This window comes from Variovorax paradoxus (genome assembly GCF_000834655.1).
Classification (GTDB): domain Bacteria; phylum Pseudomonadota; class Gammaproteobacteria; order Burkholderiales; family Burkholderiaceae_C; genus Variovorax; species Variovorax paradoxus_F.
Genome location: NZ_JXQQ01000119.1, coordinates 1 through 55449, shown reverse-complemented (window position 1 = coordinate 55449; position 55449 = coordinate 1). Strand labels below are relative to the sequence as shown.

Genomic DNA, 55449 nt, shown 5'->3' with positions numbered 1-55449 from the left:
GGCCCGAGCGGTGCGGAGGACCTGATCCAGGGCACCGACTTCGCGCAGCTCGATGCAGGAAAGCTGCGGTCGGTGACCGGCTTCCTCGACAAGGTGCCGGTCGGCGCCTGAACGAAAGCTGAACGGCGCGCGTTCAGTCCGGCGTGCCGGCAGGCCGGCCGCGCCAGAGCTTGCGATACACCGTCGCGCGGCTGATGCCCAGCGCGCGCGCCGCCTCCGCCACGTTGCCGCGCGCATCGGCCACGGCCTTGCGGATCAGCGCGGTTTCCACGTCGCGCAGGCGCGGACGCGCATCGGGCACCGCCCCGGCCGCGCTGCTGCCGCCGCGCTGGGGGCGCACCTGCACCCGCAGCCCCGACCAGAGGGGCACCTCGAGCGCCGCGTCGCCGCGCCGGGCGGCATCGAACATCATGTGCAGCGGGAGTGCGAAGAGGTCGTTGAAATGCAGGGCGTGCTGGCCATGCGACAGCGGCTGGTGCAGCATCTGCCGCGCGGTGGCGTTGGCGCCGGTGACGTTGCCGCTGGCGTCGATGCAGACCAAGCCTTCGGTGGCCTCGTTGGCCGGGTGGCCGGGCCAGGCCAGGTGCAGCCGCAGTTCGCAGGGCTCCTGCATGACCAGCATGTTCTCGATGCTGCGTGCCGACAGGGCGGCCAGGTGGCGCAGCTCGGGGCGCTCCACCGCCTGCACGCCGCTCAGGTCGAGCATGCCGATGCAGTCGCCACGGGGACCGAAGAGCGGTGCGCCGGCGCAGCTGTAGACGCTGGTGTCGTCGAAGAAGTGCTCGCCGCGGTGCAGCCACACCGATTCCTGTTCGGCCAGCGCGGTGCTGATGGCGGAGGTGCCGATCGCGCGCTCCGAAAGATCGACCCCGACCCGGCCGATGTCCCGCGCATAGCGGCAGGCGGTGTCGGTACCGTCGGGCAGCGCGCCCACGTCGATCACGATGCCGGCGGCGTCCGTCAGGACCGCGAAATAGCGTGTGTCGGCAATGGCGCGGGACAGCCGGGCGATCACCGGCCGGGCCGCCGCGACCAGCGCCCGGTTGCGCTCGGCCAGCTCGCGCACGGCCGACGGGCTCACCGGATCGAAGGCCACCCGCTGCTGCGGGCGGTGGCCGGCCTCGATGCAGCGCTGCCATGAACGGGTGATCCAGGGGTCGATGCGCACGCCGCTGCGGGCGCCCGGCCCATCGCCGTGGAGCAGTTCGCGCCGGGCTTGGGCAATGGCCAGGGAACGCTCGGGCGGGGGCGAAACGAGAGAGGCGTTCATCGTGTGGGTTCGCGCGGGTGGGGCGGCTTTTCCGGCTTACCGGGGGGCAAGCTGTTTCATTTTGAGAATTTCGCGGGCACTGCGCAAGTGTCAAGGGTTTTGCCTAGGATAGTGCGAAAGGTGGGCATCCAAGATGCCTTTTGCACCACCAGCCATCACCTTTCACGGAGACAGCCACATGCAGGTAGCTTTCAAGGTCAACGGCCGCCCGGTCACTGTCGACGCACCGCCAAATACCTTTCTCGTGCACGCGATCCGCGAGCACCTCCACCTCACCGGAACCCACGTCGGCTGCGACACCGCCCAGTGCGGCGCCTGCACCGTTCACGTGAACGGCCGGGCCGTCAAGTCGTGCAACGTGCTGGTCGCCCAGGCGGCCGGGGCCGACATCACCACCATCGAGGGCATCGCCGAAGCCGACGGCACCATGCACCCGATGCAGGCGGCCTTCAAGGAGTGCCACGGCCTGCAGTGCGGTTTCTGCACCCCCGGCATGGTCATGAGCGCCATCGACCTGTGCACCCACCACCCCAAGTCGAGCGAATCGGAAATCCGCGAGCTGCTCGACGGCAACCTGTGCCGCTGCACCGGCTACCAGAACATCGTGAAGGCCGTGAAGATGGGCGGCGAGGCCATGGCCTCCGGCACCCCGGTCAAAGCAACCGTCACGGCGTGAGGGGAACCACATCATGGGTGCTTCCGACTTCTCGAACCTGCCCCATATCGGTGAAGCCCTGCGGCGCAAGGAAGACTACCGCTTCCTGACCGGCGCCGGCAACTACACCGACGACATCACGCTGGCCAACCAGAGCCATGCGGTCTTCGTGCGCTCGCCGCACGCTCATGCCGCGATCAAGTCGATCGACATCGCGGAGGCGCTCAAGATGCCCGGCGTGGTCGGCATCTTCAGCGGCAAGGACATCGAGGGAAAGATGGGCGGCCTGCCCTGCGGCTGGCTCATCAACAACCCCGACGGCACCCCGATGAAGGAGCCGATGCACCCGATCCTTGCGATCAAGAAGGTGCGCTACGTGGGCGACCACGTGGCCATGGTGGTGGCCGAGACGGTCGAGCAGGCCAAGAACGCGGCCGAAGCCGTGGTGGTCGACTACGACGTGCTGCCCGCCCTGGTGAGCGTGGCCGACGCCGCGAAGAAGACCGGCAGCACCACGCTGCACGACGAGGCGCCCGACAACCAGTGCTACAAGTGGGTGCTCGGCGACAAGGCGGCGGTCGACAACGTGTTCACCACGGCCGCGCACATCACCAGGCTCGATCTGGTCAACAACCGGCTGATTCCCAACCCGATCGAGCCGCGCGTGGCCATCGGCAGCTACAGCCGCGGCACCGACGACTACACGCTGTACGTATCGAACCAGAATCCGCACGTCGAGCGCCTGCTGATGACGGCCTTCGTGCTGGGCCTGCCCGAGCACAAGGTGCGCGTGATCGCGCCCGACGTGGGCGGCGGCTTCGGCTCCAAGATCTTCCTGTACGCCGAGGACGTGTGCCTCACCTGGGCCGCCAAGCAGCTCAACCGCAACATCAAATGGACGGCGGAGCGCTCGGAGTGCTTCCTGTCCGATGCGCACGGCCGTGACCATGTGAGCCACGCCGAGATGGCGATGGACAAGGACGGCAAGTTCCTCGCGATGCGCGTGCACACCGACGCCAACCTCGGTGCATACCTCTCGACCTTCTCGACCGCGGTACCCACCATCCTCTACGCCACGCTGCTCGCGGGCCAGTACACGACGCCGCAGATCTACGTGGAGGTCGATGCCTGGTTCACCAACACCGCGCCGGTCGATGCCTACCGCGGCGCGGGGCGGCCCGAGGCCACCTACCTGCTGGAGCGCCTTGTGTCTCGCTGCGCCTGGGAAATGAATCTGGGCCAGGACGAGATCCGCAAGCGCAACTTCATCACCACCTTTCCCTACCAGACGCCCGTGGCGCTGCAGTACGACACCGGCGACTTCCATGCATGCATGGACAAGGCCCGCGTGCTCGCAGACGTCGAAGGCTATGCCCAGCGCAAGTCGGCCACCGAGGCCAAGGGCAAGCTGCGCGGCATCGGCTACTCCAGCTACATCGAGGCCTGCGGCATCGCGCCGTCGAACATCGCGGGCGCACTCGGCGCGCGGGCGGGCTTGTTCGAGTGCGGCGAGATCCGCGTGCACCCGACCGGCAGCGTGACGGTGTTCACCGGCTCGCACAGCCACGGACAGGGCCACGAAACCACCTTTGCGCAGGTCGTTGCGGCGCGCCTGGGCATTCCGGTGGACAACGTCGACGTGGTGCACGGCGACACCGGCCGCGTGCCCTTCGGCATGGGTACCTACGGTTCGCGCTCCATCTCGGTGGGCGGCGCCGCCATCATGAAGGCGCTCGACAAGATCGAGACCAAGGCCAAGAAGATCGCCGCGCACCTGATGGAGGCGAGCGATGCCGACATAGAGTTCGCCAACGGCGAATTCACGGTCAAGGGCACCGACAAGAAGATCCCGTTCGGCCAGGTGGCACTCACGGCCTACGTGCCGCACAACTACCCGCTCGACAAGCTCGAGCCCGGCCTGAACGAAACCGCCTTCTACGACCCGACCAACTTCACCTTCCCGGGCGGCACCTACATCTGCGAAGTCGAGATCGACAAGCAGACCGGCGAAGTGAGGGTCGACCGCTTCACCGCGGTGGACGACTTCGGCACCATCATCAACCCGATGATCGTCGAGGGCCAGGTGCACGGCGGGCTGGTGCAGGGCATCGGCCAGGCGCTCCTGGAGAACTGCGTCTACGACAACGAGACGGGCCAGCTGCTCACCGGCAGCTTCATGGACTACGCCATGCCAAGAGCGGGCGACTTTCCCCAGTTCAAGCTCGACACCGTGTGCACCCCGTGCACGCACAACCCCCTGGGCACCAAGGGCTGCGGCGAGGCGGGGGCCATCGGCTCGCCGCCGGCCGTGATCAACGCGGTGCTCGACGCACTGGCGCCGTTGGGCGTCAAGGATTTCGACATGCCCGCTTCGCCCAGCCGCGTCTGGGAAGCCATGCAGAAGGGCGGCACGCCAGAGGACGTGCAGGCGCCCTCGCTCGCCGCCAGCACCCAAGGCCGTCCCGCTCCATAACAACTCAGAAGGACCCACACACCATGTACGCCTTCACACTCGAACGGCCAGCCACCGTGGCCGATGCGGCCAAACTCATTGCCGCGGGCGCCAAGCCGCTCGCCGGCGGCCAGACCCTCCTTGCCTCCATGAAGCTGCGGCTCTCCGCGCCCGAGCAGCTGGTGGACCTGGGGGGCATCAAGGAACTTTCCGGCATCAAGAAGGATGGCGGCACGCTCACCATCGGCGCGATGTCGCGACACCTGGACGTGGCGAACAACGCCGACGTGAAAGCCGCTTTCCCCGCGCTGGCCGACCTGGCCTCGCGCATCGGCGACCGGCAGGTGCGCGCGATGGGCACCATCGGCGGCTCGGTGGCCAACAACGATCCGGCCGCCTGCTATCCGAGCGCGGTGCTGGGTTCCGGGGCCACCGTCGTCACCTCCAAGCGCGAGATCGCGGCCGACGATTTCTTCCAGGGCCTGTTCACCACGGCGCTGGAAGAAGACGAGCTGATCACCGCGATCCGCTTTCCCATTCCCCAGCGCGCCGTTTACGAGAAGCTGCGCCAGAAAGCCTCGCACTTTCCGCTCGTGGGCATCTTCGTCGCGCAGTACGACAGCGGCGTGCGCGTGGCCGTCACCGGCGCGGGCAACGGCGTGTTTCGTCATGCGGGGCTCGAGGACGCGCTCAACAAGAGCTTCACCGCGGCAGCCGCCGCGGCCGTGAAGATCGATGCAAGCGAACTAAACAGCGACCTGCACGCATCGGCCGCCTATCGCGCCAACCTCATCAGCGTGCTCACGCAACGTGCCGTGACCAAGGCGCTGGGCTGAAGCCGCAAGCCGCCTCACGGAAGGTGCAGGAAGGCGCGACCCGTCGCGTCTTCCGCTACCCTTTGCCATGATCTTCCCGACCATCGACTCCCTCTCCGAAGGCTTGATGCAGGCCGGCTATTTCGCCGACCGCCGGCTGGCGACCGCCGTGTTCCTCGCGCTCAAGCTGCAGCGGCCGCTGCTGCTCGAAGGCGAGCCGGGCGTCGGCAAGACCGAGCTGGCCAAGGCGCTGTCGAAGGCATTGAGCCGCGAGCTGCTGCGCCTGCAGTGCTACGACGGCCTGGAGCAGCGCGAAGCGCTCTACGAATGGAACTACGCCGCGCAACTGCTGCACATGCGCGCGGCCGAGGCCACGGGCGCCGCGCGCGACGTGGAAGCCGAGGTCTACCAGCCGCACTACCTGATCCGCCGCCCGCTGCTGCAGGCGCTGCAGACGCCCGCGCCTGGCGCGGTGCTGCTGATCGACGAAGTGGATCGCGCCGACGAGCCCTTCGAGGCCTTCCTGCTCGAATACCTGGGCGAGTACCAGGTGAGCATTCCCGAACTCGGCACGGTGCGCGCGGTCGTGCCGCCGGTCACCATCCTTACGAGCAACCGCACGCGCGAGCTCAACGATGCGGTCAAGCGCCGCTGCCTCTATCACTGGCTCGACTACCCCGAGCGCGAACGCGAACTGGCGATCGTGAGGGCCCAGGTGCCGGAGGCGGGCGAAAAACTCTCTGCGCAGGTGGCCGCCTTCGTGGCCCGGCTGCGCGATGCGCCCTTCGTCAACGCCTTCCAGCGCGCGCCCGGCATCGCCGAGAGCGTCGAATGGGCGAGGGCGCTCATCGCACTCGACACCGTGGAGCTCGACCCCGAAGTGGTGGTCGACACCGCCGGCATCCTGTTCAAGCAGCGCGACGACGTGGCGGCGCTCACGCGCGAACTCGCGTCGGACCTGCTCAAGCCCGAGGAGCCGGTCGCGCCCTGAGCGCGGCCGAAGTTCGAGGCGGCTCCGCATGGCCGGCATCCAGCAACTGGGCGACGTCCGCAGCGGCAAGCTCGCCGGCAACATCACGGCCTTCGGTCGCGCGCTGCGCCGGGCCGGCGTACGCACCGATGCGATGCGCATCGCGCTGGCCGCCGAAGCGGTCACGCTTGTGGGCGTGGAAGACAAGCTGGACCTGAGCGCCGCGATGGAAGCGGTGATGGTCAGCCGCGAGCAAGACCGCATGGTGTTCCGCGAACTCTTCGATGCATGGTTCCGCGACCCTGAGCTCGCCAACAAGCTGCTCGCGCAGATGCTGCCGAGCGCCGAAGGCAAGGCCGAGCCCTCCAAGCGACGGCCGCGCGTGCGCGAGGCGCTGACGGCGCCGCGCGATCCGGCCAAGCCGGCGGTGGCCGCCAAGCCCGACAAGGAAATCGAGTTCGATGCCGCCATGACGTCGAGCGACCGGCAGCGCCTGCAGCACGCCGACTTCAATGCGCTCGGCGCCTCCGAATACCGGTTGGTCGAGCGGCTCGCGCGCGATGTGACGCTGCCGATTCCCTCGTTGCCATCGCGCCGTTTGCGCGTGGCGGGCGACGCGGGCCGGCAGCATGCGCGCATGCACTGGCCCGGCGTGCTGCAAGAGGCGGCGCGCACGGGCGGCGAGATCCTGCGGCTGCCGCGCCTCGCACGGCGGGAGCAACCCTTGCCGCTCCTGGTGCTGGTGGACGTGTCGGGCTCGATGGAGCGCTATGCGCGCCTCCTGCTTGCGTTTCTTCATGCGTCCACCCGCCGGGCCGGGCGCCGTGACGTGTTCGCCTTCGGCACCCGCCTGACCGACCTCACGCCGGCCTTCCGCTTGGCAGACACCGACGCGATGCTTGGCGCTGCAAGCATGGCCATCGACGATTTCGCGGGCGGCACGCGGCTGGGCAGTTCGCTGGCCGAACTGCGGCATGCGCATGCGCGGCGCCTCACCGGCCGCCGCACGCTGGTGCTGGTCATCAGCGACGGCCTGGACACCGGCGAGCCCGCGGTGCTGGAGAAAGAACTGCTCTGGCTCAAGCGCCACTCCCGCCGGCTGCTGTGGCTCAACCCGCTGCTGCGCTTCGAGGGCTACGCCCCTCTGGCGCGTGGGGCCACCGTGCTGCACCGCCATGCGGACGCGATGCTCGCGGTCCACAATCTCAGTGCCCTCGAACAACTTGCCACGAGCCTCGCCGCCCTCATGCGGTCCGGCCGCTAGGGCCCACGGACGACAACAAGGAAGACCCACCATGGAAATGCTCGGAAACCGCCGCCTCGGCGTCACGCAACAACAGGCCTGGGAAGCGCTCAACGACCCCGAGACGCTCAAGAAGTGCATTCCCGGCTGCGACAAGTTCGAGCTCACCGGCGACAACCAGTACAGCGTGGCGCTCGCGCTGAAGATCGGCCCGGTGTCGGCCAAGTTCAGCGGCAAGGTGGTGCTGTCGGACATCGTGGCGCCCGACGGCTACAAGCTCACCTTCGAGGGGCAGGGCGGCGTGGCGGGGTTCGCCAAGGGCTCGTCGAGCGTGACGCTGCGGCCGTTGGCGGCCGCCGCGCCGGCGGTTGCGGAGGCCCCGGCCGAGGTCGCACCAGCGGCAACGCCTGAAGCCGTGCCCGCCGAAGCCGCGCCTGCGACGGCCGGCTGCGAACTCGACTACACCGTGCAGGCGCAGGTCGGCGGCAAGATCGCCCAACTGGGCCAGCGCCTGATCGACGGCGCGGCCAAGTCCACGGCCGACGACTTCTTCAAGCGCTTCGACGCCGAGATGCAGAGCCGCTACGGCCCGCCGCCCGCCGCCGCTGCAGAAACGGCCGAGGCACCTGCCGAAAAGGCCGGCGTCATGTCCGGCCTCATGAAGAAGATGGGCCTGGGCAAGAAGGACGAAAAAGACGCGTCCGCCGCTCCGGGCGGCGAGACGAACTGAAGACGGCAACGCCATGGAAAACCTCGACGTCATGGTGCTGCGCACGCTGCGCGACTGGCGGCAGGCCGGCAAGCGCGCGCTGCTGACCACGGTGGTGCGCACCTGGGGCTCGTCGCCGCGGCCGGTCGGATCGATCATGGCGCTGGCGAACGACGGTGCGGTGGTCGGTTCGGTCTCGGGCGGCTGCATCGAGGACGACCTGATCGCGCGCTACAGCCACGCGCATGGCAACGGCGAAGACGTGCCCCCGGGCACGCCGCCCGCGCTCGTGAAGTACGGCATCACGGCCGACGAGGCGCACCGCTTCGGCCTGCCCTGCGGCGGCACGCTCGAACTGCTGCTCGAATACGACCCCGATGCCGCGTCGCTCGACACGCTCGTGGCCGAACTCGAAAAAGGCCGGCTCATGCAGCGCACGGTGACGCTCGCCACCGGCGCGGTGAAGCTCGCCGAAGCGACCGCACCCGACGAGCTCAAGGTGGACGACGCCGAGCTCACCAACACCTTCGGCCCCGAGTACCGCATGCTCTTGATCGGTGCCGGCCAGCTGGCCGAGTACCTCGCCACCATGGCCAAGTTCAGCGGCTTCGCGGTCACGCTGTGCGATCCGCGCGCCGAGTACCGCACCGCATGGTCGCTGCCGGGCGTCCACATCACCACCGAGATGCCCGACGACGCGGTGCTGGCCTTCAGGCCCGACCGCCGCAGTTGCGTGGTCGCGCTCACGCACGATCCCAAGCTGGACGACCTCGCGTTGCTCGAAGCGCTGCAGACCGAGGCTTTCTACGTGGGCGCCATCGGCTCGCGGCGCAATGCCGAGGCGCGGCGCGACCGCATGATCGAGCACTTCGACCAGACGACCGAATCGCTCGCGCGGCTGCGCGGGCCGATCGGCATCTACATCGGCAGCAAGACGCCGCCCGAGATCGCGGTGAGCGTGATGGCGGAAATTCTTGCGGTAAAGAACGCAGTCACATTGCCGCGCGAAGTGGAAGTGGCGCGCGCCAAGGGCATGCAGCAGCTCGCGATGAGCTGAGGGCCGGCGGCACGCTGGCTTTTCAGCCCGACTTTGCCTGCGGCGGCACGTTGCCGCCCTTTTGCCGCTCGCGAAAAAGCGCCGCGCGCATCAGGAAGATGGTGGTGATCGGCGCGGTGAGTGCGATGAACAGCACGATCAGCACGGCGTGCAGGAACAGGCTGTAACCCTGCACCGAGAAGTAGACGATGGTGGCGATCGTCATGCACCACACGCCCACCGTCGCGCCCAGCGTGGGCGCGTGGATGCGTCGGAAGAAGGTGGGCAGCCGCACGAGGCCGAAGGAGCCGATCGCCGCGAAGGCTGCGCCCAGCACTGCAAATACGGCAGTCACGATCTCGGCCCACAGCGGCAAGGGCCCGACGATGAAATCCGTCATTCGATCACCTCCCCGCGCAGCAGGAACTTGGCCATCGCCGTCGAGCCCACGAAGCCGAAGATCGCCACCAGCAACGCGGCCTCGAAGTACACGTTGCTCGCGTAGTTGATGCCCAGCACCAGCATCATCAGCATGCCGTTGACGTAGAGGCAGTCGAGCGCCATCACGCGGTCTTGCGCGGAGGGGCCGACGAGCAGCCGCGAGACCGCGCAGAGCATGGCCACTGCGAGCAGGAAGAGCGCGAACTTGAGGGCCCAGAAAAGGATCGGCGTCATGATTCGAAGATCTCCATCAGCGGGCGCTCGTAGCGCGACTTGATCATCGCGACGAAGGCGGCCTCGTCGTCCAGGTCGAACACGTGGATCAGCAGCGTGCTGCGGTCGAACGCCACTTCGCCCCAGGCGGTGCCGGGCGTGAGGCACATCACCATCGCGAGCACCGCCAGGCCGTTGGGGTCGCGCATGTCGAGCGGGATCTGCACGAAGCTCGAGGCGATGCGCGAGCTGCGGCGGGTGAGCAGCAGCCGGGCGACGTCCCACGCGGACTTGAGCATGTCGAAGGTGACGACGAACGACAGCCGCAGCGCGACGCCGGGCTTGCGCATGCGCACGGTGGCGGGGCGCAGGCCCTTGGTGAGCAGCGGCACCGCAATGGCGAGCACCAGCGCCGCCAGGAGTGTGGGCGCGTCCAGCGACTGGTTGAGCAACAGCCAGACGATGAAGAGCGCGAACGACAGCGGCGGCGAGGGAATCCAGCGTTTCATGGCGCGGCTCCCTTCACCGGCACCTTGGCCGGCGCGACCACCGGGTTGGGCACCTGCGTGGCGCCCATCACGGCGTTGCGGTAGGTCTCGGGGTTCTTCAGGCCGTTGGCGGTGGCCTTGGCATGCTGCATCACCGGCTCGGCCCACACCGTGAGCGCGACGCAGGCCGCGAGCAAGGCGGCCACCGGCAGCACTTCGAGCGCGGGCAGCGAAGGCATCGTGGGGTGTGGCTGGGTCCAGAAATGGCGGATGCCGGTGCGGCTCAAGGCGATCAGCGAGAGAAAGCCCGAGACGACGAGGAGCGCCAGGAAGATCCACCCGGCCATCGCCACGCCTTTCGCGCCGAGCAGGCCGGAGAGCATCGCGAACTTGCCGACGAAGCCCGAGAGCGGCGGCAGCCCTGCCAGGAGCAGCGTGCATCCCATGAAGCTCAGGCCCAGGAACGCGACGCCGGCGGGAATCGCGCGGCCGTAGAGCGCCTGCGCTTCGTCGTCCAGGTTCACGTCGGACATGGCGCTCAGGTCTTCGGCGAGAAACGGCGCGTTGCCCGCCGCCTCGTGCGGCGCGACGCTCATGCCGGCGTTGCGCCAGCGCTCGATCATGTCGATCAAAAGGAAGAAGGCGCTCACGGCCAGCGTCGAACTCAGGAGGTAGTAGAGCGCGCCCGCCCACACATCGGGTTGTCCGAGGCCGACCGCCGCGAGCAAGGTGCCGGCAGACACGAGCACGCTGAAGCCCGCGAGGTTCGACAGCCGCTGCGTGCCGACGATGCCGATGGCGCCGACGAACAGCGTCGCCAGGCCGATGCCCACCAGCGCGGCCTGCCCGAAGGCGGCCGAGTCGCCGGTGTCGGGCGCGAAGAGCACGGTCCAGAGCCTGAGCACCGTGTACACGCCCAGCTTGGTGAGCAATGCGAACACCGCACCCACGGGCGACACCGCCGCGCTGTAAGCCGGCACCAGCCAGAAGTTGAGCGGCCACGCGCCCGCCTTGGCGAAGAACGCGGTCGCCAGGATGGCTGCCGCCGCATGCACCAGCCCGCGGTCGCCCGGCGCGAGCTCGGCGATGCGCACGCCCAGGTCCGCCATGTTGAGCGTGCCGGTCACGCCGTAGAGGATGGCCGCGCCGATCAGGAACAGCGACGAGGCCGCGAGGTTGATGGCGATGTAGTGCAGCCCCGCCTGTACCCGAAGGCGCCCCGAGCCGTGCAGCAGCAGGCCGTAGGACGCCGCGAGCATCACCTCGAAGAACACGAACAGGTTGAACAGGTCGCCCGTGAGAAACGCGCCGTTCAGGCCCATGAGCTGCAGTTGCAGCAGCGGATGGAAATGCACGCCCGCGCGGTCCCAGCGCGAGGTGGAGTAGATCGAGGCGGCGAAGGCGATCACGCCGGTGAGCGCGACCATCATCGTGGAGAGCCGGTCGGCCACCAGCACGATGCCGAAGGGCGCGCGCCAGTTCCCGGGCAGGTACACGCCGATGGAGCCGGGGCCGCCGCCGGTGTCGGGCGCGTTCACCCAGCGCAGCAGCGCGAGCGCGGCCAGGAGGCCGACCAGGCCCGAGACCACGCTCAGCGCGGACTTGGCGCGCCGGCGGTTCTCGCCCAGCAGCAGCATGAGTGCCGCGGTGAGCATCGGCACGAGGATCGGCACCGCCACGAGGTGCGGCATGCTGAACTCGAGGAAGCGGTCGAGCAGGTGGAAGACTTCTGTCATCGGTCCACCCCCAGGCTTGCCACTGCGTGTGCTGCGCCCAACCCCTCACGGGAGCCTGCGCCTTCGGGCGGCCGTGCGGCGCTCATTCCGCTTCCTTTCGCTCTTCACCGTCCACATGGTCGGTGCCCGTCAGGCCGCGCGAGGCGAGCATGACGACGAGGAACAGCGCCGTCATCGCGAAGCCGATCACGATGGCGGTAAGCACCAGCGCCTGCGGCATTGGGTCGGCCGTGTTGGCGAGCGTCGACTCGATGCCCTTGATGAGCACCGGCTCGCTGTCGACCTTGAGCCGGCCCATGCTGAAGATGAAGAGATTGACCGCGTACGAGATGAGCGTGAGGCCCATGATCACCTGGAAGGTGCGCGGGCGCAGCAGCAGGTAGACACCCGAGCCGGTGAGCACGCCGATGGCCAGGGCGAGCACGATTTCCATCAGTGCGCTCCTTCCACGGCTTCGGATTGGGCCTGTGCTTCTCTCTCGGCCTGCTCGTCGGCCCAGCGGTGGCTGCGGATGGACTGGTGGGCCAGCGCGGTGAGGATCAGCATGGTGGCGCCCAGCACCAGCGCGAAAACGCCGATGTCGAAGAAGAGGGCGCTGGGCACGTGGATCTCGCCAAGGAGCGGCAGGTGCAGGTGCGCGGTGTGCGTGGTTAGGAAGGGATAGCCGAAGAACACCGCGCCGCTGCCCGTGGCGAGCGCGAACAGCAGGCCGATGGCGATCCAGCGGCGCGGGTAGATGCGCAGGTGCTCCTCGACCCATTCGGTGCCCGAGACGATGAACTGCAGCACCAGCGCGACCGACATCACCAGCCCCGCGACGAAACCGCCGCCCGGCGCGTTGTGCCCGCGCATGAAGAAGTAGACCGACACCAGCACCGCGAGCGGCAACAACAGGCGCACCAGCACGGCCGGCACCATCAGGTAGCCGACGGCGCTGTCCTTGGCCAGGCGCGGGTTCAGGAGGTCGCTGCTGCCGTCGTCGACCTGCTGGCGCTGCTGGATCGGCAGCGCCATCGACTCGATGGCCGGGCGGAAGCGCCGCAGCAGCGCGTACACCGTGAGCGCCACCACGCCGAGCACGGTGATCTCGCCGAAGGTGTCGAAGCCGCGGAAATCGACCAGCATCACGTTGACCACGTTGGTGCCGCCGCCTTCGGTGAGCGCGTGTTCGAGGAAGAAAGGCGAGATGCTCTGCGGGAAGTTGCGCGTCATCAGGGCCCAGGCCAGCGCGGCCATGCCGCAACCCGCGATGGTGGCCACCAGCAGGTCGCGCCCGCGTCGGCCCCAGGGGCGAAGGCGTGCGCGGGCGGGCTGGATCACGTCCTTGCTGCGCATCGGCAGCCAGCGCAGGCCCAGGAGAATCAGCACGGTGGTCACGGCCTCGACCACCAGCTGCGTGAGGGCGAGGTCGGGCGCGGAGAACCAGATGTAGGTCACGCACGAGACGAGCCCGGCGGCGGAGGCCAGCATGAGCGCTGCGAGCCGGTGGAACTTGGCCTGCCAGGCGGCGGCCAGCGCGCAGGTGCCGCCGATGAGCCACATCATGGCGAACATCGGCGAGAAGGGCAGCAGCTCGCGCGTGCCGGGCGCGGCAGGCGAGGCCCAGAGCGAGGCCGCAGCGCCCGCGACGGCCACCGCCACGAGCAGCAGCAGTTGCGACTGCATGCGGCGCGTGCCGAACAGGCGCCGGCTGCGGCGGCCGGTTTCGCTCAGGAGCGCGAGCAGGTGCTCGAAGATGACCTGGCCGTCGAAGCGGTGCAGCAGCGGCGTGTGCGCGAGGCCACCCCCCGCGCGGCGGCGGCGTTGCAGCAGGTAGAGCGCCGCGCCGCCCGCGAGCGCGACGAAGCTCATCACGAGCGGCAGGTTGAAGCCGTGCCACACGGCCAGGCTGTATTCGGGCAGCGTGCCGCCGACCACCGGCGTGGCCGCGGCCGCCAGCAGCGGCCCGACGGACCAGGCCGGCACCACGCCCACCACGAGGCACACCAGCACCAGCAACTCGACGGGCACGCGCATCCAGTGCGGCGGCTCGTGCGGGTGCTTGGGCACCTCGTCGCCGCAGGGCGGGCCGAAGAACACGTCGAACACGAAGCGCGCGGAGTAGGCCACGCTGAAGATGCCCGCGATGGTGGCGATGACCGGCAGGCTGAAGTCGATCCAGGGCGTGGCCTGGATGAACACCGTCTCGGCAAAGAACATTTCCTTCGAGAGAAAGCCGTTGAGCAGCGGCACGCCGGCCATCGAGGCGCTGGCGATGATCGCCAGCGTGCCGGTGATGGGCATGAGCCGCATCAGGCCGCTCAGCTTGCGGATGTCGCGCGTGCCGGTCTCGTGGTCGATGATGCCGGCGGCCATGAAGAGCGAGGCCTTGAAGGTCGCGTGGTTCATGACGTGGAACACCGCCGCGACGGCCGCGAGCGGGCTGTTCAGGCCCAGCAGCAGCGTGATGAGCCCCAGGTGCGAGATGGTCGAGTAGGCCAGCAGCGCCTTCAGGTCGCGCTGGAACATCGCGATGAAGCCGCCCAGCAGCAGCGTGATCGCACCCGCGCCGCCCACCAGCCAGAACCACTGCTCGGTGCCCGAGAGCACGGGCCACAGGCGCGCCATGAGGAACACGCCCAGCTTCACCATCGTGGCCGAGTGCAGGTAGGCCGACACCGGCGTGGGCGCGGCCATGGCGCGCGGCAGCCAGAAGTGGAACGGGAACTGCGCGCTCTTGGTGAAGGCACCGAGCAGGATCAGCACCAGCGCCACCGGGTAGAGCGCATGGGCGCGGATCAGGTCGCCCGAGGCGAGCACCATGTCGAGCTCGTAGCTGCCGACGATGCGCCCCAGCACCAGCACGCCGGCCAGGAGGCACAGGCCCCCGGCCCCCGTGACTGTGAGCGCCATGCGCGCGCCGCGCCGCGCGTCGCGCCGGTGGTGCCAGTAGCCGATGAGCAGGAAGGAGAAGAGGCTGGTGAGCTCCCAGAACAGCACCATCTGGATGAGGTTGCCCGAAAGCACCACGCCCATCATCGCGCCCATGAACGCGAGGAAGAACGAGAAGAAGCGCGGCACCGGGTCGGACGCCGACATGTAGTAGCGCGCATAGAGCACCACCAGCGCGCCGATGCCCAGCACCAGCATGCAAAAGAGCCAGGCGAAGCCGTCCATGCGGAACACGAGGTTCAGGCCGAGCGCGGGGAGCCATTCGATCTCTTGCCGGAGCACGTTGCCGTGCGCGATCTGCGGAAAGAACCAGGCGGCCTGGATGGCGCAGCCCAATGCGACGAGGCCCGCGAGGGTCGACTCCCTGTTGCGCGCGTTGGACGGCATCAACGCGGCCAGCACGCTGGCGATGAAGGGGAGTGCGACGAGAAAGACCAGGGGCATTGTGGTCAATTCTATCGACCGACCCCCTGGCGGCCCTTATCTATAACCGCAGGACATAAGGCAGTTTTAGCGGGGCTTCAGCCCGAGAAGGCCTGCACGGTGCGAAGGCCCAGCCACGTCATGCAGAGCGAGCCGCCCAGGTGCAGCGCGATCGTGCCCAGCGCAAGGCCGAGCCGGCCGCCCACCAGCATGCCGACCACTTCGGCCGAGAAGCTGGAAAAGGTGGTGAGCGTGCCCAGGAAGCCGGTGATGACCATGAGCCGCCACGCGGGGTCTATGTCGGGCAAGCCGTTGAAGAAGCCGATGGCCACGCCGATGAGATACCCGCCGATCAGGTTGACCGCGAGGGTGCCCCAGGGGATGACGCTGCCGGGGTTGAGCCAGAGGGCGAAGCCCCAGCGCATGAGGGCGCCTATGCAGGCGGCGAGGCAGATGACGAAGGCGTTCAGCAGCATGGTGGCGGCGATTATCCGCAGGCCGCCTCGTTCTCTACTTCTCTTTGCCCATCACCACGTCCGGCAGGATCGTCACGATGCTCGGGAAGAGCGTGATCAGCACGATGCACAGCACCAGGCAGAAGAAGAACGGAATCGCCGCCTTGGCGATCACGTTGCTGTCTTTCCCGGTCATGTTCTGCAGCACGAAGAGGTTGAAGCCCACCGGCGGCGTGACCTCGGCGATCTCCACCAGCAGCACGATGAAGATGCCGAACCAGATGAGGTCGAAGCCCGCCTTCTGGATCATCGGCAGCACCACCGCGCTGGTGAGCACGATCATGGAGATGCCGTCCAGCGCCGTGCCCAGCACCAGGTACACCACCACCAGCGCACCGATCAGCGCATAGGGCGACAAGTGCATGCTGTCGACCCACTCCGCCAGTTCGCGCGGGATGCCGGTGAAGGCCATGGTCTTGGTGAGAAAGGCCGCGCCCGCCAGGATGAACATGATCATGCAGCTGGTGCGCGTGGCGCCCATGATGCCGTCCTTGAAGTTCTTCCAGGTGAGGCTGCGCCCATAGGCGGCGATCGCCAGCGAGCCCAGCACGCCGAAGGCCGCGCACTCGGTGGCCGTGGCCCAGCCCGCGACCAGCACCCACACGATGAAGACGATCAGCAGGGCGCACGGAATGAGGTTGCCCGAGAGCCTGATCTTCTGCATGAAGGTGGTCGGCGGATCGGCCGGCGGCACCTGGTCGGGGTTGCGCAGGCTCCACCAGCCGATGTAACCCGAGAAGAGCAGCATCAGCAGGAAGCCCGGCAGGAAGCCGGCCAGGAAGATGCGGATGATCGACGCGTCGGCGGCCACCGCATACACCACCATCGTGATCGAGGGCGGGATGAGGATGCCCAGCGTGCCCGCGGTGGCCAGCGAGCCGATGGCCAGCTTCTCGTTGTAGCCGCGGCGCTTGAGCTCGGGCAGCGCCACCTTCGCGATGGTCGCGCAGGTGGCGGCCGACGAACCCGAGACCGAGCCGAACACGCCGCATCCGAGGATGGTGGTGTGCATGAGGCGGCCGGGCACGCGGTTGAGCCAGGGGCGCAGGCCCTCGAACATCTCCTCGCTGAGCTTGGTTCTGAAGAGGATCTCGCCCATCCAGATAAAGAGCGGCAGCGCCGCGAGCTCCCAGCTCGCGTTGCTTTCCCAGAAGGCGGAGAACAGGTTCTTGCCCGGCAGGGTGTTGGTGAAGAAGGCCTGGCCGACCCAGCCGACGATGGCCAGGGTCATCGCGATCCAGACGCCGCCCGCCAGGAGCAGCAGCATGATCCCGAGCAGCAGGGCGCCCATCCAGAGGTTTTCGAACATCGGAGTGTCTTGGTGTTGTTGTGGTCGTCGTTCTGACGTTCAGACGTCCGAGGAGAAGTCGCCCGCGGCGTGGCGCTCTTCGATGGCGCGCTGGTAGCTCGGCTTCTCGCCGCGCACCACGCCCACCAGTTCGTCGACCATGGCGATCAAGAGGAGCCAGCAGCCGATCACGAAGGTCGACTGCGGAATCCAGATCGGAATGACCACGAGGCCGGTCGCCATCTCGGCGAATTCGTAGCTCTCGTAGGTGAAGCTGGTGGCCCAGTAGGTGAGGTAGGCCACCGACACGGCCGCGATCAGGAGGCACGTCACGTCGAGCGCGCGCCGCGCCTTGGGCGAGACGGCTTCGAGCAGCAGCGTCACGCGCACGAAGTCGCCGTGGCGAAAGGCGTGCGCCATCGCGAAGAACGCCGCGGCGGCGCAGAGCCACGAGACGATGTCGTTGAGCCCGCTCACGTGCCAGTTCATCTGCCGGCCCACACCGGCCAGGATCATCAGCACGAAGATGAGGAACACGCAGAACGCGCCGAGCGCGCCTGCACCGTCGTACAGGCGGTCGAGGAAGCGGCGCATGGCTCAGGCCTCCCGCCGGGCCGCCCCAAGGGAGGCCTGCGCCCCCTCGGGGGGCAGCGATACACGAAGTGATGAGCGTGGGGGCGTCATCATTTCTTCTTGTAGGCGTCGACGATGGCTGCGCCATCGGCACCGGCGGCTTTCAGCCAGTCGGCCTGCATGATGCCGCCGACCTGGCGCATGTCGGTGTCCAGCTTGGGCGAGGGCTTGTGCACCTTCATGCCGCGCTCGGCCAGGAGACGCTTGTATTCGTCGTTCTTTTCCTGCGCGATCTTCCAGCCGCGGGTTTCGGCATCGGCCGCGGCCTTGGTGACGGCGGCCTTGGTGGTGGCGTCGAGCGCGTCGAAGGCCTTGGCGTTCACCAGGATCGCGTTCTTCGGAATCCAGGCCTGCGTGTCGTAGAAGTTCTTGATGTGCTCGTAGGTCTTGGTGTCGTAGCCGGTCGAGCCCGAGCTCATGTAGCTCTCGATCACGCCGGTGGCCATGGCCGCGCTCAGCTCGGCCTGCTGGATCTGTACCGGCTGCGCGCCGATCAGTTCGGCGATCTTGGCGGTGGCCGGGCTGTAGGCGCGCCACTTGATGCCGCGCAGGTCGGCCACCGAGCTGATCTCCTTCTTGGAATAGATGCCCTGCGGCGCCCATGGCACCACGAACAGCACCTTGATGCCTTGCGCTGCGAGCAGCTTTTCCATGGCGGGCTTGGAGGCGTCGTAGAGCTTCCTGGCTTCGGGATAGGTGGTGGCCAGGAAGGGCACGCCGTCGAGCGCGTAGATCGGGTTCTCGTTCGCGAAGTTGGCCAGGAGGATCTCGCCGGCCTGCGCCTGGCCGCTCTGCACGGCGCGCTTGATTTCGGGCGCCTTGAAGAGCGACGCGTTGGCGTGCACCGTGATCTTCACCTTGCCGGCGGTGGCGGCGTCCACGTCTTTCGCAAACTGCGTGATGTTTTCGGTGTGGTAGTTGGTCGCGGGGTAGGCGGTGGGGAGGTCCCACTTGGTCTGCGCGAAGGCTGCGGCGCCCAGGGTGAGGCCCGCGAGGGCAATGCCGAACTTGTGATTCATGAACGCGCTCCGGAATGTAATGAAAGCTAAACGAAAGGAAGCATACGTGCAAATTTCGGGCCACTTCCTGAGGCATTTCCCTGCCATGTAGCGCGCATGCGGCGGACCGTGCGCGCATGAAAAAGCCGCCTCGAGGGCGGCTTTTGCTGTTGCTGCGAGCGCGGGGTCAGGGCTTGGCGGCCTTGGGTGCCTTGGCTTCCTTCGCCTCTTTGGATGAGGCTGGTGCTGCGCCGTCGAAAGCCTTGCCATTCACCGTGAGGCCTTCTGCCGAGAGCTTCTGGGCCTTCTTCTCCTTCACGCCCTTCACCCGTTGCATGAGATCGGGCCAGTCCTTGAACTCGCCTTGCTTGCGCGCTTCGAGGATTCGCTTGGACATCGCGGGCCCGACGCCGTTGAGGCCGTCGAGCTCGGCTTCGGTGCCCTTGTTGACATCGACCGCCGCGAACGAAGCAACTGCGAACAGCATGGCCGAGAGGGCCAGGATCTTCTTGAACATGATTGAAAAACTCCCTGATTTGTTGGTATGACTGTCAGCCGACAAGAGCGTCGGCCCGCGTTCAACGAGACCAGGGAAAAGGGCGTTGACGACGCAACCGCCCGGGTGACCATTGTTCTGAAATGTGGTCGAAAGCTTGTTCAGAGTTCTTCGACGCGGCGCGGCGGATAGCTGTCCCAGGCCTGGCAGCCGGGGCAGTGCCAGAAGTACTGGTGCGCCTCGAAACCGCAGGCCGCACAGCGGTAGCGCATGAGCGGGCGCGTGGCCTGGTCGAGCGCGCGCTGCACCTGTGGATGGAATTGCTCGTGCTCGAACTTTTCGCCCGCCAGCCAACGCGATGCCGCGACCAGCGAAGGTTGCTGCGCGAGGTGGGCGATGTAGCCGTCGCGCGGCGCGGGCTCGGGCGCGTCCACGGTGGCGCTGGGCGTGCCGCCGAGCCCGATCATGGCCTCGAGCACGTCGATCGACGGCGACTCCACGTAGCGCCGCTGCAGCAACGCGAGCGCATCGGCTTCGCGGTGCGCTGCCACGGCGGCCTGCTGCAGCGCTGCGGCGTAGAGCGGCAGCGCGAGGGGCGCGGTGTCGCTCAGTGCCACGAGCGTGTCGAAAGCTCCAGCGGCATCGCCGTTGCGCAGTTGCAGGTTGGCGGTGTCGATGGCGGGGCGCGGTGCTTGCGGGGCAAGCGCCACGGCCTGCGCGAGCAACCTGGCTGCAGCGGGCAACTCGCCGGCGGCCACGCGTTCGGTCGCCTGCTCGCAGAGGTGGTGCGCGCGGCGCGTGGCGTAGCTGGCCTGGTCGGACTCATCCAGCTTCTGTGCCACATCGGCGGCCTGGGCCCATTCGCGCGAGCGCTCGTAGATGGCGAGCAGCGAGAGGCGCGCTTCGTTCTCGTAGCGCGTGCCTTCGAGCTTCTGCAGCGCGGCTTCGGCGCGGTCGAGGAGGCCCGCGCGCAGGAAGTCTTGCGCCAGCGCATGCTGCGCGCGCTCCCGGTCGGTGCGACTCAGGTCGCCGCGGCCGAGCAGGTGCTCGTGCACGCGCACCGCGCGCTGGTATTCGCCGCGGCGGCGGAACAGGTTGCCGAGCGCGAAGTGCAGCTCCTGCGTGTCGGGGTCGTTCTGCACGGCCTCGATGAAGGCGTCGATGGCCTGGTCCTGCTGCTCGTTGAGCAGGAAGTTCAGGCCGCGGAAGTAGGCCTTGGGCGCCTGCCGGTTCTCGAGCTTGAGCTGGCGGATGTCGAAGCGCGATGCGAGCCACCCGAGCACGAAGGCGACGGGCAGGCCGATCAGCAGCCAGCTGGGATCAAAGTCCATGTTGACGTACGGCGGGAAGGTCGGTGGCGGAGATGGACGGCGCCGCTGCTTGGGCAGTCACGGCCGTCGGTGCGGTGGTTGTGGAGATGGCTTCGGTCGCCGAGGGGCCCTGGGCCGCTGCGGCGGCGCGGTGTTTCCACCAGCCCGGCAGCATGCCCAAGGCGCCCACCACGAGCCCGCCGGCGAACGCCGCGAGCACGACGAGCACCAGCGGTGCGCGCCAGTGGGTGCCGAAGAAGAAATAGACGGTCGCGTCGTGCTGGTTGTTCAGCGCGAAGGCGAAGAGCGTAAAAAAAATGGCTGCCTTGAGCAGCCACAGGAGGTATTTCATGCACGTTCCCGTTGGCGGGACGATTCTAAGGTTGCAGCCATCAGGCGCTCAGGCCTTGCGGACCTTGGCTTCCTTGGCGTCGAGCTCGGCCGTCTTTGCGTCGACGGCCTCGCGCAAGGCCTTGCCCGGCTTGAAATGCGGCACCCGCTTTTCGGGGATCTGCACGCTCTCGCCCGAACGCGGATTGCGCCCGATGCGCGGCGGACGCCGGTTGACCGAGAAGCTGCCGAACCCGCGGATCTCGATGCGGTGCCCGCGCACCAGCGCGTCGCTCATCGCGTCCAGGATGGTCTTGACGGCGTACTCGGCATCGCGGTGCGTGAGTTGCGCAAAGCGCGCTGCGAGTTCTTCGACGAGGTCAGAGCGGGTCATAAAGGCCAGTGCAGAAAACGTGGACGAAAAAAAAGACAGAGCGGCCCCAGGGCCTGCTCTGTCTTCTGGCTCAGCTTACTTGCTGTCGTTGTTGTCGAGCTTGGCGCGCAGCAGGGCGCCCAGGCTCGTCGTGCCCGCGTTTTCGCGTGCCGACTGCTGGCTCAGGTTGGCCATGGCGCCTTGTTCGTCGACCATGTCCTTCTGCTTGATGGACAGCTGGATGTTGCGGGTCTTGCGATCCACGTTCACGACGATGGCGGTGACTTCGTCGCCTTCCTTGAGCACGTTGCGGGCATCTTCGACGCGGTCGCGCGAGATTTCCGAAGCACGCAGGTAGCCGATGATGTCTTCGCCCAGGTCGATTTCAGCGCCGCGGGCGTCAACCGTCTTGACCTTGCCGGTCACGATCTGGCCCTTGTCGTTCACGGTGGTGAACGTGGTGAACGGGTCGCTGTCGAGCTGCTTGATGCCCAGCGAGATGCGCTCGCGGTCGACGTCGACTGCCAGCACGATCGCTTCGACTTCTTGGCCCTTCTTGTAGTTGCGAACGGCGGTTTCGCCGGCTTCGTTCCACGAGAGGTCCGAGAGGTGAACCAGGCCGTCGATGCCGGCAGCCAGGCCCACGAACACGCCGAAGTCGGTGATCGACTTGATCGGGCCCTTGACGCGGTCGCCGCGCTTGGTGTTCTGCGCGAACTCTTGCCACGGGTTGGCCTTGCACTGCTTCATGCCCAGGCTGATGCGGCGCTTGTCTTCGTCGATTTCCAGGACCATGACTTCGACTTCGTCGCCCAGCGAGACGATCTTGTTCGGAGCGATGTTCTTGTTGGTCCAGTCCATTTCGGAGACGTGCACCAGGCCTTCGATGCCAGGTTCGAGTTCGACGAACGCGCCGTAGTCGGCAATGTTCGTGACCTTGCCGAACAGGCGGGTCGATTGCGGGTAGCGGCGCGAAACGCCCATCCACGGGTCGTCGCCCATTTGCTTCAGACCCAGCGAGACACGGTTCTTTTCGGTGTCGAACTTGAGGATCTTGGCGGTGATTTCCTGGCCGGCCTGAACGACTTCGCTCGGGTGGCGGACACGGCGCCATGCCATGTCGGTGATGTGCAGCAGGCCGTCAATGCCGCCCAGGTCCACGAACGCACCGTATTCGGTGATGTTCTTGACCACGCCGCGGACAACAGCGCCTTCCTTCAGGGTTTCCATCAGCTTGGCGCGTTCTTCGCCCATGCTGGCTTCGACCACGGCACGGCGCGACAGCACGACGTTGTTGCGCTTGCGGTCGAGCTTGATGACCTTGAATTCGAGGGTCTTGTTTTCGTACGGGGTCAGGTCCTTGATCGGACGCGTGTCGATCAGCGAGCCGGGCAGGAATGCGCGGATGCCGTTGACCAGGACCGTGAGACCGCCCTTGACCTTGCCGCTGGTGGTGCCGGTGACGAAGTCGCCCGATTCCAGGGCCTTTTCGAGGGCGAGCCACGAAGCGAGGCGCTTGGCGGTGTCGCGCGAGAGGATGGTGTCGCCGTAGCCGTTTTCAACGCTGCCGATGGCAACGGAAACGAAATCGCCGGCCTGGACTTCGAGTTCGCCCTTGTCGTTCTTGAACTCCTCGATCGGCACATACGCTTCGGACTTCAGACCGGCGTTGACGACGACGTGGTTGTGTTCGACGCGCACGACTTCGGCCGTGATGACCTCGCCGGTGCGCATTTCGGAACGCTTCAGGGACTCTTCGAATAGGTCGGCAAAAGATTCAGACATTTATGGTTCCTTCCGTCAGGCAGGGTTGGCAGGCGCTCTTGCGAAATTGCGTGCGGCTGCTGTAGATCTGGAGACGGCGGTTTTGTGGGCTGGTGCCCGGGTTGGTTGAACAACCAGAAGGCCGGTGCGCTGTCGCGCGATAAGAGCCTGCTGGAGCGGTATGCGCCATCCGGACAACCCGGTTGGCGCGAGCCCTTCAAGCGGACTTGAAGAGCTGCACTTCAAACCGATCGAGCGAGCTTGAACGGTTGAATTTCCTGCCACCAGTCCAACACCGTATCGATCGATTGCTCAATGGACAGTTGGGAGTTGTCGAGATGGCGGGCGTCCTGCGCCGCCTTCAGAGGCGCGACGCTGCGGGAGGAGTCCCGGGCGTCGCGTGCTTCCAAGTCGGAGCGAAGACTGTCGAGTGTAGTCGAAATACCCTTTGAAATCAACTGCTTATGGCGCCGTTCCGCCCTCTGGGCGGCGCTGGCCGTGAGGAAGACCTTCAGGGCGGCATCCGGAAAGATCACCGTGCCCATGTCGCGGCCGTCGGCCACCAGGCCTGGGAGCTGGCGAAAGCGCTGCTGAAGCGCCAGGAGCGCCTCGCGAACCGCCGGCAGGGTGGAGACGCGGGAGGCGTCCATGCCGGCTGCTTCCGTGCGGATCTCGTCGCTCACGTCTTCGCCGTCGAGCATCACCTTGCCCTCGGTGAACTGCAGGGGCAGGGCGGACGCCAGGGCGGCGATCTGCGCCTCGTGCTGCGCATCTGCGCTGAGCCCGGCGCGGCGCATGGCCAGGCCGGTCACGCGGTAGAGCGAGCCCGAATCCAGGTAGTGGTAGCCCAGGAGGCGCGCCACTTCGGCCGCAAGCGTGCCCTTGCCCGAGGCGGTCGGGCCGTCGATGCAGATCACCGGCACCTCGGCGGCCTCGGCGACCGAGAACAGGGTTTCGAAGTAATCGGGGAAGGTCTTTGCAACGCAGTGCGGCTCGAGGATGCGCACCGGCACGCCGGCCGGGTTGAAGGCCGCGAGCGAGAAGCACATGGCGACCCGATGGTCGTCGTAGGTGCGGATGCTGGCTGGCAACCAGCCGCCCTGCGCGAGCGGATGCACGCGAATGAAGTCGGGCCCGGCCTCGACCTTGGCGCCGAGCTTCTTCAGCTCGTTGGCCATGGCGTCGATGCGGTCGGTTTCCTTGACGCGCCAGCTGGCGATGTTGCGCAGCGTGCTGGGACCATCGGCGTAGACCGCCATGACGGCGAGCGTCATCGCCGCGTCGGGGATGTGGTTCGCGTCCAGGTCGATGGCCTTGAGCGGCCAGGCGCCGCGGCGCACTTCGAGCCAGTTGGGGCCGCTGTCGACCTGTGCGCCCATTTGCCGCGCGGCGTCGATGAAGCGGATGTCGCCCTGGATCGAATAGGCGCCCACGCCCTCGATCCGGATGCCATGCTTTCCGGCCACGCCCGAGGCGATGGCACCCAGTGCGATGAAATAGCTGGCGGAGGAGGCGTCGGCCTCCACGTGGATGTCGCCCGGCGAGCGGTAGCTGCTGCCGGCGGGGATGGTGAAGCGCTCCCAGCCGTCGCGCCGCACCGTGATGCCGAAGCGCGCGAGCAGGTTGAGCGTGATCTCGATGTAGGGCTTGGAAATCAGCTCGCCGATCACCTCGATCACGATGTCGTTGCGTGCCGCAAGCGGCAGCGCCAGCAGCAGGGCCGTGAGGAACTGGCTCGAGACGTCGCCGCGCACGCGGATCGGTGCATGGAGTGCCAGGTCGTCGTGGTCGACCGGATGGATGCGCAGCGGCGGATAGCCCGGGTTGCCGAGATAGTCGATGTTGCAGCCGAGCTGGGTGAGCGCATCGACCAGGTCGCCGATCGGCCGTTCGTGCATGCGCGGCACGCCGCTCAGCTCGAACTCGCCGCCGAGCAGCGATAGCGCAGCCGTCAGCGGGCGCATGGCGGTGCCGGCATTGCCGAGGAAGAGGGGCAGCAGCGTTTCGCTGGGCGTCAATTGCCCGCCGAGGCCGGTGATCTGCAGCGTGTTCCCCGCGGGCTGGATGCCGCAGCCGAGTGCGCGCAGGGCGTCGAGCATCACGCGCGTGTCGTCCGAGTCGAGCAGGTCGTGGATCGTGGTGGTGCCGCTCGCGAGCGCGGCCAGCAGCAGCACGCGGTTGGAAATGCTCTTGGAGCCCGGCAGCCGGACTGTGCCGGCAGCGCCCACGAGGGGCGGGAGGTCGAGGAAGGCGGTCGAGAACATGTCAGCTGTCCTGCTGGGCCGAGGCGTCGGTGCTCGCGTTCGGCCTCCAGGCGGCGCGCGCCTTGCTTGCGGCGGCGATGGATTGCTCCAGCCCCTGCAGGTCGCCCGCGGTCATGAGCGCCTCGAGATCGTCCAGCGCCTTGCGGAAGGCCTGGGACTGCAGCAGCACCTGTTCACGGTTGGCGAGCAGCACGTCGCGCCACATGACAGGGTCGCTGGCGGCGATGCGCGAGAAGTCGCGAAAGCCCGGCCCAGCGAGGCTGAGGAAACGGTCGCCCTGCGGCTGCGCAGTGAGCGCGTTGGTGTACGCGAAGGCGAGCAAGTGGGGCAGGTGGCTCACGGCGGCAAAGGAGGCGTCGTGCTCCTCGTGCGTCATCGTGACCACGTTGGCGCCGATGCCGCTCCACACCTGCGAGGCGCGCTGCACGTTCGAGCGCAGCGTGGCCTTGACCGGCGTCAGAACGACCTGACGGCCGGTGAAGAGCGAGGCTTCGGCGTGCTCGATGCCAGAGACTTCCTTGCCGGCGATCGGATGGGCCGGCACGAAGTTCGCGAACTGCTTTTGCAGGCCGTTGCGTGCGGCCTCGATCACGTCGCCCTTGGTCGAGCCGACGTCCATCACCAGCGTGTCGCTCGAGATGCCGTGGCGGATCGCCTTGAACATGGCCTCCGAGGCGGCGACCGGCACGGCGAGCAGAACCAGGTCGGCGCCCGATACCGCCAGCAGCGCGGAAGGCGCCGCCACGTCGATTACGCCGAGCTGGCGCGCCCGCTCGGTGGTGGAGGGCGACTTGCTGTAGCCGACCACGCGTTTCACCAGCTTCGCGCGCTTGAGCGCGAGCGCAAAGGAGCCGCCCATGAGGCCGCAGCCGATCAATCCCAGTTGCTCGAACATCGTGCTTGTCCGGCTCAGGCTTTGACGGGGTAGGCGCCAAGCACCTTGTAGAACGCGCAGAGGCCGCGCAGTTCGGCTAGTGCCGCTGCCACGTTGGGCTGCGAGGGGTGGCCGTCCAGGTCGATGTAGAAGTAGTACTCCCACTGGCCGGTGCGCGCGGGGCGCGATTCGAAGCGCGTCATCGACACGTTGTTGGCCTTCAGCGGCACGAGCAGGTCGTGCACCGCGCCGGGGCGGTTCGGCACCGAGACGATCAGGCTCGTGCAGTCCTTGCCCGATGCCGGCGGCATGGCCAGCGTCTGCGGCAGGCAGATCACCGAGAAGCGGGTGCGGTTGTACGAATCGTCCTGGATGGCGTGCGCCACGATATGCAGCCCGAAACGCGTGGCGGCGCGCTCGCCGGCGAGCCCGGCCCAGGCCGGATTGGTGGCCGCGAGGCGCGCGCCTTCGGCGTTGCTCGAGACAGCGCGGCGCTCGGCATTGGGCAGATGCTTGGACAGCCAGGTCTGGCATTGCGCGAGCGCCTGCGGATGGGCAAGCACGGCCTCGATGCCCTCGAGGGAGTTTTCGCTGCGCAGCAGGTGGTGGCGCACCAGCAGGCTGACTTCGCCCACGACATGGGTGGGCGAATGCAGGAACAGGTCGAGCGAACGGGTGACCACGCCTTCGGTCGAGTTTTCGACACCGACCACGCCGTACTGGGCGCTGCCCGCGGCAGTGGCGTGGAAGACTTCGTCGAAGCTGGCGCAGTAGATCAGGTCGGCGGCGCCGCCGAAGTATTCGATGGCCGCCTGCTCGCAGAAGGTGCCTTCGGGACCGAGCACGGCCACGCGCTGCGGCGATTCGAGTGCGAGGCACGCCGACATGATTTCGCGCCAGATGGCCGCAATGTGGAGGTCCTTGAGCGGGCCGCCATTGCTCTTTTGCATCTTGTCGATGACGGCGGCAACGCGGTCGGGGCGAAAGAACGGCGTGCCTTCGCGCTTCTTGACCTCGCCGACCAGTTCGGCCACGTGAGCGCGCTCATTGAGCAGGCTCAGCAGGCGCTGGTCGAGCGAGTCGATCTGCACGCGCAGATCGGCAAGGCTTTCGGAGTTGTAGTTGGAGGAGGGCGGTGTGGGTGCGGAGGCGGTCATCGGTGCGAGCAACTAGGGCATGCGCCTAGGCATGCGATCGCTCGAATTCTCGCATGTAGCCCACGAGGGCCTGCACCCCTGCCAGCGGCATGGCGTTGTAGATGCTCGCGCGCATGCCGCCGACCGACTTGTGGCCCTTGAGTTGCAGCAGCCCGGCCTCGCGTGCGCCGGCCAGGAACGCTTCGTTGCAGCCTTCGTCGGCCAGGAAGAACGGCACGTTCATGCGTGAGCGGCAGCTCGGATCGATGCGGTTGGCGTAGAAGTCGGAGCCGTCGATGAAGTCGTACAGCAGCCGAGCCTTCTCGATGTTGCGCTGCTCCATCGCAGCCACGCCGGTGAGCGAGCCCTCGGTCTGCTCAAGCAGCCACTGGAACGTCAATCCCGCCATGTAGATGCCCCAGGTCGGCGGGGTGTTGTACATGGAATTGTTCTCGGCAACGATCTTGTAGTTGAAGGCGCTCGGGCAGATCTCCAACGCGTGGCCCAGGAGGTCGTCGCGTACGACGACGATCGTGAGGCCCGCCGGGCCCAGGTTCTTCTGGGCGCCGCCGAAAGCGAGGCCCACGCGGCTCCAGTCGACGCTGCGCGAAGCCACGTGCGACGAGAAATCGATGACCAGCGGCGCATCGCTGCCGAGCGCGGCGAGGTCGGGCAGCTGCTGGAACTCGATGCCGTTGATCGTCTCGTTGGTGCACAGGTGCACGTACGAGGCGTCCTTGGTGAGCTGCCAGGTCGCGGGATCGGGCAGCTTCGTGTGCTGGTCGTCGGCGTTGCTCGCGGCCACGCGAGCCGTGCAATAGCGCTGCGCTTCCTTGTGCGACTTGATGCTCCAGCTGCCGGTGATGACGAAGTCGGCGGTCTTTCCGCGCGACAGGTTCATCGGCACGATGGCGTTTTCGCCAAGGCCGCCGCCCTGCATGAACAGGACGTGGAAATGGGAGGGCACGGCCAGCAGCGTGCGTATGTCGGCTTCGGCCTGCGTGCAGATCGCGCCGAATTCCTTGCCGCGATGGCTCATCTCCATCACGCTCATGCCGCTGCCCTGCCAGTCGAGCATTTCGGCGGCGGCGCGTCGAAGCACCGCCTCCGGCATGGCAGCCGGACCGGCCGAGAAGTTGTAGGGGCGCTTGCCGGCCGGCGTCTGCTGCTGGGTCACGTTGCTTTACTTCTTGGCGGGTGCCTTGGCCGGCGCCTTGGCGGGAGCGGAACCTTGGCCGCCGTCGGTCGGAGCGCCGAGGGCCTTGGCCACGTTGGTGTCGAGTGCGCGCATCTTGGGCTCGATGGAACCGCGGGTCTCGGCGACCAGCTTTTCCGTCAACGCGGTCTGCATCTTCGGGTTCAGGTCTTGGTACTTCTTGCTGAGGGGGGAGTTGATCCAGGCGAGCAACTGCTTGAGTTCGTCTTCGCTGAAGTTCTGCTCGAGCAGCGGGGTCAGGGCGCCAGGCGCCAGTTGCACGGCCTTGTCGCGCACCAGGGGGTAGGCGTCGTCGAAGTACTTCTTGAGCTCGGCGTCGGCGGCCTTGGCAGCGGATTCGCGCTTGGCTTCAGGCACTTGCGTCTGCAGGTATTGCGAGCCGGCTTGCGCGATCGGGGCACTCGACTGCTCGACCAGGCCGCGCGCCAGCGATTCGATGCCGGGGCGCTGGATGTCGATGAACTGCTTGATCAGCGTGGCCTTGTCCTGGGCCATGGCGGCCATCGAGCTGCTGGCCAAAGCTACCGTCAGAAGTGCGAGTTTGATTTTTTTCACTGAGGATTCTCCGTTGAAGATGTGGAAGTATCGTCTGCGTCCGGCTCGGTCTCGCCGTTCGCGTCGTTTTCGACGATACGCTGTAGCCCGCTGAGTTTGGCGCCTTCGTCGAGCCCGATCAGCGTGACGCCTTGCGTCGCGCGACCTAGTTCACGAATTTCGGCAACCCGGGTGCGCACAAGCACGCCCTTGTCGGTGATGAGCATGATCTCATCGTCCGCATGCACGAGAGTGGCGGCAACGACCTTGCCGTTGCGCTCACTCTGTTGAATCGCGATCATGCCTTTGGTTCCGCGGCCATGACGCGTGTATTCCGTAATGCTTGTTCGCTTTCCGTAACCATTTTCAGTGGCGGTGAGCACGCTTTGCTGCTCGTCCTCGGCCACCAGCATGGCGATGACGCCCTGGCCCGGGTCGAGCGACATGCCGCGCACGCCGCGCGCATTGCGGCCCAGCGGCCGGACGTCGTCTTCGGCGAAGCGCACGGCCTTGCCGCCGTCGCTGAAGAGCATCACGTCATGCTTGCCGTCGGTGAGGGCGGCACCGATGAGGTAGTCGCCGTCGTCCAGGTTCACGGCAATGATGCCGCCCTTGCGCGGGTTGTTGAACTCGTCGAGCGCGGTCTTCTTGACGGTGCCCATCGAGGTCGCCATGAACACGTACTGGTCGGCCGGGAAGTTGCGCTTCTCGCCGGTGAGGGCGAGCGCCACGTTGATCTTCTCGCCTTCCTGCAGCGGGAACATGTTGACGATCGGCCGGCCGCGCGAGCCACGCGAACCCGCCGGCACTTCCCACACCTTGAGCCAGTAGAGCCGGCCGCGGTTGGAGAAGCACAGGATGTAGTCGTGCGTGTTGGCGATGAAGAGCTGGTCGATCCAGTCGTCTTCCTTGGTGGCAGTGGCCTGCTTGCCGCGGCCGCCGCGCTTCTGCGCGCGGTACTCGCCCAGCGGCTGGCTCTTGATGTAGCCGCTGTGCGAGAGCGTGACCACCATGTCGGTCGGCGTGATCAGGTCTTCGGTCGAGAGGTCGAACGCGCTGTGCTCGACCAGGCTGCGGCGTGCGCCGAGCTTGCTCTGGCCGAACTCCTGCTTGATGGTGCCCAGTTCGTCGCCGATGATGACCGATACGCGCTCGGGCTTGGCCAGGATGTCGAGCAGGTCGTCGATTTCTGCCATCACGTCCTTGTACTCGGCAACGATCTTGTCCTGCTCCAGGCCGGTCAGGCGCTGCAGGCGCATCTGCAGAATTTCTTGCGCTTGCGTGTCCGAGAGGCGGTAGAGGCCATCCGAGCCCATGCCGAATTCGCGCTCGAGTCCTTCGGGGCGGTAGTCGTCGGCGTTGATCACGCCGCCATCGGTGCGCGAGCGCGTGAGCATCTCGCGCACGAGTTTGCTGTCCCAACTGCGGGTCATCAGCTCGGCCTTGGCGACCGGCGGCGTCGGCGATTCGCGAATGATCCGGATGAACTCGTCGATGTTGGCGAGCGCCACCGCCAGGCCTTCGAGCACGTGGCCGCGTTCGCGGGCCTTGCGCAGCGTGAAGACAGTGCGGCGCGTGACCACCTCGCGGCGATGCTGCAGGAAGACCTGGATCAAGTCCTTCAGGTTGCACAGCTTGGGCTGGCCGTCGACCAGCGCCACCATGTTGATGCCGAAGGTGTCCTGCAGCTGCGTCTGCTTGTAGAGGTTGTTGAGTACCACCTCGGGCACTTCGCCGCGCTTGAGTTCGATCACCAGGCGCATGCCCGACTTGTCGGATTCGTCCTGGATGTGGCTAATGCCTTCGATCTTCTTCTCGTGCACCAGCTCGGCCATGCGCTCCTGGAGCGTCTTCTTGTTGACCTGGTAGGGGAGCTCGTCGACGATGATCGCCTGGCGCTGGCCGCGGTCGATGTCCTCGAAGTGGCACTTGGCGCGCATCACGACCTTGCCGCGACCGGTGCGGTAGCCGTCCTTCACGCCGTTGATGCCGTAGATGATGCCGGCAGTGGGGAAGTCGGGCGCGGGCACGATTTCCATCAGCTCGTCGATGCTGGCCTCGGGATTGCGCAAGAGGTGCAGGCAGGCGTCGACGACCTCATTCAAGTTGTGCGGCGGGATATTCGTGGCCATGCCGACCGCAATACCGCCCGAGCCATTGACCAGCAAATTGGGCAACTGGCTCGGCAAAACTTTCGGTTCTTTTTCGGAGCCGTCGTAATTGTCTTGAAAGTCGACAGTTTCCTTGTCGATATCGGCCAGCATTTCATGCGCAATTTTGGCGAGCCGGATTTCCGTATAACGCATTGCGGCGGCGTTGTCTCCATCCACCGAGCCGAAGTTGCCCTGGCCGTCGACCAGCATGTGGCGCATGGAGAAGTCCTGCGCCAATCGCACGATGGTGTCGTAGACCGATTGGTCGCCGTGCGGGTGGTATTTACCGATCACGTCACCGACGATACGGGCCGACTTCTTGTACGGCCGGTTCCAGTCGTTGTTGAGTTCGTGCATGGCGAAGAGCACGCGCCGATGCACCGGCTTGAGGCCATCGCGTGCGTCGGGTAGCGCTCGGCCCACGATCACGCTCATGGCGTAATCGAGATAGCTACTGCGCATTTCCTCTTCAAGACTGATGGGCAGGGTTTCTTTGGCGAAGGAGGTCATGGGCAAGAGGCTGGCGGCAGGAAGGCGAAATTTTACGCTGTGAGGGGTGTCGCTCCGCCGCAACACAAGCCGGCTATTCCGCCTCCGTCCTACGCTTCGGGGGCGTCCGGCAGCCTGTTTGCCAAAGACCCTATGGCACAATCGTCTCAACGTTTTGGGTGGTGGTCACTTAAAGCGTCCTTGATTCGCAGCGCGGCTGCGGCTTTTTCCCCAAGAGGAGAACCATGAAGAAACTGAATAAAGTGGCGATGATGTTTGCAGTCGCTGCGCTCGCCACTGCCGCCGGCGCGCAGACCCGTGTCACCGCTGCGGACGGCGGTCCTACGATCGACAACTGGCAAAACGGCACCGGCGAACTGGTCTGGAAGAACGGTACGAACGAACTGTGCTGGCGCGATGCCAACTGGACGCCGGCTACCGCCGCCGCCGGTTGCGACGGCGCTCTGGTTCCGGCCGTTGCTGCTCAGCCGACCCCGGGCGTGACGCCTCCTCCCGCTGGCACGCCGCCGGCCGTCGCTGCTTCGAAGGTTACCTTCGCTGCCGACGCATTCTTCGACTTCGACAAGTCGGTTCTGAAGCCTGAAGGTCGCGCAAAGCTGACCGACCTGGTCGAGAAGATCCGTGGCGTCAACCTCGAAGTGATCATCGCTGTGGGCCACACCGACTCGATCGGTACGGACGCCTACAACCAGCGTCTGTCGGTGCGTCGCGCCGAAGCCGTCAAGGCCTTCCTGGTCTCGAAGGGCATCGAACGCAACCGCGTCTACACCGAAGGCAAGGGCGAGAAGCAGCCTGTGGCTGACAACCGCACCAAGGAAGGCCGCGCCAAGAACCGTCGCGTGGAAATCGAAGTGGTCGGCACCCGCGCCAACTAATCGATCGATTCCATCGATGAATGAAACCCCGCTTCGGCGGGGTTTTTTTATGCCTGTCGAATTCGTCGGCAGAAATTCGACAAGATCGTCCTGCGCATGTCGGGCATTGCCCGCTTCATAATTGCGATATGACAGAAAATGTGAATGCCGACCCGGCTGAACTTGCCAAGTTTTCAGAACTTGCGCATCGGTGGTGGGATTTGGAGAGCGAATTCCGCCCGCTGCACGAAATCAATCCTTTGCGTCTGGAATGGATTGACGGTATTGCACCTATTTCGCAGCGCCGCGTGCTCGATATCGGTTGTGGTGGCGGGATCCTGGCCGATTCGATGGCCCGAAAGGGTGCCGACGTGCTGGGTATCGATCTAGCAGGCAAAGCACTCAAAGTGGCACAGTTGCACGCGCTCGAGGCCGGCACCCGCGGCGTCAAATACCGTGAGGTCAGCGCCGAGGCGCTGGCCGCCGAGCAGCCGGCCAGCTTCGACGTCGTCACCTGCATGGAAATGCTCGAACACGTGCCCAAGCCAGCATCGGTCATCCAGGCCTGCGCCACACTGGTCAAGCCGGGAGGGTGGGTGTTTTTCTCGACCATCAACCGCAACCTGAAGTCTTTCGCGCTGGCGATCGTCGGCGCGGAATACATCCTTGGGATGCTCCCCCGTGGCACCCATGAGTACGCGAAGCTGATTCGTCCGAGCGAACTCGCAGCTTACTGCCGCGCCGCGGACCTCGACCTGCGGCACACCCGCGGCATGGAGCACAACCCGCTGACCCGGCGTTATTGGCTCAGCGCCGACACCAGCGTCAACTACATGTTTGCGACGCAAAGGCCATCGCTGCCGGGTTCGCAGGGATGAAGGGCTTACTTACACAAGCCGTGCTGTTCGACCTCGATGGCACGCTGATCGACAGCGCGCCTGATTTGGGTGCCGCGGCCGACAAGATGAGGACCGATCGCGGCCTCGAGCCCTATCCTCTCGAGCGCTATCGTCCGCATGCGGGCTCGGGTGCACGGGGCATGCTCGGCGTGGCCTTTGGCATCACGCCCGATGCGCCTGAATTTCCCGAACTGCGTGAGGAGTTCTTCGTCGCCTACGAGCGCCGCATGCTACTTAACACTCAGGTGTTCGATGGCGTCCAGGCGTTGATCGAATCCATCCAGGCGCGCGGTCTTCTCTGGGGCGTGGTCACCAACAAGTCGATGCGATTCACCAACCCGTTGACCCGTGCCATGCCGCTCTTCGCCAGCGCGGGTGCCATCGTGAGCGGCGACACCACGCCGCATGCCAAGCCACATCCGGAACCGCTGCACGAAGCGGCGCGTCGATTGGGCGTTCCTTCGGCGGCGTGCATCTACGTTGGCGACGACGAGCGCGACATCATTGCGGGCCGCGCTGCCGGCATGCGAACCGTGGCCGCAACCTACGGCTACATGGGTTCGCAGGCCGATGCGACCCTCTGGCAGGCGGATGCGTCAATATCTTCGCCCATGGCGCTCTTGCATTTGCTCAATAGCGCCTAAAATGCGAGACTTGGGGCTGCACTGGTTTCGACGTGGGTTCGGAGTCGCAGCGGGGCATGTCGAGCTGAATGCGCTCGTAAAACAGATTCAAACAAACTAACTGCAAACGACGAACGTTTCGCACTCGCTGCTTAATTGCCAGTGAGCTTTGCAACAGCAGGCCGATGGGCTGGGCAAGGGGGTGACAGAGCAATCTGAAACCTCCCGGCTGCAAAGATAATTACATCGGCTGGCTCCGATCCGGGTACCTTGGGTCGGAGCGAGAAAATAGGGTGCTGGCGTCCGGTTTAGCGTGTGACTGCGCGACTCCGGAAGCGAGACTCAAATCAGATCACTAAACATGTAGAACTGCGCGATGAAGGCTTGCGGACGGGGGTTCAAATCCCCCCAGCTCCACCACTCAACAGAACGGCAGTCGTTGTCACCAACGACTGCCGTTTTCATTTCAGCCCTCGCGGCTTCAGTAGCACTGAAAAAGGACGCCTGATTCCGCAGGCGCTTTGCCGATCCATCTCGGCGTCAGGTCCTTCGCACTGCAGTAGTCCGCTGCCAGCGTGTAGCTGGGCGCACGCAGCACGCCTTCGCGAAACGGCACGATCTCGTTCGGGGCCGAGCAACCGGTGATGACGGTGGTGATCAAGGCAAGCGGAAGCAGTGTGGTGCGCCAATTCATCGGGGCATTCTAAGACGCCTGTTCAGCACCGGCGCCTGCCTTGCGTCCGGGATAGAGATACCTGAAATACGCACCGGACTTGCCGAACAGCTGCTGCGCAAGCTTCACGGGGTCTTCGCCCTTGTGCTTCTCGTAGAGCACGGGTCCCCAGATGATGAAGCCGTCGATGCTGAGGCTCTTGGGAGCCGGTTCGATCGCCTTCCAGGCATGCGCGAACTTCGAGATCCAGGCGAGGGCCTCGGTCAAGGCGTGATTGGGGGCGGGGGCGATATCTTCGGTTGTAGACATGGCGACATCCTTGATGAAAAGACTGTACAAATATACAGTAAAATGCCGTCATGGAAAACATCCCGGCCACCCTCTGGATCGCCGCCTGCGCGCATCGGTTGCGGCAGCGCTGGCACACGGTAGACGCCCTCGAACTGGAAGACGTTGCGCGCACTCTCCGAAGAGATGCGCGGCTGCGGGCCATGCTGCCGGACGAGGCTGCCAACGATTGGCTTCGTCCACTCACGGAAGCCTGGGCGCCCGCATCCGTCGCTTCATCGCGTCAACTGCCTTCGGGGCAGCCCCCAATTTCTCCTTGACGGGTTCGCCGTCCCCCGCCGGTCAACCTGTGCGGGGTCCTTGATGCCATGCCAGCAGAAAGGCTTGAGCCCAGCTTCACCGCTGGGTTTTTTTTGCCTGATCGCGGGGCTATAGTCGGCGAGCGCTGACACATCGCAGCCTGAGTTTCTCCCCCAGATCCCCAAGGACACCCGTGCCGGATTCACTGACTTCCACGCTGACCAGCTACTACGACACGGTGCCCTACGACTCGCATCCGTTCCCGCAGTCCGCCATGGAGCATCTGGAAGCGCTGGCCTTCCTCTTCGGACTGGACGCACCCGCTCCCGCCAAGGCGCGTGTGCTGGAGCTGGGTTGTGCGGCCGGCGGCAACCTGATTCCCTTCGCGGCGCGCCACCCCGAGGCGCACGCCATCGGTGTCGATCTGTCGCCCGTGCAGGTATCGCAAGGCGTCGCAGCCATCGCGCATGCGGGCCTTTCGAACGTCGAGTTGCGGGCGTTCAACATCGCCGACATCGACGCCTCGTTCGGCCAGTTCGACTACATCGTCTGCCACGGCGTCTACAGTTGGGTGCCGGGCCCGGTGCAGGACGCGATCCTGCGCATCTGCTCGGAGAACCTGGCGCCGAACGGCGTGGCTTATGTGAGCTACAACGTTTATCCGGGCTGGAAGGCGCGCGAGATCGTGCGCGACGCGATGATCCTGCGCGGAGGCCCTCGCGACACGCCCGACGAGAAGCTGGCCTACGCACGCGGCATGCTCGAATTCCTCGAGCAGTCGGCGCGCCCGGACAGCGTGCTCAAGAAAACGCTCGAAGAGACCATGCCGATCGTGCGCGGCTCCAGCGGCTACTACCTGCTGCACGAGTTTCTCGAGCCCTGCAACGAGCCTTGCTACTTCAAGGAGTTCGCCGCGCGTGCCGACGCCCGCGGCCTGGCCTACCTGTGCGATGCGGAGCCTTCGACCATGTTCGTGCAGAACTACGGCGAGAAGGTGCGCGATCCATTGCTGCGCGAATGCGGCGGCAGCCAGATCATGATGGAGCAGTACCTCGACTTCCTGGTCAACCGCACCTTCCGCCAGACCTTGCTGGTCAAGCAGGAGCGCGCCAGGGACATCCGCTACCGCCTCGATCCGGTGCGCATCCGCGCCCTGGAATTCGCGGGCATGTTCACCTCCGAAGACGGCGGCGCGCTGACGCTCGATGCGCGCGAGCAGCCCTGCCATGCGATCCGCAACCTCAAGGTCACGCTGCGCCTGCCCGTGCACAAGGCCGTGGCGCAGGTGCTGGAGGCGCGCTACCCGGCGTCCGCTTCCGCCGACGCCCTGATCGACGCCGCGAAGACGCTCACCGGCGAGCCGCGCGATGCGGTCGAGCGGGTCGTGCTGGCCATGCTCGAGGAACTGGTGATCCTGGGCGCCTTGCGTTTCCGGCGCACGCCGGTGCCGGCAGCGACCGATGTGTCCAACCTGCCGCAGGCCCTGGCAACGGTGCGCGGCGCGCCCGGCCTCGCGCTTTCGGCAGGCGCCAACGCGCAGGCATGCAACCAGTGGCACGAATCCGTGGGGCTCACGCTGCTCGAGCGCAGCCTGCTGCCGCTGCTCGACGGCACGCATTCGCACGAGGCGCTCGCCGAGCACCTGGCCGGTGAGGTGCGAGCCGATCGCCTGCGTTTCGTCAAGGACGAGAAGCCGCTGACCGAGCCCGAGGCGCTGAAGGAATTCGCGCAGCAACAGGTCGCGCTGGCCTTGAAGGACCTGCGGCGCAAGGCGCTGCTCACGGCCTGAACTCGTCCTCTTCTTTTTCTTCTTTCATTCTTCTTCATCCAACTCAAAGAGGAGACTTCCCATGCAGCAATTCCACTGGACCCCGACACTGCGCGCCGCCGTCGCGGCGGCGCTCGCGCTGACTGCAGCGGGCGCGTCGCAGGCTGCGTCGCAGGCGCCGGTCGCGGCCGAGCACGGCATGGTCGTGAGCGCGCAGCACCTGGCCAGCAAGGTCGGCGTCGATGTGCTCCGGCGCGGTGGCAATGCGGTCGACGCGGCGGTGGCCGTGGGCTACGCGCTGGCGGTGGTGTACCCGGCGGCGGGCAACCTCGGCGGCGGCGGCTTCATGACCGTGCAACTGGCCGACGGCCGCAAGACCTTCCTGGACTTCCGCGAGAAGGCGCCGCTGGCCGCCACGGCCAACATGTACCTGGACAAGGACGGCAACGTCATCAAAGGCCTGAGCACCAACGGCCACCTCGCCGTCGGCGTGCCGGGCTCGGTGTCGGGCATGGAATACGCGCGCGAGAAGTACGGCACCATGAAGCGCGCCGACCTCATCGCTCCCTCGATCCAGCTGGCCGTCAAGGGCTTCGCGCTGGAGCAGGGCGACATCGACATGCTGTGGACCTCCACCGCAGATTTCCAGAAAGACCCGGTCTCCGGCGCCATTTTCCTGAACAAGGGCCAGCCCTTCCAGGTCGGCCAGAAACTGGTGCAGAAAGACCTGGCCAAGACGCTGAAGGAAATCAGCTCCAAGGGCACCGACGGCTTCTACAAGGGCTGGGTCGGCAAGGCGATCGTGGCATCGAGCCAGGCCGGCAAGGGCATCATCACGCAGGCCGACCTCGACCAGTACAAGACGCGCGAACTCGCGCCTGTCGAGTGCGACTACCGCGGCTACCGCGTGGTGTCGGCACCGCCCCCGAGTTCGGGCGGCGTGATCATCTGCGAGATGCTCAACATCCTGGAGGGCTACCCTCTCAAGGACCTGGGCTTCCGCTCGGCGCAATCGGTGCACTACCAGATCGAAGCCATGCGCCACGCCTACGTGGACCGCAACAGCTACCTGGGCGACCCCGACTTCGTGAAGAACCCGCTCGACCGCCTGCTCGACAAGGGCTACGCCGAGAAGATCCGCGCCGCCATCGACCTGAAGAAGGCCGGCGTCTCCAAGGACATCAAGCCCGGCGTCGCGCCGCACGAAGGCAGCAACACCACCCACTACTCGATCACCGACCAGTGGGGCAATGCCGTCTCGGTCACCTACACGCTGAACGACTGGTTCGGCGCCAAGGTCACGGCCGACAAGACCGGCGTGCTGCTGAACAACGAGATGGACGACTTCACCTCCAAGATCGGCGTGCCGAACATGTACGGCCTGGTGCAGGGCGAGGCCAACGCCATCGCCCCGGGCAAGCGTCCGCTGAGCTCGATGAGCCCGACCATCGTCTCCAAGGACGGCAAGCCGGTGTTCGTGGTCGGCACACCCGGCGGCAGCCGCATCATCACGGCGGTGCTGCACACGATCCTGAACGTGGTCGACTACGGCATGAACGTGCAGGAGGCCGTCGATGCGCCGCGCTTCCACCAGCAATGGCTGCCTGACGTCACCAACGTCGAGACCTTCGCCATCAGCCCCGACACCCGCAAGATCCTGACCGACATGGGACACAACCTGGGCGTGCCGCAGCCGGCCAACCACCTGGCGGCGATCATCGTCGGTGCGCCGTCGCTGGGCGGCAAGCCGGTCGGCGCCAACCGCTTCTACGGCGCGAACGATCCCCGCCGCAACACCGGTCTGGCTGCCGGGTACTGACACTGCAAACTCGAAGGCGGTCGTGCCATGCCGGCGCGGCCGCTTTTTTCATTTCCATGCACCTGCAAGACATCCTCTATACCCAAGGCTTCGGCACGCGCCGCGTGTGCGCGGGCCTGGTCCAGCAAGGCCACGTGACCATCGACGGCAAGGCCGTGACGGACCCCTTCGCCGACCTCGACCCCGAAGGCCTCCTCTACACCGTGCAGGGCACGCCGTGGGCGTACCACGAGAAGGCCTACCTGATGCTGCACAAGCCGGCCGGCACCGAGTGCTCGCAGAAGCCCTCGACCTACCCGAGCATCTACACGCTGCTTCCGTCGCCGTTGCGCCTTCGCCCCAACAAGGGCGCGGTGCAGGGCGTGCAGGCCATCGGCCGGCTCGACCAGGACACCACCGGGCTCTTGCTCATGACCGACGACGGCCAGTTCATCCACAAGATGGGCTCGCCCAAGCACCACGTGCCCAAGGTCTACGAGGTGACCGCCAAGCACCCGGTGGACGAGGCGCAGATCGCGAAATTGCTGGCCGGCGTCGTGCTGGACGACGACCCGAAGCCGGTGCGCGCGGCCGCATGCGAATCCGACAGCCCGCTGCACCTGCGGCTCACGCTGACCGAGGGCAAGTACCACCAGGTCAAGCGCATGCTGGCCGCGGTGGGCAACCGGGTCGAGGGGCTGCATCGCTCCCGCATCGGCGACCTGGCGCTGCCCGCGGACCTGGCACCAGGCCAATGGCGCTGGCTGACGGTCGAGGAGGTCGCGGCGTTGCGTGCGCCGACCAAGCCGGCCAAACCACCGAAATAGGGGAGAGAAACAGGGCTGAAGCGGTCAGCCAGCCTTCAGGGCTGGCCGTTAAGATCCTCAGCTCTTTCCCGGAACCTTCCCTTGCGACTCCCAGCCCGCCCGAACGGCCGCATCGCGGCCTTCCTGTTTTCTTCCCTGACAGCCCTTTCAGCCCTGCTGGTCCACGCGGCCGCCGCCGCTGCACCGCCTGAGCTCCCCCCGATCTTCGTTCTCAACTCGCTGGACGCCAACGTCAGCGTGATCAATCCGGCCGACTGGACCGAGAAGCTGCGCATTCCCACCGGCAAGGAACCGCACCACATCTACATGACGCCCGACGAAAAGTCGGTCATCGTGGCCAATTCGGCGGGCGATTCGCTCACCTTCCTCAACCCGAAGACGGCGGAAGTGCAGCGGGTGGTCTACGGGATCATCGATCCGTACCAGCTGCAGTTCTCGCGCGACATGAAGTGGTTCGTCACTGCGGGCAACCGGCTGAACCACGTGGACGTGTACCGCTGGGACGGCAAGGACCTGAAGCTCGCCAAGCGCATCGCCTCGGGCAAGACGCCCAGCCACATCTGGATCGACAACACCAGCACCATCGCCTACGTGACGATGCAGGACAGCGACGAACTCATCGCCATCGACCTGCCCACGCAGAACATCCGCTGGCGCGTGGCCACCGGCGCCATGCCGGCCGACATCTACGGCATCCACAACGACAAGACCCTGCTCGTGGGCCTGACCGGCAGCGACGGCGTGCAGGTGTTCGACGTGGCCGGCACCGAGCCCAAGCTGGTCGGCAAGATCCCCACCGGCAAGGGCGCCCACGCCTTCCGTTCTGCGGGCGACGGCAAGAGCGTGTTCGTGAGCAACCGCGTGGCCAACACCATCAGCCGCATCGACATCGCGACGCTGAAGGTCAGTGCGACCTACGCGGTGCCCGGCGGCCCCGACTGCATGGACGTGTCGGCCGACGGCAAGACGCTCTACGTCACCTCGCGCTGGGCCAAGAAGCTCTCGGTGATCGACCTGGCCACGCAGAAGGTGGTGCGGCAGGTCAACGTCGGCCGTTCGCCCCACGGCGTCTGGACCCTCGACCATGCCAAGCGCATCTAGCGGCGCAGGCCGCCGGGCCGCCGCGCTGGCGCTGGCCGTTGCCGTCGTGCCTGCCGCCTGGGCACAGGGCGGTTCGTGCGAAAAGCCGGTCTACCTGACCTTCGACACCGGCCACATGGGCATCGCCCCGCTGGTGGCCGAGGTGCTCAAGCGCCAGGACGTGCGCGTCACCTTCTTTGCCGCCGCCGAGCGCACCACCACCGACGGCGACAGCCTCGACAACCACTGGGCGCCATGGTGGAAGGCGAGGGCGGCCGAGGGCAACGAGTTCGCCTCGCACACCTACGACCACACCTACTGGCGCGCTGACCTGAAGGGCACCACGCCGACCTTCCGCGTGAAGCCCTCGGCAGGCCCGCTCGCCGGCCGCGAGTTCACCTGGACCGCCGCCGAGTACTGCGCCAACATCAGCAAGGCGTCCGACCGGCTGGCGCTCATCACCGGCAAGAAGCCGCTGCCGCTGTACCGCGCACCGGGCGGCAAGACCTCGCCCAAGCTCCTGGCTGCCGCCAAGGCCTGCGGCTTCGAGCACGTGGGCTGGGCGCCCGCCGGCTTTCTCGGCGACGAGCTGCCGAGCGAGAAGTTCAGCAACGAGAAGCTGCTGACGCAGGCGCTGGACACCATCCGCCCTGGCGACATCCTGCTCGCGCACCTGGGCATCTGGTCGCGCAAGGACCCGTGGGCGCCGGCCAACCTGGAGCCGCTGATCGTCGGCCTGAAGGCCAAGGGCTTCTGCTTCCAGACCCTGCGCCAGCATCCCGACTACCGCGCCTGGATCGCATCCCATCCCTGAGAAGCCGAGGCGCCGCAGTGATCGACTGGTTGACGGACCTTTTTTCCGCCCTGCAGGGCTGGTTCTTCGAGACGGCGGTGCAGCCGCTGGTGTACGCCGTCGGCCTGGGCGGCTGGACCGAGGACGCCTTCGACGCCACCGGCTGGCTGCTGGTCGGCTTCATCCAGATCGTCGTGCTGCTCGCGGTGATCGGGCCGCTGCAGCGCTGGCGCTCGGTAGAGCCGGTGGTGGACCGGCAAGCGATCCGCATCGACGTGCTCTACACGCTGATCCACCGGCTGGGGCTCTTCCGGCTTGCGCTGTTCTTCACGCTGCAGCCGTTCTTCGACGACGCGCTGGGGAACCTGCGCACGGCGGGGTGGGGCACCTTCCATCTCGACGAAGTCTGGCCCGGCGTGACCGACGTCGCGTGGGTGGCCTTTGCCATCTACCTCGTGGTGCTCGACTTCGTCGGCTACTGGATCCACCGCGGCCAGCACCAGTTCAACTGGTGGTGGGGCCTGCACTCGCTGCACCACTCGCAGCGCCAGATGACGATGTGGAGCGACGACCGCAACCACCTGCTCGACGACGTGATCCACGACACGCTCATCGTCATCGTGGCGCAGCTGATCGGCGTGGCGCCGGGGCAGTTCATCGCGTTCGTGGCCTTCACGCAGCTGAGCGAAAGCCTGCAGCACGCGAACCTGAAGATGAGCTTCGGCGCCATCGGCGAGCGGCTGTGGATCAGCCCGCGCTTCCACCGGCTGCACCACAGCATCGGCCTCGGCCACGAGTCGCGTGGCAAGAGCACGCTGGGCGGCCACAACTTCGGCGTGCTGCTGCCCTGGTGGGACATGCTGTTCCGCACCGCGAACTTCGAGGACCGCTACGACCCGACCGGCATCCGCGACCAGGTCGAGCCCGACGAAGGCGGCCGCACGCGCAACTACGGCCGGGGCTTCTGGGCGCAGCAGTGGCTGGGCCTCAAGCGGATGGTCGGCCGCGGCTGAATCGCCAGGGAAATCGCCCCGCAGTCAATCACAGGCGTTATCCTCGCTGCCTCATGCGCCTGCTCCTCGACTCCTTCTGGCGCGCGGTCGCCTATTGCATGCTGCCGCGCGTGATCGTGCTGTCGTTGCTGCCGCTGGGCCTGATGGTGGTGCTGGCAGCCGGCCTCGGCTACTTTTACTGGGAGTCGGCCGTGACCTGGACGCGCGGTGCGCTCGATGCCTGGCCGCTGCTGTCCAGCTTCTGGGCCTGGATCGGGCGGCTCTTCTCCAGCGACGTGACGTCCGTGCTGGCGTCGATGGTCGTGGTGTTCGCCGCCACGCCGCTGATCGTGGTGGTGTCACTGCTGATCGTGGCGGGGCTGATGGCCCCGGCCCTCACCAAGCTCGTGGGCGACCGCCGCTTTCCCTCGCTGGAGCAGAAGAAGGGCGCTTCCTTCTTTGGCAGCGTCGCGCGGTCGCTGGGCGTAACCCTTCTCGCGCTGGTGGCGCTGGTGGTCTCGATGCCGCTCTGGCTCATTCCGCCGCTGGTGCTGATTCTTCCGCCGCTCATCTGGGGCTGGCTCACCTACCGCGTCATGAGCTTCGATGCCCTGGCCGAGCACGCGAGCCCCGAGGAGCGCGCGACGCTGCTGCGCGCGCACCGGCTGCCCCTTCTGTGCATCGGCGTGCTCTGCGGCTACCTGGGCGCCGCGCCGAGCATTGTCTGGGCCTCGGGCCTGCTCTTCGCCGCCGCCTTCTTCGTGCTGGTGCCGATCGCCATCTGGATCTACACACTGGTCTTCGCCTTCTCGGCACTCTGGTTCGCGCACTATTGCCTCGATGCCCTGGCCCAACTGCGTACGCAGCGCGCCGCGGCACTGGCTTCCGCCGAAGGCGGCACGCCCGCCCTCGAGGCGGCCGGAGCCAACCAGGCCGCACTTTCTCAATGGGGTTCACCATGACACGCGCATTCGGTCTCATCGTCGTCGGCGACGAGATCCTCTCCGGCAAGCGTGCCGACAAGCACATGCCCAAGGTCATCGAGTTGCTCGCCGCGCGCGGCCTGCAGCTGGGCTGGGCGGAATACGTGGGCGACGAGCCGACGCGCATCACCGCGGCGCTCACGCGCGCCTTCGCCTCGGGCGACATCGTGTTCTCGACCGGCGGCATCGGCGCCACGCCCGACGACCACACCCGCCAGTGCGCCGCCAAGGCGCTGCGGGTGCCGCTCGCGCTGCACCCGGAGGCCGAGGTGCTGATCCGCGAGCGCATGCAGGACACGGCCAAGGAGCAGGGCGTGCCCTACGAACCCGACCGGCCCGACAACATTCACCGCCTGAACATGGGTGTGTTTCCGGAGGGCGCGACGATCATCCGCAACCCGTACAACAAGATCCCGGGCTTCAGCGTCGAGCACGTGCATTTCGTGCCGGGTTTCCCGGTCATGGCCTGGCCGATGATCGAATCGGTGCTCGACAGCCGCTATGCCGAGCTTTTCACCCGCAACGCCATCGCCGAGAAGTCGGTGATCGTTTTCGGTGCGATGGAAGCCACCCTCACGCCCCTGATGCAGGCGATCGAGGAGGCCCACGCGGGCATCAAGGTGTTCAGCCTGCCCAGCGTCGATCACCCTCAGTACGGCCGGCACATCGAGTTGGGCGTCAAAGGCGACCCGGGCCGGCTCGATGCGGCGTATACCCAGCTGATCGAAGGGTTGCACACTTTCGATGCCAAGCTTGGCCCAGAATTGGTGCGCTGAAAGTCATTGCACCATTTTGGTGAATTTCAGCCTGTATTTAAGCGGTGCATCTGCCGGGAAAGCCTCAATCCGTGAGGCGACAATGGCACAGAAACTGCATCCTTCGTTCCCGTATTCCAAACCACCATCCAACTCAGGAGAAACTGATGGCAAAGACCGTCGCCGATGTACTCAAGCTCGTCAAGGAAAACGAGGTCAAGTTCATCGACTTCCGCTTCACCGACACCCGTGGCAAAGAGCAGCACGTCACCGTGCCGGTCTCGGCTTTCGATGAAGACAAATTCACCTCGGGCCACGCATTCGACGGCTCGTCCATCGCCGGCTGGAAGGGGATCGAGGCTTCGGACATGCAGCTCATGCCCGACCCCAACACCGCCAACATCGACCCCTTCTTCGAAGAAACGACGCTGATCCTGACCTGCGACGTGATCGACCCGGCAGACGGCAAGGCCTACGAGCGCGATCCGCGTTCGCTCGCCAAGCGCGCCGAGGCGTACATGAAGGCCTCGGGCCTGGGCGACACCGCCTTCTTCGGTCCGGAACCCGAATTCTTCGTGTTCGACGGCGTCCGCTGGAAGAACGACATGTCCGGTTGCTTCGTGAAGATCGATTCCGAAGAAGCTTCGTGGAACACCGACAAGGAATACGAGCACGGCAACACCGGCCACCGTCCCGCAGTCAAGGGCGGCTACTTCCCGGTTCCCCCGGTCGACAGCTTCCAGGACATGCGCTCGGAAATGTGCCTGGTGCTCGAATCGCTGGGCATCCCGGTCGAAGTGCATCACCATGAAGTGGCCAACGCCGGCCAGATGGAACTCGGTACCAAGTTCAGCACGCTGGTGCAGCGCGCCGACTGGGTTCAGCTGCAGAAGTACGTGATCCACAACGTGGCCCACGCCTACGGCAAGACCGCCACCTTCATGCCCAAGCCCATCGTCGGCGACAACGGCTCCGGCATGCACGTGCACCAGTCGGTCTGGAAGGACGGCAAGAACCTGTTCGCAGGCGACGGCTATGCAGGCCTCTCGGACTTCGCTCTGCACTACATCGGCGGCATCATCAAGCACGCCCGTGCCCTGAACGCCATCACGAACCCCGGCACCAACAGCTACAAGCGCCTGGTGCCCGGCTTCGAAGCCCCGGTGAAGCTGGCTTACTCGGCCAAGAACCGCTCGGCCTCGATCCGCATCCCGTTCGTGGCCAACCCGAAGGGCCGCCGCGTCGAAGCGCGCTTCCCCGATCCGCTGATGAACCCGTACCTCGGTTTCGCTGCGCTGCTGATGGCCGGTCTCGATGGCGTGGAAAACAAGATCCACCCGGGCGAAGCCGCCAGCAAGGACCTGTACCACCTGCCGCCGGAAGAAGACGCGCTGATCCCGACCGTGTGCCACAGCCTCGACCAGGCGCTGGAATACCTGGACAAGGACCGTGCATTCCTGACCAAGGGCGGCGTGTTCACCGATGCATACATCGACGCGTACATCGAACTGAAGATGCAGGAAGTCACGCGCTTCCGCATGGCGACCCATCCGGTCGAGTTCGACATGTACTACTCGCTGTAAAAGGCTCGCCCCCAGGTTTCGCGCACTTCGTGTCGCTTCTCCTTCCCCCTACCGGGGGCGACACCAGCGGCCCGGCAAAGCCGGTTCCGCGGTGTCTCTGGATGGCGCTGCGTCGGCTTGTAAGCCTGATGGGTTAGGAAAGGACGGCCTCGGCCGTCCTTTTTCCTTGGTGCGGAACATCTTGTCACCGGTGGCCTCGAATTGCATGAAAATGCGCCTTTGTTGCGCCACCCACCGATTCACATGAAGACTGCTTCTCTCATTTTCCTGGCCGGTTCATTGTTGGCCGCCCTCCCAGCGTCCTCGCAGGAACGCGTGTGGCGCTGCGGCAATGAATACACCAACAACGCGACCATCGCCCAGCAAAAGGGCTGCAAGGTCATGGAAGGCGGCAATGTCACCGTCGTCCAGGGCGGCGGCGGTGGTGGTGCCAAGTCGTCGGGCGGCTCGGGCTCTTCTGCCGCGCGCGCCCCGGCCGGCAGCCCGCGCGTCGAAGGCGTCGACCAACGCGCTCGCGACGGCGAGGCCCGCTCGGTGCTCGAGTCCGAACTCAAGAAGGCCGAGACCCGCCAGGCGGAGCTGCAAAAGGAATTCAACAACGGCGAGCCCGAAAAGCAGGGCAGCGAAGCCAAGAACTACCAGAAGTACCTCGATCGCGTGGCCGAAATGAAGGCCGAACTCGCGCGCAACGAGAGCGACATCGCCGGCATCCGCCGCGAAATCGGCCGGTTGCCCGGCAGCAAATCACAGTAAGCATCGCATGGCATTCGGGAAGAAGGCGGTCGGCGCCAACACGCGCTTTCAGTCCTTCGACCTGCTGTCCACGCTGATCGCCGTGGTCAACAGCGACGGCTCCGTGCTGTTCGCCAACGCAGGCCTCGAGGACGCCCTCGGCACATCGCGCCGCACGCTCGAAGGCTCGCAGTTCGGTGCCTGTTTTCACGAGCCGCAAGTGCTGCGCACCGCCATCGACGGCGCCAGCAGCAACGACTTCGCCACGCTGCGCTACGAAGCCTTCTTGCGGCGCGTCAACCACGAGCTGATGCCGGTGCAGGTCACGCTCGCGCATGGCGACAAGAAGGGCGAGCTCATCATCGAGATGTCGCCGCTCGAACACCAGGTGCGGCAGGACCGCGAAGAGCGGCTCATCGACCAGGCACAGGCGAACAAGGAGCTCATCCGCAACCTCGCGCACGAGATCAAGAATCCGCTCGGCGGCATTCGCGGCGCGGCGCAGCTGCTGCAGATGGAGGTGGAGTCGCGCGACCTCATCGAATACACGCAGGTCATCATCCACGAGGCCGACCGGCTGCAGACGCTGGTCGACCGCCTCCTGGCACCACACCGCCGGCCGCACGTGGTGGGCGATGTCAACATCCACGAAGTCTGCGAGCGCGTGCGCTCGGTGATCCTTGCGGAGTTTCCGCGCGACCTGCACATCGAGCGGGACTTCGACGTGTCGATCCCCGAGTTCCGCGGCGATCGCGAGCAGCTCATCCAGGCGACGCTGAACATCGTGCACAACGCCGCGCAGGCGCTTGCGGAGCGTCGTGCGGCAGGCGATGCGCAGATCACTTTCAAGACCCGCATCGCCCGCCAGGTGATATTCAACAAGCAGTGGTATCGATTGGCATTGGAATTGCATGTAATTGACAATGGACCGGGTGTGCCGGACACGATCAAGGACCGCATCTTCTATCCGCTCGTATCGGGCAGGGAAGGCGGAACAGGCCTCGGGCTGACCCTTGCACAAACTTTTGTGCAACAGCATCACGGCGTGATCGAGTGCGACAGCGTCCCGGGCCGAACCGATTTCAAGATACTGATACCGCTGCCCTAGCGCAGCACGGCAACAAGGAGATGCATGAAGCCGATCTGGATAGTTGATGACGACCAATCGATCCGCTTCGTGCTCGAGAAGGCCTTGCTGCGCGAAGACTTGCCCACGCGCAGTTTCACGAACACGCGCGAGGTGCTTGCAGCGCTCGAGCAGGCCGACGACGACGAGCAGCAGGGCCCGCAGGTGCTGGTGAGCGACATCCGCATGCCCGGCGGCTCCGGGCTCGACCTGCTCGACAAGATCAAGGCCAAGCACCCCGGCCTGCCCGTCATCATCATGACGGCGTTCTCCGACCTCGACAGCGCCGTCTCGGCCTTCCAGGGCGGCGCCTTCGAATACCTGCCCAAGCCCTTCGACCTGCCGCGCGCGGTCGAACTCATCCGCCGCGCGGTCGACGAAAGCCAGCGCGAAGAAGTCTCCGAAGAGCGCATGGTCGCCGCCCCCGAAATGCTCGGCCAGGCGCCAGCGATGCAGGACGTGTTCCGTGCCATCGGCCGGCTTTCGCAGAGCAACGTCACGGTGCTGATCACCGGCGAGTCGGGCTCGGGCAAGGAGTTGGTGGCGCGGGCGCTGCACAAGCACTCGCCGCGCGCCAACGGCCCGTTCGTGGCCATCAACACCGCGGCCATTCCCAAGGATCTTCTGGAGAGCGAACTCTTCGGCCACGAGCGCGGCGCCTTCACCGGCGCGCAGACCATGCGGCGCGGCCGCTTCGAGCAGGCCGAGGGCGGCACGCTCTTCCTGGACGAAATCGGCGACATGCCGTTCGACCTGCAGACGCGCCTCTTGCGCGTGCTGAGCGACGGCCACTTCTACCGTGTGGGCGGCCACAACTCGGTCAAGGCGAACGTGCGCGTGATCGCCGCGACCCACCAGGACCTGGAGCAGCGGGTGAAGCTCGGGGGCTTCCGTGAAGACTTGTTCCACCGCCTCAACGTGATCCGCCTGCGCCTGCCGGCGTTGCGCGAACGCGGCGAGGACGTGCCCGCGCTCACCCGGCATTTCCTGCAGCAGAGTGCGCGCCAGCTCGGCGTCGAGCCCAAGCGGATTTCCGATGCGGCGCTCGCGAAGCTCGCCACCTTCGGCTTCCCGGGCAATGTGCGCCAGCTGGAGAACATCTGCCACTGGCTGACCGTGATGGCGCCCGCGCAGCTGATCGAAACCAAGGACCTGCCGCCCGAGGTGATGGCCGTCAACGTCGACACGCATGCGGTCGAGGCGGCTGCGCCGGTGGCTGTTGCCGCGCAACCGGTGGCTGCGCCGCTGCCAGGCATCGAGCGCGAAACTGTGTCGGCCGCCGCTCCACCTGAAGCCGTGGAAGCGCCCGCTGGCGTGAGCAGCTGGGAGAGCGGCCTCGAAGTCGAGGCCCAGGCCCTGCTGGCCGCCGGCCGCACCGACGTGTGGGATGCGCTCTCGCGCCGCTTCGAATCGCGCCTGATCCTCACGGCGCTGGCCAACACGCGCGGCCGCCGCATCGAGGCGGCCCAGAAGCTGGGCATCGGGCGCAACACCATCACCCGGAAGATTCAGGAATTGGGCATCGAGTGAACGCCGACCCGAGGCGCTTGCCTCGGGCGGCTATCTGCTTCGCTGGCCCAGCGTCAGCGAGTCGAGCTGGAACTTCCCGCTCTTGTCCCAGAGCCAGGTATCGACATACGTGTGGCCGCCCAGCTTGCCCGGCGAGGGCAGCGGCGAGGTCGCCTTGATGAGCTCGGCAATCATCGGCGGCACTTCCGGCGCATGGCTCGGCACGCGGCTGAAGGTCACGTTGTTCACCTTGCCGTCCGCGTCGATGTCCGTCTCGACCACCACGACGGCGTAGACCAGCGGTGGAATCTTTCCCTTGTAGATCCGGCTCGCATACGCCTTGTAGATGTGGCGCGCGCCGGTCTTGCGGTAGGCGCGCACGGCGGGTGTCTGCGCGGTGATCAGGCGCACCGTCGGCACGTCGCTTCGGGCCGGGGCCGCTTCATCGGTGGGCGAGGTGGCGCTCTTGCCGTCTTCGGTCTTCTCGGCGGGCTTGAGGATCGAGCAGGCGCCCAGCGCCAGCGAAAGGGCCAGGACCGCGAGGGCGCGGCCGGCTCGCGGCAAGGTGAGGTCGGCGATGGCGGTCATGACGGTCAGGCGCCCTGGTCCAGGTCGAGCACCACGGGGGCATGGTCGCTCGGCTTTTCCCACTTGCGTGGCACGCGGTCGATGACGCAGCCCTTCACGCGCGGCACCAGCGGCGTGCTCACGAGCATGTGGTCGATGCGCAGGCCCCGGTTCTTCTGGTAGCCGAGCATGCGGTAGTCCCACCACGAAAAGCTCTTCTCGGGCTGCTCGAACAGGCGGAAACTGTCGACGAGCCCCAGATCGAGCAGCGCCTTGAAATGGTTGCGCTCCTCGGTCGTGTGGTGGATCGTTTCCTTCAGGCCCACGGGGTCGAAGCTGTCCCGGTCTTCGAGCACGATGTTGAAGTCGCCCAGCAGTACCAGGTTCGGATGGGCCACCAGTTCCTGCCGCAGCCATTCGCGCAATGCGTCCAGCCACTTCATCTTGTATTCGAACTTGTCGCTGCCAGGCGCCTGCCCGTTGACGAAGTAGCCGTTGACCACGCGCAGCGGGCCCGCGGGCGTCTCGATGGTGGCGGCGATCACGCGCGACTGGTCGTCGGTGAAGCCGCCGATGTTCTTCACCACGTCGCGCACCGGCGCAAGGCTCAGGATGGCGACGCCGTTGTAGGTTTTCTGTCCGAACACCGCGGCCTCGTAGCCGGCCGACTTGAGCACCTCCAGCGGAAACTTGTCGTCGGTCATCTTGAGCTCCTGCAGGCAGAGCACGTCGACCGGATTGGCGATCAGCCAGTCGAGCACGTGCTGCAGGCGGGCCGTGAGGGAATTGACGTTCCAGGTGGCTATTTTCATGAATCGCTAAGTTGTTGATTTCAATGATATTTGCGGAACGATACGCCGGATCGGCTTCACACCGTCCATGAGGAATGGCCGTGGGCCATGCCGGAGCCAGAAATGTACGTTGCCGAGCGGCTTGCGCCCTGTCGGATCAAGGCCCAATATTCCCGCAAGCGCCTCGTGTTATCTGCGTTACTATGCGTAACCGATCCACGAATCAGATCTTTCCAGGCATGCCCAAAGGGGTTCCGAACCCGGCCGAGATGTACGGCATCTACACCCGGCCTTGGGGGTTCGAAGTGTCCATTGTCAGAGCCGGCGTCCGGCACCGCGAGGTCTTCGGCCGGGCCAGCTACGGCGGCAGTGCACAAGCGCTCGCGCACGCCCAGCGCTGGCGCGATGCGCTGGTGAAAAGCCTGCCGCCATCCACGCGCCGCTCCCGGGCCGAGAAGATACGGCCCAACAACAAGACCGGCGTGCCCGGGGTTTTCCGCCTGCTCACGCCCAGTGGAAAGATCCTCGGCTGGCTCGCCAAGACCTACATTGCGCACGACCAGATTCTGCGGTCGCTGTTTCTCGCGAGCGCCCTGGGAAGCGCCGCGCGGTCGATGGCGATTCACGAGCGCGGCCGGCAACTCGGGCAGATGTCGGGGCTCGCCAAGGTGCATCCCGCCGAAGAGGCGATCCGCAAGGCGCCCGCTCGCTCGGCTGCCAATCTGCCCACGAAGCACTCGAAGTCCGAAATCGTCCGGAAGAACAACCGCAGCGGAATCTCCGGCGTGACCTTCAAGTCGCCCCGGCCAAAGCACCCGGGATACTGGATGGCCATCACCTACACCGCGGGAAAAGGCACGACGAGCAAGGCGTTCTCGGTCGCAGAGCATGGCCACGACAAGGCCAGGACGCTCGCCGAGGCCGAGCGCCGGCGCCAACTGGCCCAGAAGAAACGCGACAGCCGCCAAGCCGAATGAAAGCAGACCGGATCGCCATTTCCGTGGCACCCTACATTGGCGTGTCGGCCCTGGCGGTGGCGCCGGCCGACGCGCAAGCCTGCCTCGTCCTTGCGCACGGCGCGGGCGCGGGCATGGCGCATCCGTTCATGAACGCCGTGGCCGAGGGCCTGGCGCAGCGGCGCATCGCGACCCTGCGCTACCAGTTTCCGTACATGGAAAAGGGCCTCAAGCGCGTGGACTCGCCGGCGCTCGCCCATGCCACGGTGCGCGCGGCCGTCCGGCGCGCGGCACAGCACTTCGACGGTGTTCGCCTGTTCGCTGGCGGCAAATCGTTCGGCGGCCGGATGACCTCGCAGGCCCAGGCGCTCGATCCTCTGCCGGGCGTCCAGGGCCTGATCTTTCTCGGCTTCCCATTGCATCCGGCCGGTGCCCCTTCCATCGATCGCGCGGCCCACCTGCACGACATCGAAGTGCCGATGCTGTTCGTGCACGGCACGCGCGACAAGCTTGCGGAGCCCGAGCAGATGCGCCCGGTGCTTCGCGGCCTCGGGCCACTCGCCACGTCGATGGTGATCGAAGAGGCCGATCACTCGTTCAGCGTCCCCAAGCGCAGCGGCCTCTCAAGCGAAGAAGCTTTGGACGAAGTGCTCGACGGCCTGGCCCTGTGGACGCAGGCCTGGCGCATCGGCTGACCGGCTAGCTGGCCAGCGCCCGCATCTCCGCGATGAGATCGGCCTTGCCCTCGAAGCCGATGCCCGGCAGCGGCGGCAGCGTGACGTAGCCGTCCTGCACCTTCACGCCGTCCGGGAACCCGCCATAGGGCTGGAACAGGTCGGGGTAGCTCTCGTTGCCGCCCAGGCCCAGGCCCGCGGCAATCGCCAGCGACATCTGGTGCCCGCCGTGCGGAATGCAGCGCGAGGGCGACCAGCCGTATGCCTTCAGCATGTCCAGCGTGCGCAGGTATTCGACCAGGCCATAGCTCAGCGCGCAATCGAACTGCAGCCAGTCGCGGTCGGGCCGCATGCCGCCGTGGCGAATGAGGTTGCGTGCGTCCTGCATCGAGAACAGGTTCTCGCCCGTGGCCATCGGGCCGGCGTACACCTCGCCGAGCCTGGCCTGCAATTCGTAGTCGAGCGGGTCGCCGGCCTCCTCGTACCAGAAGAGCGGGTATTGCGAGAGCGCGCGGCCGTAGCCGACGGCCGTGGGCAGGTCGAAACGGCCGTTGGCATCCACCGCCAGCTGCTGGCCGGGGCCGAGGATCTTGAGCACCGACTCGATGCGCTCGCAGTCCTGTGCGAGCGTGGCGCCGCCAATCTTCATCTTCACGACCGAGTAGCCGCGCTCGAGGTAGCTGGTCATCTCGCGCTGCAGGCCTTCGACGCCCTTGCCGGGGTAGTAGTAGCCGCCCGCGGCATAGACGAACACGCGCGGGTCGGGCGTGCCGCTGCCGTAGCGTTCGGCCAGCAACTGGTAAAGGGGCTTGCCGGCGATCTTGGCAACCGCGTCCCACACGGCCATGTCGATGGTGCCCACCGCCACCGAGCGCTCGCCGTGGCCGCCGGGCTTCTCGTTGATCATCATGCGGGCCCAGATCTTGTGCGGGTCGAGGTTCTCGCCGGTTTCGTCGAGGAGCGACCCCGGCTCGGCTTCCAGCAGCCGTGGAAGGAAGCGCTCGCGGATCAGGCCGCCCTGGCCGTAGCGGCCGTTCGAGTTGAAGCCGTAGCCGATGACCGGCTTGCCGTCGCGGACCACGTCGGTGACCACGGCCACGAGGCTCAGGGTCATCTTGGAGAAGTCGATGTAGGCGTTGCGGATGTCCGACTTGATGGGACGCGTGGATTCGAGGATGTCGACGATTTTCATAAGGGGGGTGGGGGAGAATCTCCGCCGTGGTTCAAGGTGCAGTGCAGGAAGGCATGCATCTTTTCCCGGCGGGGCGTGCGCCGTCCAATACTCCAATCGCATACAACTATTCATTCCGACGCGCTGCACATGGGCCCCGGCAACCGACCCCTCGATCTCGAATGGCTGGAAGATTTCCTGGCCCTGGCCGAGACCGGCAATTTCTCGCGCGCGGCACAGGCCCGCTCCATCGCCCAGCCGGCCTTCAGCCGGCACATCCGAGGACTGGAAGAGTGGGTGGGCGTCGACCTCTTCGATCGCAGCGCGCATCCGGTCACGCTGACCGCGGCGGGCAAGCGCTTCCTGCCCCTGCTGCAGGAGTTGCTGGCCGGCCTGCAGGCCGCCCGCACCGAGGCGCGTCGCGCGCACGACCTCGATGCCGCAAGCCTGAGCTTCGCCGCCACGCACGTGCTCTCGCTCACCTTCTTTCCGCGCTGGCTGGGGAGCGTGGAGGCGCGGCTGAGCATGGGGCCGATCCAGACCATCTCCGACAGCTCGCAGGCCTGCGAAGACCTGATGCTCCAGCGCCGCGTGCAGTTCGTGCTGTGCCACGGCCATGCCGGCACGCCCGGGCGGCTCGACGAAGCGCAGTATCCGGTGCAGCGCCTGAGCGAAGACGTGCTGGTGCCCGTCGCGGCACCCGGTGCGGATGGCGCGCCGCAGCACGCGCTCGGCACCGACCGCGCGCCTTCGGTGCTGGCGTACAGCGAGGCATCGGGCCTCGGGCGGATCATGCGGTCGGTCCAGGACAGCGAATTCGGGAAGGACTTCGCGCCGTCACTCTCGGTGGTCTTCACCGCACACCATGCCGCGCTGCTGCGGACCATGGCGCTCGAAGGGCGCGGCCTCGCGTGGCTGCCGATGAACCTGGTGGCGGAGGACCTGCGCACCGGCACGCTGGTCGATGCCGGCGCGGGCGGCTGGCGCGTGCCGGTGGACATCCGGCTGTACCGGCAGCTCACGCCGATGACGACGGTGGCCGAGGCGCTGTGGGCGTTGGTCGGCGGCGCGTGAAGCAGCGCAACTAGGGGCGATGTCCTGCACGCCGCGTGGCCGGCGGCTGGCGAGTCGCGCGCCGCGCATCCGGAAACTCGGGCGTTCAACAGGAGATGCCCCATGAGTTCCAGAACGCCAGCGCAGCCACCCGCCCATGAGGAGCCCGAGATCACGCAAGAGGAATCCGTGCCCAGCGATGGCCGGGACACCGAAGGCGAGGAGCTGATGAAGCAGGTCAACAACCGCAAGCTCCACGAGGAGGGTTCCGCGGAAGACAAGACACCGGATAAGTCGGAGCAATCGAAAGCGGACAAATCCTGACATCGCGCCATTCGTGAATCCGGACCACAAGGCGCGCCCATGAACGGCAACGCAGCCACCGTCAGCGCGGGCGCTCCTCCCGCGCCCGCTACATCGCTCTGGCAGCGCAGCCGCCGATGGGTGTTGCCGCTGGTCGGCATCGCCATCCTCGGCCTGCTGCTGTCGCACGCGCACAAGGTGGACTGGGCCGGCGCCTGGCACGCGCTGCAGCGCTATTCCCCCTGGCTGCTGCTCGGGGTACTGGGGCTCGCCACCGCCAGCCACGCGCTCTACGGTTGCTTTGACCTGATCGGCAAGCGCCACACGCGCCACGCGCTGCCGCGCTGGCGCACCTGGGCGATCGCAGTCACCAGCTACGCCTTCAACCTGAATCTCGGCTCGCTGGTGGGCGGGATTGCGATGCGCGCGCGGCTGTATGCGCGTGCGGGCCTGGACGAAGCCACCGTGGCGCAAGTCGTCGGGCTCAGCCTTGCGACCAACTGGCTTGGCTATGGGCTGCTGGCGGGTGGTCTGTTCGCGGCGGGCGCCATCGCGCCGCCGAGCCGTGCGCCGAT

General features: G+C 66.4%; 55 protein-coding genes, 1 other RNA gene and 1 pseudogene (1 of these 57 only partly in view). 30 read left to right on the top strand and 27 right to left on the bottom strand.

The features are described from left to right. Positions 1–111, top strand: the 3' portion of a protein-coding gene (locus RT97_RS29450) for a nuclear transport factor 2 family protein (protein WP_042582410.1). 267 nt of this gene lie to the left of the window's left edge; the window shows 111 of its 378 coding nt (coding positions 268–378); its start codon lies off the left edge, out of view; it ends in the stop codon at positions 109–111. 22 nt (positions 112–133) lie between these two features. On the opposite strand, the gene RT97_RS29445 is transcribed toward RT97_RS29450, so the two are convergent. Then, positions 134–1270: a helix-turn-helix domain-containing protein gene (locus tag RT97_RS29445; RefSeq protein ID WP_042582409.1), complete on the bottom strand. Its 1137-nt coding sequence runs from the start codon at positions 1268–1270 to the stop codon at positions 134–136. A gap of 178 nt (positions 1271–1448) precedes the next feature. On the opposite strand from RT97_RS29445, the gene RT97_RS29440 reads away from it, so the two are divergent. The 7 genes from RT97_RS29440 to RT97_RS29410 all read left to right on the top strand — a co-directional run bounded on the left by RT97_RS29440 (position 1449) and on the right by RT97_RS29410 (position 9171). Further along, the gene (locus RT97_RS29440) at positions 1449–1946 is read left to right on the top strand and encodes a (2Fe-2S)-binding protein (RefSeq protein WP_042582408.1); all 498 of its coding nucleotides are present in this window, start codon (positions 1449–1451) and stop codon (positions 1944–1946) included. 13 nt (positions 1947–1959) lie between these two features. Then, positions 1960–4398 (top strand): xanthine dehydrogenase family protein molybdopterin-binding subunit, encoded by a 2439-nt coding sequence (locus RT97_RS29435; RefSeq protein ID WP_042582407.1) that lies wholly within the window; start codon positions 1960–1962, stop codon positions 4396–4398. 23 nt (positions 4399–4421) lie between these two features. Then, on the top strand, positions 4422–5213 hold the full coding sequence (locus RT97_RS29430) for an FAD binding domain-containing protein (RefSeq protein WP_042582406.1): 792 nt from the start codon (positions 4422–4424) through the stop codon (positions 5211–5213). 67 nt (positions 5214–5280) lie between these two features. After that, positions 5281–6183: an AAA family ATPase gene (locus tag RT97_RS29425; protein WP_042582405.1), complete on the top strand. Its 903-nt coding sequence runs from the start codon at positions 5281–5283 to the stop codon at positions 6181–6183. A 28-nt stretch (positions 6184–6211) separates the two neighbouring features. Beyond that, entirely contained in the window at positions 6212–7426 is a 1215-nt protein-coding gene (locus tag RT97_RS29420; RefSeq protein ID WP_042582404.1) for a vWA domain-containing protein, read from the top strand. Between the two features lie 31 nt (positions 7427–7457). After that, a complete protein-coding gene (locus RT97_RS29415) occupies positions 7458–8135 on the top strand; it encodes a CoxG family protein (RefSeq protein ID WP_042582403.1) in 678 nt (225 codons plus the stop codon). 13 nt (positions 8136–8148) lie between these two features. Further along, complete coding sequence (locus RT97_RS29410) at positions 8149–9171, top strand: XdhC family protein (protein WP_042582402.1); 1023 nt, start codon at positions 8149–8151, stop codon at positions 9169–9171. A gap of 22 nt (positions 9172–9193) precedes the next feature. Here the strand turns inward: RT97_RS29410 and mnhG are convergent, their stop codons facing one another. From mnhG to gyrA, 21 genes are all read right to left on the bottom strand, one after another. Continuing rightward, on the bottom strand, positions 9194–9550 hold the full coding sequence (gene mnhG / locus RT97_RS29405; protein ID WP_042582401.1) for a monovalent cation/H(+) antiporter subunit G: 357 nt from the start codon (positions 9548–9550) through the stop codon (positions 9194–9196). Continuing rightward, positions 9547–9825 carry a K+/H+ antiporter subunit F gene (locus tag RT97_RS29400; protein WP_042582400.1) on the bottom strand — a complete coding sequence of 93 codons (279 nt, stop codon included), beginning with the start codon at positions 9823–9825 and terminating at the stop codon, positions 9547–9549. The genes mnhG and RT97_RS29400 overlap by 4 nt, the downstream gene beginning before the upstream one ends. Beyond that, the gene (locus RT97_RS29395) at positions 9822–10313 is read right to left on the bottom strand and encodes a Na+/H+ antiporter subunit E (protein WP_042582399.1); all 492 of its coding nucleotides are present in this window, start codon (positions 10311–10313) and stop codon (positions 9822–9824) included. The genes RT97_RS29400 and RT97_RS29395 overlap by 4 nt, the downstream gene beginning before the upstream one ends. Next, on the bottom strand, positions 10310–12028 hold the full coding sequence (locus tag RT97_RS29390; RefSeq protein WP_042582398.1) for a monovalent cation/H+ antiporter subunit D: 1719 nt from the start codon (positions 12026–12028) through the stop codon (positions 10310–10312). Before RT97_RS29390 ends, RT97_RS29395 begins: the two co-directional genes overlap by 4 nt. Before the next feature lie 82 nt (positions 12029–12110). After that, positions 12111–12461, bottom strand: coding sequence for a Na+/H+ antiporter subunit C (locus RT97_RS29385; RefSeq protein WP_042582397.1), 351 nt, complete (start codon positions 12459–12461; stop codon positions 12111–12113). After that, complete coding sequence (locus RT97_RS29380; protein ID WP_042582396.1) at positions 12461–15403, bottom strand: monovalent cation/H+ antiporter subunit A; 2943 nt, start codon at positions 15401–15403, stop codon at positions 12461–12463. The genes RT97_RS29385 and RT97_RS29380 overlap by 1 nt, the downstream gene beginning before the upstream one ends. A gap of 77 nt (positions 15404–15480) precedes the next feature. Continuing rightward, entirely contained in the window at positions 15481–15858 is a 378-nt protein-coding gene (gene crcB / locus RT97_RS29375) for a fluoride efflux transporter CrcB (protein WP_042582395.1), read from the bottom strand. Between the two features lie 34 nt (positions 15859–15892). Beyond that, positions 15893–17206, bottom strand: a complete 1314-nt coding sequence (locus RT97_RS29370; protein WP_042582394.1) for a TRAP transporter large permease — start codon at positions 17204–17206, stop codon at positions 15893–15895. Positions 17207–17245: 39 nt separating this feature from the next. Next, positions 17246–17779: a TRAP transporter small permease gene (locus RT97_RS29365; RefSeq protein WP_042582393.1), complete on the bottom strand. Its 534-nt coding sequence runs from the start codon at positions 17777–17779 to the stop codon at positions 17246–17248. A gap of 89 nt (positions 17780–17868) precedes the next feature. Next, positions 17869–18837 (bottom strand): TRAP transporter substrate-binding protein, encoded by a 969-nt coding sequence (locus tag RT97_RS29360; RefSeq protein ID WP_042582392.1) that lies wholly within the window; start codon positions 18835–18837, stop codon positions 17869–17871. Between the two features lie 166 nt (positions 18838–19003). Continuing rightward, positions 19004–19333: a ComEA family DNA-binding protein gene (locus RT97_RS29355; protein ID WP_042582391.1), complete on the bottom strand. Its 330-nt coding sequence runs from the start codon at positions 19331–19333 to the stop codon at positions 19004–19006. 140 nt (positions 19334–19473) lie between these two features. Next, on the bottom strand, positions 19474–20643 hold the full coding sequence (lapB, locus tag RT97_RS29350; RefSeq protein ID WP_042582390.1) for a lipopolysaccharide assembly protein LapB: 1170 nt from the start codon (positions 20641–20643) through the stop codon (positions 19474–19476). Continuing rightward, on the bottom strand, positions 20633–20974 hold the full coding sequence (locus RT97_RS29345) for a LapA family protein (protein ID WP_042582389.1): 342 nt from the start codon (positions 20972–20974) through the stop codon (positions 20633–20635). The genes lapB and RT97_RS29345 overlap by 11 nt, the downstream gene beginning before the upstream one ends. Before the next feature lie 48 nt (positions 20975–21022). Continuing rightward, complete coding sequence (locus RT97_RS29340) at positions 21023–21346, bottom strand: integration host factor subunit beta (protein WP_042582388.1); 324 nt, start codon at positions 21344–21346, stop codon at positions 21023–21025. A 75-nt stretch (positions 21347–21421) separates the two neighbouring features. Continuing rightward, positions 21422–23110, bottom strand: a complete 1689-nt coding sequence (gene rpsA / locus RT97_RS29335; protein WP_012746757.1) for a 30S ribosomal protein S1 — start codon at positions 23108–23110, stop codon at positions 21422–21424. 221 nt (positions 23111–23331) lie between these two features. Then, on the bottom strand, positions 23332–25353 hold the full coding sequence (locus tag RT97_RS29330) for a bifunctional 3-phosphoshikimate 1-carboxyvinyltransferase/cytidylate kinase (RefSeq protein WP_042582387.1): 2022 nt from the start codon (positions 25351–25353) through the stop codon (positions 23332–23334). A 1-nt stretch (position 25354) separates the two neighbouring features. Next, positions 25355–26248 (bottom strand): prephenate dehydrogenase, encoded by an 894-nt coding sequence (locus RT97_RS29325; RefSeq protein ID WP_042582386.1) that lies wholly within the window; start codon positions 26246–26248, stop codon positions 25355–25357. A 14-nt stretch (positions 26249–26262) separates the two neighbouring features. Then, complete coding sequence (gene pheA, locus RT97_RS29320) at positions 26263–27384, bottom strand: prephenate dehydratase (protein WP_042582385.1); 1122 nt, start codon at positions 27382–27384, stop codon at positions 26263–26265. A 25-nt stretch (positions 27385–27409) separates the two neighbouring features. After that, the gene (serC, locus tag RT97_RS29315; protein ID WP_253278346.1) at positions 27410–28477 is read right to left on the bottom strand and encodes a 3-phosphoserine/phosphohydroxythreonine transaminase; all 1068 of its coding nucleotides are present in this window, start codon (positions 28475–28477) and stop codon (positions 27410–27412) included. Positions 28478–28546: 69 nt separating this feature from the next. After that, positions 28547–29134 carry a DUF2059 domain-containing protein gene (locus tag RT97_RS29310; RefSeq protein WP_042582383.1) on the bottom strand — a complete coding sequence of 196 codons (588 nt, stop codon included), beginning with the start codon at positions 29132–29134 and terminating at the stop codon, positions 28547–28549. Next, positions 29131–31776: a DNA gyrase subunit A gene (gyrA, locus tag RT97_RS29305; protein ID WP_042582382.1), complete on the bottom strand. Its 2646-nt coding sequence runs from the start codon at positions 31774–31776 to the stop codon at positions 29131–29133. Before gyrA ends, RT97_RS29310 begins: the two co-directional genes overlap by 4 nt. A gap of 224 nt (positions 31777–32000) precedes the next feature. On the opposite strand from gyrA, the gene ompA reads away from it, so the two are divergent. From ompA to ssrA, 4 genes are all read left to right on the top strand, one after another. Then, positions 32001–32651, top strand: coding sequence for an outer membrane protein OmpA (gene ompA, locus RT97_RS29300; RefSeq protein ID WP_042582381.1), 651 nt, complete (start codon positions 32001–32003; stop codon positions 32649–32651). A gap of 128 nt (positions 32652–32779) precedes the next feature. Then, positions 32780–33508: a bifunctional 2-polyprenyl-6-hydroxyphenol methylase/3-demethylubiquinol 3-O-methyltransferase UbiG gene (gene ubiG, locus RT97_RS29295; protein ID WP_042582380.1), complete on the top strand. Its 729-nt coding sequence runs from the start codon at positions 32780–32782 to the stop codon at positions 33506–33508. Then, the gene (gene gph / locus RT97_RS29290; protein WP_042582379.1) at positions 33505–34173 is read left to right on the top strand and encodes a phosphoglycolate phosphatase; all 669 of its coding nucleotides are present in this window, start codon (positions 33505–33507) and stop codon (positions 34171–34173) included. Before ubiG ends, gph begins: the two co-directional genes overlap by 4 nt. 12 nt (positions 34174–34185) lie before the next feature. After that, positions 34186–34572: a transfer-messenger RNA gene (gene ssrA / locus RT97_RS32880) on the top strand. Positions 34573–34633: 61 nt separating this feature from the next. On the opposite strand, the gene RT97_RS29285 is transcribed toward ssrA, so the two are convergent. Then, on the bottom strand, positions 34634–34846 hold the full coding sequence (locus tag RT97_RS29285) for a hypothetical protein (protein ID WP_042582378.1): 213 nt from the start codon (positions 34844–34846) through the stop codon (positions 34634–34636). Positions 34847–34855: 9 nt separating this feature from the next. Next, on the bottom strand, positions 34856–35134 hold the full coding sequence (locus RT97_RS29280) for a hypothetical protein (RefSeq protein WP_042582377.1): 279 nt from the start codon (positions 35132–35134) through the stop codon (positions 34856–34858). A 50-nt stretch (positions 35135–35184) separates the two neighbouring features. On the opposite strand from RT97_RS29280, the gene RT97_RS32875 reads away from it, so the two are divergent. The 13 genes from RT97_RS32875 (at position 35185) to ntrC (ending at position 49380) form a co-directional block, all read left to right on the top strand. Further along, a complete protein-coding gene (locus RT97_RS32875) occupies positions 35185–35433 on the top strand; it encodes a hypothetical protein (RefSeq protein ID WP_080898477.1) in 249 nt (82 codons plus the stop codon). 173 nt (positions 35434–35606) lie between these two features. Beyond that, positions 35607–37202: a class I SAM-dependent methyltransferase gene (locus tag RT97_RS29275; RefSeq protein WP_042582376.1), complete on the top strand. Its 1596-nt coding sequence runs from the start codon at positions 35607–35609 to the stop codon at positions 37200–37202. 61 nt (positions 37203–37263) lie between these two features. Beyond that, complete coding sequence (gene ggt, locus RT97_RS29270; protein ID WP_042582375.1) at positions 37264–39000, top strand: gamma-glutamyltransferase; 1737 nt, start codon at positions 37264–37266, stop codon at positions 38998–39000. 56 nt (positions 39001–39056) lie between these two features. Next, the gene (locus tag RT97_RS29265; RefSeq protein ID WP_042582374.1) at positions 39057–39806 is read left to right on the top strand and encodes a pseudouridine synthase; all 750 of its coding nucleotides are present in this window, start codon (positions 39057–39059) and stop codon (positions 39804–39806) included. Positions 39807–39887: 81 nt separating this feature from the next. Next, a complete protein-coding gene (locus tag RT97_RS29260; RefSeq protein ID WP_052810787.1) occupies positions 39888–40907 on the top strand; it encodes a YncE family protein in 1020 nt (339 codons plus the stop codon). Further along, positions 40891–41700 carry a polysaccharide deacetylase family protein gene (locus RT97_RS29255; protein ID WP_042582373.1) on the top strand — a complete coding sequence of 270 codons (810 nt, stop codon included), beginning with the start codon at positions 40891–40893 and terminating at the stop codon, positions 41698–41700. The genes RT97_RS29260 and RT97_RS29255 overlap by 17 nt, the downstream gene beginning before the upstream one ends. A gap of 17 nt (positions 41701–41717) precedes the next feature. Continuing rightward, positions 41718–42692, top strand: a complete 975-nt coding sequence (locus tag RT97_RS29250) for a sterol desaturase family protein (RefSeq protein WP_042582372.1) — start codon at positions 41718–41720, stop codon at positions 42690–42692. 53 nt (positions 42693–42745) lie between these two features. Continuing rightward, positions 42746–43633 (top strand): EI24 domain-containing protein, encoded by an 888-nt coding sequence (locus RT97_RS29245; protein ID WP_042582371.1) that lies wholly within the window; start codon positions 42746–42748, stop codon positions 43631–43633. Then, positions 43630–44430 carry a competence/damage-inducible protein A gene (locus tag RT97_RS29240; RefSeq protein WP_172672269.1) on the top strand — a complete coding sequence of 267 codons (801 nt, stop codon included), beginning with the start codon at positions 43630–43632 and terminating at the stop codon, positions 44428–44430. The genes RT97_RS29245 and RT97_RS29240 overlap by 4 nt, the downstream gene beginning before the upstream one ends. 146 nt (positions 44431–44576) lie before the next feature. Beyond that, on the top strand, positions 44577–45992 hold the full coding sequence (gene glnA / locus RT97_RS29235) for a type I glutamate--ammonia ligase (RefSeq protein WP_042582369.1): 1416 nt from the start codon (positions 44577–44579) through the stop codon (positions 45990–45992). A 243-nt stretch (positions 45993–46235) separates the two neighbouring features. After that, the gene (locus RT97_RS29230) at positions 46236–46745 is read left to right on the top strand and encodes a hypothetical protein (protein WP_042582368.1); all 510 of its coding nucleotides are present in this window, start codon (positions 46236–46238) and stop codon (positions 46743–46745) included. 7 nt (positions 46746–46752) lie between these two features. Then, entirely contained in the window at positions 46753–47832 is a 1080-nt protein-coding gene (gene glnL, locus RT97_RS29225; RefSeq protein ID WP_042582367.1) for a nitrogen regulation protein NR(II), read from the top strand. Positions 47833–47856: 24 nt separating this feature from the next. Next, positions 47857–49380 (top strand): nitrogen regulation protein NR(I), encoded by a 1524-nt coding sequence (gene ntrC, locus RT97_RS29220; protein WP_042582366.1) that lies wholly within the window; start codon positions 47857–47859, stop codon positions 49378–49380. A 30-nt stretch (positions 49381–49410) separates the two neighbouring features. On the opposite strand, the gene RT97_RS29215 is transcribed toward ntrC, so the two are convergent. Together RT97_RS29215 and xth are read right to left on the bottom strand one after the other, a co-directional pair. Beyond that, positions 49411–49947 carry a hypothetical protein gene (locus RT97_RS29215; protein WP_042582365.1) on the bottom strand — a complete coding sequence of 179 codons (537 nt, stop codon included), beginning with the start codon at positions 49945–49947 and terminating at the stop codon, positions 49411–49413. A 5-nt stretch (positions 49948–49952) separates the two neighbouring features. Further along, positions 49953–50738: an exodeoxyribonuclease III gene (gene xth / locus RT97_RS29210; RefSeq protein ID WP_042582364.1), complete on the bottom strand. Its 786-nt coding sequence runs from the start codon at positions 50736–50738 to the stop codon at positions 49953–49955. A 248-nt stretch (positions 50739–50986) separates the two neighbouring features. On the opposite strand from xth, the gene RT97_RS29205 reads away from it, so the two are divergent. Together RT97_RS29205 and RT97_RS29200 are read left to right on the top strand one after the other, a co-directional pair. Next, complete coding sequence (locus tag RT97_RS29205; RefSeq protein ID WP_042582562.1) at positions 50987–51694, top strand: hypothetical protein; 708 nt, start codon at positions 50987–50989, stop codon at positions 51692–51694. Between the two features lie 23 nt (positions 51695–51717). Then, entirely contained in the window at positions 51718–52368 is a 651-nt protein-coding gene (locus RT97_RS29200; protein ID WP_253278339.1) for an alpha/beta hydrolase family protein, read from the top strand. Positions 52369–52372: 4 nt separating this feature from the next. Here RT97_RS29200 and RT97_RS29195 read toward each other — a convergent pair whose 3' ends face one another. After that, positions 52373–53539 (bottom strand): mandelate racemase/muconate lactonizing enzyme family protein, encoded by a 1167-nt coding sequence (locus RT97_RS29195; RefSeq protein ID WP_042582362.1) that lies wholly within the window; start codon positions 53537–53539, stop codon positions 52373–52375. A gap of 129 nt (positions 53540–53668) precedes the next feature. Between RT97_RS29195 and RT97_RS29190 the strand changes: the two genes are divergently transcribed. From RT97_RS29190 to RT97_RS29180, 3 genes and pseudogenes are all read left to right on the top strand, one after another. After that, entirely contained in the window at positions 53669–54592 is a 924-nt protein-coding gene (locus tag RT97_RS29190) for a LysR family transcriptional regulator (protein WP_042582361.1), read from the top strand. Between the two features lie 102 nt (positions 54593–54694). Further along, positions 54695–54895 carry a hypothetical protein gene (locus RT97_RS29185; RefSeq protein ID WP_042582360.1) on the top strand — a complete coding sequence of 67 codons (201 nt, stop codon included), beginning with the start codon at positions 54695–54697 and terminating at the stop codon, positions 54893–54895. A 39-nt stretch (positions 54896–54934) separates the two neighbouring features. Next, a pseudogene (locus RT97_RS29180) lies at positions 54935–55449 on the top strand (lysylphosphatidylglycerol synthase domain-containing protein); the annotation flags it as partial.

Excerpts from the sequence above, each read along its gene's own strand:
- RT97_RS29410 (WP_042582402.1), top strand. The coding sequence starts at position 8,149 with ATGGAAAACCTCGACGTCATGGTGCTGCGCACGCTGCGCGACTGGCGG.
- RT97_RS29420 (WP_042582404.1), top strand. The coding sequence starts at position 6,212 with ATGGCCGGCATCCAGCAACTGGGCGACGTCCGCAGCGGCAAGCTCGCC.
- RT97_RS29445 (WP_042582409.1), bottom strand. The coding sequence starts at position 1,270 with ATGAACGCCTCTCTCGTTTCGCCCCCGCCCGAGCGTTCCCTGGCCATT.
- RT97_RS29390 (WP_042582398.1), bottom strand. The coding sequence starts at position 12,028 with ATGACAGAAGTCTTCCACCTGCTCGACCGCTTCCTCGAGTTCAGCATG.
- pheA (WP_042582385.1), bottom strand. The coding sequence starts at position 27,384 with ATGACCGCCTCCGCACCCACACCGCCCTCCTCCAACTACAACTCCGAA.
- RT97_RS29425 (WP_042582405.1), top strand. The coding sequence starts at position 5,281 with ATGATCTTCCCGACCATCGACTCCCTCTCCGAAGGCTTGATGCAGGCC.
- RT97_RS29190 (WP_042582361.1), top strand. The coding sequence starts at position 53,669 with ATGGGCCCCGGCAACCGACCCCTCGATCTCGAATGGCTGGAAGATTTC.
- RT97_RS29340 (WP_042582388.1), bottom strand. The coding sequence starts at position 21,346 with ATGACCCGCTCTGACCTCGTCGAAGAACTCGCAGCGCGCTTTGCGCAA.
- RT97_RS29370 (WP_042582394.1), bottom strand. The coding sequence starts at position 17,206 with ATGTTCGAAAACCTCTGGATGGGCGCCCTGCTGCTCGGGATCATGCTG.
- RT97_RS29385 (WP_042582397.1), bottom strand. The coding sequence starts at position 12,461 with ATGGAAATCGTGCTCGCCCTGGCCATCGGCGTGCTCACCGGCTCGGGT.
- RT97_RS29205 (WP_042582562.1), top strand. The coding sequence starts at position 50,987 with ATGTACGGCATCTACACCCGGCCTTGGGGGTTCGAAGTGTCCATTGTC.
- RT97_RS29185 (WP_042582360.1), top strand. The coding sequence starts at position 54,695 with ATGAGTTCCAGAACGCCAGCGCAGCCACCCGCCCATGAGGAGCCCGAG.
- RT97_RS29360 (WP_042582392.1), bottom strand. The coding sequence starts at position 18,837 with ATGAATCACAAGTTCGGCATTGCCCTCGCGGGCCTCACCCTGGGCGCC.
- RT97_RS29230 (WP_042582368.1), top strand. The coding sequence starts at position 46,236 with ATGAAGACTGCTTCTCTCATTTTCCTGGCCGGTTCATTGTTGGCCGCC.
- serC (WP_253278346.1), bottom strand. The coding sequence starts at position 28,477 with ATGCCGGAGGCGGTGCTTCGACGCGCCGCCGCCGAAATGCTCGACTGG.
- RT97_RS32875 (WP_080898477.1), top strand. The coding sequence starts at position 35,185 with ATGGAAAACATCCCGGCCACCCTCTGGATCGCCGCCTGCGCGCATCGG.
- ompA (WP_042582381.1), top strand. The coding sequence starts at position 32,001 with ATGAAGAAACTGAATAAAGTGGCGATGATGTTTGCAGTCGCTGCGCTC.
- RT97_RS29345 (WP_042582389.1), bottom strand. The coding sequence starts at position 20,974 with ATGAAATACCTCCTGTGGCTGCTCAAGGCAGCCATTTTTTTTACGCTC.
- ubiG (WP_042582380.1), top strand. The coding sequence starts at position 32,780 with ATGACAGAAAATGTGAATGCCGACCCGGCTGAACTTGCCAAGTTTTCA.
- RT97_RS29330 (WP_042582387.1), bottom strand. The coding sequence starts at position 25,353 with ATGTTCTCGACCGCCTTCCTCGACCTCCCGCCCCTCGTGGGCGCTGCC.
- lapB (WP_042582390.1), bottom strand. The coding sequence starts at position 20,643 with ATGGACTTTGATCCCAGCTGGCTGCTGATCGGCCTGCCCGTCGCCTTC.
- RT97_RS29400 (WP_042582400.1), bottom strand. The coding sequence starts at position 9,825 with ATGACGCCGATCCTTTTCTGGGCCCTCAAGTTCGCGCTCTTCCTGCTC.
- glnA (WP_042582369.1), top strand. The coding sequence starts at position 44,577 with ATGGCAAAGACCGTCGCCGATGTACTCAAGCTCGTCAAGGAAAACGAG.
- gph (WP_042582379.1), top strand. The coding sequence starts at position 33,505 with ATGAAGGGCTTACTTACACAAGCCGTGCTGTTCGACCTCGATGGCACG.
- RT97_RS29430 (WP_042582406.1), top strand. The coding sequence starts at position 4,422 with ATGTACGCCTTCACACTCGAACGGCCAGCCACCGTGGCCGATGCGGCC.
- glnL (WP_042582367.1), top strand. The coding sequence starts at position 46,753 with ATGGCATTCGGGAAGAAGGCGGTCGGCGCCAACACGCGCTTTCAGTCC.
- RT97_RS29440 (WP_042582408.1), top strand. The coding sequence starts at position 1,449 with ATGCAGGTAGCTTTCAAGGTCAACGGCCGCCCGGTCACTGTCGACGCA.
- RT97_RS29195 (WP_042582362.1), bottom strand. The coding sequence starts at position 53,539 with ATGAAAATCGTCGACATCCTCGAATCCACGCGTCCCATCAAGTCGGAC.
- RT97_RS29240 (WP_172672269.1), top strand. The coding sequence starts at position 43,630 with ATGACACGCGCATTCGGTCTCATCGTCGTCGGCGACGAGATCCTCTCC.
- rpsA (WP_012746757.1), bottom strand. The coding sequence starts at position 23,110 with ATGTCTGAATCTTTTGCCGACCTATTCGAAGAGTCCCTGAAGCGTTCC.
- RT97_RS29395 (WP_042582399.1), bottom strand. The coding sequence starts at position 10,313 with ATGAAACGCTGGATTCCCTCGCCGCCGCTGTCGTTCGCGCTCTTCATC.
- RT97_RS29255 (WP_042582373.1), top strand. The coding sequence starts at position 40,891 with ATGCCAAGCGCATCTAGCGGCGCAGGCCGCCGGGCCGCCGCGCTGGCG.
- ggt (WP_042582375.1), top strand. The coding sequence starts at position 37,264 with ATGCAGCAATTCCACTGGACCCCGACACTGCGCGCCGCCGTCGCGGCG.
- RT97_RS29355 (WP_042582391.1), bottom strand. The coding sequence starts at position 19,333 with ATGTTCAAGAAGATCCTGGCCCTCTCGGCCATGCTGTTCGCAGTTGCT.
- xth (WP_042582364.1), bottom strand. The coding sequence starts at position 50,738 with ATGAAAATAGCCACCTGGAACGTCAATTCCCTCACGGCCCGCCTGCAG.
- RT97_RS29245 (WP_042582371.1), top strand. The coding sequence starts at position 42,746 with ATGCGCCTGCTCCTCGACTCCTTCTGGCGCGCGGTCGCCTATTGCATG.
- RT97_RS29285 (WP_042582378.1), bottom strand. The coding sequence starts at position 34,846 with ATGAATTGGCGCACCACACTGCTTCCGCTTGCCTTGATCACCACCGTC.
- ntrC (WP_042582366.1), top strand. The coding sequence starts at position 47,857 with ATGAAGCCGATCTGGATAGTTGATGACGACCAATCGATCCGCTTCGTG.
- crcB (WP_042582395.1), bottom strand. The coding sequence starts at position 15,858 with ATGCTGCTGAACGCCTTCGTCATCTGCCTCGCCGCCTGCATAGGCGCC.
- RT97_RS29280 (WP_042582377.1), bottom strand. The coding sequence starts at position 35,134 with ATGTCTACAACCGAAGATATCGCCCCCGCCCCCAATCACGCCTTGACC.
- mnhG (WP_042582401.1), bottom strand. The coding sequence starts at position 9,550 with ATGACGGATTTCATCGTCGGGCCCTTGCCGCTGTGGGCCGAGATCGTG.
- RT97_RS29325 (WP_042582386.1), bottom strand. The coding sequence starts at position 26,248 with ATGTTCGAGCAACTGGGATTGATCGGCTGCGGCCTCATGGGCGGCTCC.
- gyrA (WP_042582382.1), bottom strand. The coding sequence starts at position 31,776 with ATGACCTCCTTCGCCAAAGAAACCCTGCCCATCAGTCTTGAAGAGGAA.
- RT97_RS29215 (WP_042582365.1), bottom strand. The coding sequence starts at position 49,947 with ATGACCGCCATCGCCGACCTCACCTTGCCGCGAGCCGGCCGCGCCCTC.
- RT97_RS29265 (WP_042582374.1), top strand. The coding sequence starts at position 39,057 with ATGCACCTGCAAGACATCCTCTATACCCAAGGCTTCGGCACGCGCCGC.
- RT97_RS29380 (WP_042582396.1), bottom strand. The coding sequence starts at position 15,403 with ATGCCCCTGGTCTTTCTCGTCGCACTCCCCTTCATCGCCAGCGTGCTG.
- RT97_RS29435 (WP_042582407.1), top strand. The coding sequence starts at position 1,960 with ATGGGTGCTTCCGACTTCTCGAACCTGCCCCATATCGGTGAAGCCCTG.
- RT97_RS29415 (WP_042582403.1), top strand. The coding sequence starts at position 7,458 with ATGGAAATGCTCGGAAACCGCCGCCTCGGCGTCACGCAACAACAGGCC.
- RT97_RS29365 (WP_042582393.1), bottom strand. The coding sequence starts at position 17,779 with ATGCGCCGCTTCCTCGACCGCCTGTACGACGGTGCAGGCGCGCTCGGC.